The following is a 56,932-nucleotide window of genomic DNA, read 5'->3' on the forward strand; positions in this document are numbered from 1 at the left end:
TGCACCAGGCTGAGCAGCCGCTCCCAGACACCGGCCCGGGACCAGCGGATGAAGATCTGGGCGGCCCGCCACCACGGACCCAGTTCCTCCGGGATCGCCCGCCATTTGGCGCCGTTCCGATGCCGCCACAGGATCGCCGAGAGCGTGCGTTGCAGGTCCTGCGGCGGCGTCTTGGCCTTGGGCCGGCACGCCTCGACCAGAGGCTCCAGTTCAGACCATTGCGCGTCGCTCAGCATCGTCCCTCCCGCAATCAGAGAGACGAAAACGCAAAACGCGCCAATCCGTTCAAGCGACGACAGGCCCTAGTCGTGCCCAGGCTGATCCACTTCTGGCCGCTTCGCCCTCCCGCGACGAACTCTCGAAGTTCGCGCGGCACCCAGCCTCGAAACGCGTAGCCGCCATTCCTCCGGCGAACGAGGCGGGTATCCTGGGCCATCTGACCGAGTCCAACTGTAGCAGCAACCTGTAGCATGGTCGCCGGCTTCGTCTCGTCGTGTCAATGACTTAAGCAGGAACAACGTGTTAGCAGCGGGTTGGCGGAAGGGGTGGGATTCGAACCCACGGTGGAGTTGCCCCCACGGCGGTTTTCAAGACCGCTGCCTTAAACCACTCGGCCACCCTTCCGGCCCGCCGGTCCAGACCGGCGAGGATCCCGGGGCCTTCAGGCCCAGCGGGAGCCGGAGGGTTCTAGCGGAGAACGGGGCGGGCGGGAATTGAAAACTCGGGCCGGGGCACCTCAAGGCTGGGTGGCATCGAGGCGGCCGAGGCGGTCGAGGAGGGCGCGGTCGTGCAGGAGGGCCATGCGCTCCTTCGGCGAGAGCCAGGCGGCAGCCTCGTCGACGGTGTGGGCCTCCACCACCTTGGCCTGGGCCAGCGCTCGGTCGGTGTCGATGACGCCGCGGGGGCGGGGAACTGCCGTCGGCAGCATGGCGGCGTGGGCGTGGGCGAGTTCCGGCTCGGCGTGGAGGGCCCGTAGGGCGTCGGCGTCGTCGAAGCCCAAGCCCGCGTTGCGGGCCGCGAGGCGGCCGGCCTGGGCGGCGATGGCGGGCGGGTCGCGCTCCTCCGGGGTCATGAGCAGGCCGAAGCGCTTCAGGGCGAGGCCGAGGCTGAGCTGGCCGCTCGCCCAGGAGATCGGGATCGCCAGCACGAGGCCGAGGATGGTCGGCGACATCCAGAGGAACAGGGAGGTGGCGATGGCGAAGGCCGCGATGCCGGTGACGAGGCCGAGTGCCATGTGCCAGCGGTGGCGGCGGACGATATCACCCCACGGGATCGAGCCGTCGTCGCGCCGCTGCGGGTTCCAGCCGGTGTCGCGCCCGAGCAGGATCTGGAACACCGAGCCCGACTGGATCAGCATGGCGATGGGCGCGATGAGGGCCGAGAGCAGGATTTCGATGAGGCTCGACAGGACGAGGCGGCCGGCGCCGCCGCAGGCCCGGCGCACCTGTCCGTCGATGAGCGCCAGGATCAAGCCCAAAAACTTCGGGGCGAGCAGGATGCCCATGGTGAGCCCGAACAGCTGGAGCGCGCGCACGGGATCGAAGCGCGGCCAGACGGGGTGGAGCCCGAACTCGCTCGTGAAGTATTCCGGCCGCACGTAGGCGGTCTGGAGCACCAGGGCGATACCGACGACGAGCTGGGCGAGCCAGAGAGGCGAGGCGACGTAGCCGGCGATGCCCGTGGCGAAGTGCTGGCGCGAGGCGGGTTTCAGGCCGGCGGCCCCGATGATGCGGCTGTGCTGGAGGTTGCCCTGCGCCCAGCGCCGGTCGCGCACGGCCACATCGATGAGGGAGGGCGGGCTCTCCTCGTAGGAGCCGGGGAGCGCCGGCAGCATGGTGACGCTCCAGCCGGCGCGCCGGATGAGCGCCGCTTCCACGAAGTCGTGGGAGAGCACGTGGCCGCCGAAGGGCGGCTTGCCGGGCAGGTCCGGCAACCCGCAGGCTTGCGCGAAGGCCCGGGTGCGGATGATGGCATTGTGCCCCCAGTAATTGCCGTCGCGGCCCGACCACACGGACAGGCCGGTGGCGATGACCGGCCCGTAGATGCGGGCGGCGAATTGCTGGACCCGGGCGAACAGGGTGTTGCGATTGATGATGAGGGGCAGGGACTGGATGATCCCCGAATCCGGGTCCGCCTCCATGGCGGCGGCCAGATGCACGACGCAGGCCCCGGTCATGAGGCTGTCGGCGTCGAGGACGAGCATGTGGTCGTAGGCCGCCCCCCAGCGGGTGACGAAGTCGCCGATATTGCCGGCCTTGCGGTGATGATTCTTCGGCCGGTGGCGGTAGTAAAGGCGGGCGTCCTCGCCCCAGCGGGCGCGGAGTTCGAGGAAGGCGCGCTCCTCGGCGATCCAGGCGTCGCTTTGTGTCGAGTCCGACAGCACGAAGTAGTCGAATGCGTGCCCGAGGCCGGTGGCGTCGATCTCGGCGCGCATGGCCTCGATGGCCGCGAAGGTCCGGGCCGTGGCCTCGTTGTAGACCGGCATCACCATTGCGGTGCGGGTCGCCAGCGCCGTGGGCAGGGCAGGGGTCCTGGGACGGCGCAGGAGCACGAGGAAGCCGAGGATCGCGCCCGTGAAGGCGAGGGCGATCCAGGAGAAGTTCAGGGTGAACAGGGCGAGCAGCACGTACTGAAGCGCCGTGGTGCCGCCGGAGACCGACACCACCTCGTACATCTGATAGGCGCCGTAGGCCGTGAGAAGCGCCGCCGCGCCGAACACGAAGATCCGGGCGAGCCAGGGCTTGGGGTGGGCGACGGCGGGCTTGTGCCCATCGGCCGCGTCCCAAGCGTCGAGGCGCTGCACCGGCATGGCCAGGGGAGCCTCGGGCGGCATCGCCGGGCGGAACGGGGCGATGGGAGAGGCGGGTGCGTTCACGGGGTCCAACGGTACAGCCAGGTTTCGGTTAAGGCGGTGTCGTCCCGTAGCAGGGCGAGGCGCAGTTCGCAGGCCTTTTCGCCGCGCGGATCGAGTTCGAAGGCGACCCGGACGGTCTTGCGCTCGGGGTAGCGGTAGAGCCGGTTCGCCGTGATCGCGCCGGGACTCACGGAGAGCTGCGTCCGCAGGGCCTCGACCTCCGCCAGCCCCTCGCCGGTGAAGTCCACGAGGATGAGGCGCCGCGCCTCCGTGGTGCCGCGTCCGCTGCGGGTGCCCGAAACCACCGCCACGGGCACCGGCTCGGGGGGCTGCCAGCACCAGTGCTGGCGGTAGCTGAACGCGAGTTCGCCCCGGGCCGCGAGGCCGGTCTTCGGCCGCCAGTAGGCGAGGATGTTCTCGTTGAACTCGGAATCGCTCGGGATCTCGAGGAGGGTCACGCTGCCCGGCCCCCAGGCCGCGAGGGGTTCGAGCCACAGGGACGGGCGCCATTCCCAATGCTGTACGTCGTCCTGGAAGGCACGGTAGTCGCGCGCCCGCTGCATCAGCCCGAAGCCCTTCGGGTTGTCGTCGACGAAGGACGAGACCTGCAGGGTCTCGGGATTGCGGACCGGACGCCAGATCGCCTCGCCGGAGCCCGTGCGGATCTGCAGGCCGCCCGACGAATGGACGGCGGCGCGCGCATCGTCGGCCCCGCGCCGGTCGTAGGGGCCGAACAGGTAGCTCGTGGTCATGCCGCCAAGGCCGAGGTGATCGATGGCGGTGCGCGCGAACACCGTGCCCTCGACGTCGCACAGGGAGGCCGCTCCCGGACGCAGGCTCATGCGCAGGGCCGCCGTGGCGGAGGGGGAATCGACGAGGGCATGCACCACCAAGGGGGCGCCGGGACCCGGCCGCTCGATCCAGATGGCCCGGAACTCCGGGAACTCCTCGCCCCGGGCGTCGGCGGGCCGCAGGGTGAGGGCGCGGGCGGTGACGCCGAAGCCCTGGCCGGCGGCGATGAGGCGGAAGAACGAGGCGCCCTGGAAGTAGGCGAAATCGGCGAGGTCGCCGCCGTCGAACCGGGCCCGGATCTTGAAGCCCGAATAGCCCATGTCCTCCTTGAGGGTGGGGATCTGCGTGGTGTCGGTCTCGAACCGGGCGCGGTCGTAGGGCAGGGGGCGGACCACCCCGTCCTCCACGAGGGCCAGGGCGACGCGGTCCTTGAACACCGAGCCGCGATGCAGGGGTTCGAGGGTGAAGCCGAGGCCGGCTTCGGCCCAGACCGCGCTGCCCGGCGCCGTGCGGATGGCGGCATATTGCTCGCGGTTGAGATCGGCCAGGGCCCCGGGCAAATCGTCGGTGCGGGGTGCGACGTAGGCGCGCGCGGCCAGTGCCCGGGCGAGGTCGGTGACGAGACCCGCCTGGAACGGGGTGCCGGCCGTGGGCAGGGCGGGCGCGTCGTCCGCGAAGGCGGGCATGGGAAAGCCCGCGGACACGGCCAGGGCACCGGCCCCGCGCAGGAGGGTGCGGCGGGTCTGCCCCCCCGCCCCCGTCGTCGCGGAATCGTCGGCCATGGGGTCGGCGTCGGGGACGTCTCGGAGCGGCGGCGTCATGGGGACCTAATGGGACCTGTCGTTCGGGCGCGGCGGCGATGGGGAGAATACGCAGCTTCGACGACGGGTTTACCACGCACGGCCCTGAACTGAAGGTTAAGCTTTCGTGACTTCATGAACTGGCCGAAGCGCCGCGCCTGTGGCACATCTCCCGTGTCGACGGCCATCGTCGACGCGGTCACGGAGGAGTCCATGGCGTTGATTCCATGCCCCGCCTGCACGCACCGGATGTCCATCCGGGCCCTGGCCTGTCCCGCCTGCGGCCATCCCGGTCCGGACACGTCGCCCCGGGGCGGGGGAGGCGGAACGGTCCGGATGCTCGGCCAGGTCGCCGGTACCTACCTCTCCACGACGGCTCTGACCGGGCTCGCCCTGGGCAGCGTGATGTTCGCGTCCGTCGCCGCCGTGCTGATTACCCTGATCCTGTCCGGCCGCTGATTCCGGCGGACCGCTTGCCAGACCCGTGGGCGGCGCAGTAGCGCACCGGCCACGGGCGGACGAACGGGTCAAGGACAGGCGGATCGATCATGGGCGCAGCGACGACGACCGGGCGCAGTCTCACAGCCATCGTGCTCGCCGCCGGCAAGGGCACGCGGATGCGCTCGGATCTGCCGAAAGTGCTCCATGCCGTCGCCGGGCGGACCATGCTGGGCCACGTCCTCGCGGCCGCCCGCGCGGCGGGGGCGGGGCGCATCGCCGTGGTGGTGGAGCCGGGCCAGGCCGCCGTGGCGCGGGAGATCGAGGCGGCGGCGCCGGGCGCCGCCGTGTTCCCGCAGGCGGAGCGCCTCGGCACCGCCCATGCGGTGCTGGCCGCCCGCACGATCCTGGCCGAAGCCGACGACGACGTCATCGTGGCCTTCGGCGACACGCCGCTCGTCACCGGCGACACCCTCGCGCGCCTGCGGGCGCCGCTGGCCGATGGCGCCGCCGTGGCGGTTCTGGCCTTCGACACACCGAATCCGAAGGGCTACGGCCGGGTCCTGACGGAGGGCGGCCGGGTGGTCGCCATCCGCGAGGAGAAGGACGCCAGCGATTCCGAGCGCGCCGTCACCCTGTGCAATGCCGGGCTCATGGCCCTTTCGGGGGCGCATGCCCTCGCCCTCCTCGACCGCATCGGCAACGCCAACGCGGCCGGCGAATATTACCTGCCCGACGCCGTCGGCCTCGCCGTGGCGGACGGGCTGACGGTGGCGGTGGTGGCGGTCGACGAGGCCGAGGCGCAGGGCGTCAACGACCGGGTCCAGCTCGCCGTGGCGGAGGCGGAGATCCAGGTTCGTCTGCGCCGCGCGGCGCAGATCGGCGGCGCCACCCTGGTGGCGCCGGAAACGGTTTTCCTGAGTGTCGACACGGTGTTGGGCCGGGACGTTCTCGTGGAACCTCATGTGGTGTTCGGGTCCGGGGTCACCGTCGGCGACGGCTGCACGATCCACGCCTTCTCGCACCTCGAAGGCGCGTCCCTGGCGCCCGGCGTCGCGGTCGGCCCCTATGCCCGGCTCCGCCCCGGCGCGGTGCTGGAGACGGGGGCGAAGGTCGGCAACTTCGTCGAGATCAAGAACGCGCATCTCGGCGCCGGCGCCAAGGCCAACCACCTGACCTATCTCGGCGACGCCGAGATCGGCGCGGGCGCCAATGTCGGGGCCGGCACCATCACGTGCAATTACGACGGGGTGAACAAGCACCGCACCACCATCGGGGCGGGCGCCTTCATCGGCTCGAACACCGCCCTCGTGGCCCCCGTGACCGTGGGCGCCGGGGCCATCGTCGGGGCGGGCTCGGTGATTTCTGCGGATGTCGCCGACGACGCCCTGGCGGTGTCGCGGGCGCGCCAGCGCAGCCTTGCCGACTGGGCGCCGGGCAAGCGCGCGGCCCTGGCCGCCGAGAAGGCGGCCCGCGCAAAATCCTAACCCTCCGGGCGGTTGGGCCCGTTGCCTCAAGCTTGCATTGAGGATTGGCGACCGACCTTCGGACGGGGATCGGGACGGGCCGGGTGGCTTGGCCGTCCCATTCCGGTACAAGCCGGGGTTTGGCAAGGCGCCTCCCGGCGGCTCGTTTGTGAGAGACACGACCCATGTGTGGAATCGTTGGCATCGTCGGGCGGGACGCCGTGGCCGGGCAACTCGTGGAGGCCCTGCGCCGCCTCGAGTATCGCGGCTACGATTCGGCCGGCATCGCCACCCTGACGGACGGACACCTCGAGCGCCGCCGCGCGGAGGGCAAGCTCGCCAACCTCGAGGCGCGTTTGCGCGACGAGCCCTTGGGCGGCGCCATCGGCATCGGCCACACGCGGTGGGCGACGCATGGGCGGCCCAACGAGACCAACGCCCACCCGCACGCCACGGCGCGGCTGGCCGTGGTCCATAACGGCATCATCGAGAATTTTCGGGAATTGAAGGCCGAGCTGCAGGGGCTCGGGGTCCGCTTCGAGAGCGAGACCGATACGGAGGTGGTGGCCCAACTCGTCAGCCGCGCCATGGACGAGGGCCTCGGCCCCGTCGAGGCCGTCGCCCGCTGCCTGCCGCGCCTGCACGGCGCCTTCGCCCTCGGCATCCTGTTTTCCGGCCACGACGACCTCCTCGTCGGCGCCCGCCACGGCGCGCCGCTGGCCATCGGCTTCGGGCAGGGGGAAACCTATCTCGGCTCCGACGCCCTGGCCCTGGCGCCGTTCACCGAGGAGATCACCTACCTGGAGGAGGGCGATTGGGCGGTCCTGTCGCGGGCCGGCGCCGAGATCCACGGTCTCGACGGCGCGGTGGTCGAACGTCCGCGCCAGCGCATCGTCGCCCAGGCCTTCCGGGTCGAGAAGGGCAATCACCGCCACTTCATGGCGAAGGAAATCCACGAGCAGCCAGAGGTCGTGGGCCGTACCCTGGCGCATTACGTCGATCTGGCGAATGGCCGCGTCGCCCTCCCCGAGACCCTGCCGTTCGATTTTCGCACCCTCTCGCGTCTCTCCATCACGGCCTGTGGCACCGCCTACTATGCCGGCCTGGTCGCCAAATACTGGTTCGAGACCCTGGCCCGCCTGCCCGTGGAGATCGACGTCGCCTCGGAGGCCCGCTACCGCGAGCCGCCCCTCGACCGCGACGGTCTCACCCTGGTGATCTCGCAATCGGGCGAGACCGCCGACACCCTGGCGTCCCTGCGCTACGCCAAGTCCCAGGGCCAGCACACCCTGGCGGTCGTCAACGTGCCGACCTCGACCATCGCGCGCGAAGCCTCCGCCGTGGTGCCGACCCTGGCCGGCCCCGAGATCGGCGTCGCCTCCACGAAGGCGTTCTCGTGCCAGCTCACCGTGCTCCTGTGCCTCGCCATCGCGGCCGGCCGGGCGCGCGGCGCCTTGAGCGCCGAGCGCGAGCGCGCCCTGGTCGATGCCCTCATCACCGTGCCGGGCCTGATGGCGGAGGCGACGAAGCGCGAGGGCGAGATCGAGGGCCTCGCCCGCGAGGTCTCGAAGGCCCGCGACGTGCTCTATCTCGGGCGCGGCACCAGCTACCCCATGGCGCTGGAAGGCGCCTTGAAACTCAAGGAAATCAGCTACATCCACGCGGAAGGTTATGCGGCGGGCGAACTGAAGCACGGCCCCATCGCCCTCATCGACGAGAGCGTGCCGGTCATCGTCATCGCGCCCCACGACGCCATCTTCGAGAAAACCGTGTCCAACATGCAGGAGGTGGCCGCGCGCGGCGGACGCATCATCCTCATCGGAGACGCCAAGGGCGCGGCGGCGGCGGGCCTCGACACCCTGGCCACCGTGACCATGCCGGACCTCGACCCCGTGGTCGCCCCCATCGTCTACGCCGTGCCGATCCAGCTCATCGCCTACCACACGGCGGTGTTCATGGGGAAAGACGTGGACCAGCCACGCAACCTCGCGAAATCCGTGACGGTGGAATAGCCGACAGGCCCGACGCCGCCCGATCCCCCGCACGACATGCAAAAGCCCCCGGGGCGACCGGCACACGGTCGCCTCGGGGGCTTTTGCATGTCCGCCCTTGTGCGCCTCTTAGCCCTTCCCATCTACAGACCATCCAATTGGATGGCTTGAAGGGGCTTGAGAGATGGAAAACAACGTTCAAACCCTACGGCCGAAGCTGCCCGAGAGCGAGAAGGTCACGGTCAATCTCGGCTTCGTCGACCTCGGTCACATCGACCTGATGGTGCGGGACGGCTTCTTCGCCAACCGGGCCGACTTCATCCGCACCGCCGTGCGCAACCAGCTCGACCGCCAGGGCGAGGCCGTGCGCCAATCCGTGGCCCGCAAGGGGCTCGAACTCGGCCTGTCGCATTACAGCCGCGCCGCCCTCGAAGCGGCCCGGGACGCCGGCACGCCGCTCCACATCCAGGTGCTCGGCCTCGCCAGCATCGCGGCCGACGTCACCCCGGAACTCGCCCGCGCGGCCATCGCCCACGTGCAGGTGCTCGGCGCCTTCCAGGCGAGCCCGGCCGTCAAGGCGGCGCTCGCCGACCGCATCGCCTGATCCCTCACCGCAAGGATTTTCGATCCATGGCTCCCTTCCACGCGACCCACGCCGCCGGCATCGACATGGACGCCGTGACCCGCCTCACCCGAGCCGGCCGGCTCACCGAGGCGATGGCCCTGCTTCAGGGCAAGCCCGGTCCCGAAGCAACGCCAGCGAAGGACGCGCGCGACGTCCTCGACATGGTGGCCCCGGCCGACGCCTCAGGTGCCTGGACGGCGCCGGACTCCCGGGCCGAACCCCCACCGCAGCCCGATCTCGCCCGGACCCTGCGCGACCTATCCGAGCGCTTCGCCAAACCCGGTGGCTTGAACGGTGCGTTGAATGGCGGCTTGGCGGGCGCGATGCCGAGCTTCGAAGGTCTCGCCCAGGGATTCCCACGAAAGGGCGCCGCGAAGCCGGTTCCCGTGCCCGAAGGCGCTCGCTTCGAGACGCGGCGCTTCACCGGCGCGGCGGGCGCCCGCGACTACAAGATTTACGTGCCGAGCGGCCGGGCCGGGACCGCCCTGCCGTTGATCGTGATGCTGCACGGCTGCACCCAGTCACCCGACGATTTCGCCGCCGGGACCCGCATGAACGCGCTGGCCGAAACGAACGGTTTCCTCGTGGCCTATCCGGAGCAGCCGGCTTCCGCCAATCCGCAGAAGTGCTGGAATTGGTTCAACACCGGGGACCAGGGGCGAGAGGGCGGCGAGCCGGCCCTCATCGCCGGTCTCGCGCGGGCGGTGCTGGCCGAATTCGACGGCGACCCCGCCCGCGTCTACGTCGCCGGCCTGTCGGCGGGCGGGGCGGCGGCGGCCGTCCTGGCCGCGACCCATCCCGACCTGTTCGCGGCGGTGGGCGTGCATTCGGGCCTCGCCTGCGGGGCGGCGCGCGACATGCCCTCCGCCTTCGCGGCCATGAACGGGGGCGGCGCGGTGCAGCCGCGCGGGCGAGGCCCGGCCGTGCCCACAATCGTGTTCCACGGCGACGGCGACCGCACGGTCCATCCCGTCAACGGCGAGCGGGTGATCGAACAGGCCACGCCCGTCGCGGCTCTCGGCACCACGGTGACGCGGGGCACGGCACCGGGCGGCACGGCCTACACCCGCACGGTCCGGGCCGACGGGGAGGGCCGGGCGATCCTGGAGCATTGGGTCCTGCACGGCGCCGGCCACGCCTGGTCCGGCGGCAGCCCGGACGGCTCCTACACCGATCCGCGGGGGCCCGATGCCAGCGCCGAGATGGTGCGGTTCTTCCTCGGTCATACCCATCCCTGACTTGCCCTCCCTGACCGATGGGAGCCGGCCTTGAGCCCGGCCGTGGGGCCGGCCTTGAGCCCGGCCCCCGCAGGGGCTACCTCTAGCGACAGGGGGGCCGGGACTGGCCGACGAGCATGGGCGCCGATCCCCACGGCCGAGAGTGTATCCGTGGCGCCACTCATTCCGCCGGTCCCCGAACCAGAACCCACCGGGGCCCGCCCCCGGGTCAGCGCGCGCGGGCGACTGCGGACCTACTTCCTCACCGGCATCATCGTCTCCGGACCGCTGGCCATCACCATCTACATCACCTGGTGGTTCATCAGCCTCATCGACGGCTGGGTGAAGCCCCTGGTGCCGGCGAGCTACCTGCCCGACCATTACCTGCCGTTCTCGATCCCCGGCCTCGGCCTCCTCATCGCGTTCCTGGCGGTGACGCTCCTCGGCTTCCTCACGGCCAACCTCGTCGGGCGCAGCGTCGTGGAGTTCGGCGAGGTTCTGCTCGCCCGCACGCCGGTGATCTCCGGCCTGTACAAGGGCCTGCGGCAGATCTTCGAGACGCTGTTCTCCGCCAACGGCACCTCGTTCCGCACGGTCGGCCTCGTCGAGTTCCCCGTGAAGGGCACGTGGTCGGTGGTGTTCCTCTCGGCCCCCGCTGCCCCCGACGTGCAGAATGCGCTTGGCGCCGGCGGCGACCATGTCGGGGTGTTCCTGCCCTGCGCCCCCAACCCGACCACGGGGTTCTTCTTCTATCTACCCCGCCGCGACATCGTGGAGATCGCCATGAGCGTCGACGACGCGGCCAAGCTCGTCATGTCGGCGGGTGTGATCCAGCCCGATGACCCGGGGGCACGCCTCCAGGCCATGGCCGCGACCCTGCGGGCGGCGCGGGGCGAGGATGGGGTCCATGCGCCACAGAAGACCGAGGCCTGAGAATCAGACCGCGCGCCGAGCGGGCGCCGCTTCGGCCGCCTCCTCCGCGATGAGCCGCCGGACCCGCTCGACCGGCATCGGCCGCCCGAACAGGAAGCCCTGGACCTCGTCGCAGCCCGCCGCCCGCAGGTGCTGGAACTGCCCCTCCGTCTCGATGCCCTCGGCGGTGGTGAGGATCCCGAGGCTCGCCCCGAGGTCGACGATGGCCCGGACGATGGCCGCCGCCTGCGTCTCGGTCTCCATCTCGCTCACGAAGGAGCGGTCGATCTTGATGCGGTCGAACGGGAACGAGCGCAGGTAGCCGAGGGACGAGTAGCCCGTGCCGAAATCGTCCATGGCGATGCGCGTGCCGAGGCTCCTCAGCCGATGCAGGGCGGCGAGGTTGGCCGCATTCTCGGCGAGCAGCACGGTTTCGGTGATTTCGAGTTCGAGGCGATCCGGCGCGAGGCCCGTCTCCGCGAGCACTCGTCCCACGGTCTCGGCGAGCGTCCGGTTCCGGAACTGGACCGGCGACAGGTTCACGGCGACCCGCAGGGATCGGGGCCAGGACGCCGCCTCGGCGCAGGCCGTGCGCAGGACCCATTCGCCGATGGGGTCGATGAGGCCGGTCTCCTCGGCCATGGGCACGAACTCGGCCGGGGAGATGAACCCGCGCTCGGGATGGCGCCAGCGCAGGAGCGCTTCGAAACCTGCGAGCCGTCCGGAGCCGACCAGCAGCACGGGCTGATAATGGAGTTCGAGATCCCCGGCGGCGAAGGCGGCGCGCAAATCCTGCTCCAGGGCCCGGCGGGCCTGGACCTCGGCCTCCATGGCGAGGGTGAAGCAGTGATGGGTGTTCCGTCCGGCCCCCTTGGCGCCGTAGAGGGCGAGGTCGGCGTTGCGCAGCAGGCGATCGGGATCGGTGCCGTCCTCCGGCAGGCGCGCGACGCCGATGCTGACGCCGACCCGTACCTCCTGACCCTGGATCGCGAATGGCCGGCTCATGGCCTCGATGAGGTGCGCCGACAGGCTGCGGGCCGAAACCGCGCGCTGCACCAGGATCGCGAACTCGTCGCCGCCCATGCGGGCGATGAGGTCGCCCCTCTCCAGGCAGGCGGCCAGCCGCTTGGTGACGCCGCACAGGAGTTCGTCGCCGGCGGAATGCCCGAGGGTGTCGTTGACGGTCTTGAAGTGATCGAGGTCGAGGAAGAGCACCAGGGCCCCGGTACCGGTCCGCTCCTGGCGGGCGATGGCCTCGCCCAGACGCGCCCGGAACAGGACGCGGTTCGGCAGATCGGTCAGGGCGTCGTAGTGCGCCATATGGGCGATGCGAGCCTCGGCCCGGCGGCGTTCGGTGACATCGATCACCGCCGTCAACATGGCGGAGCGGCCATGGAAGTCGAGAATCCGGTCGTACAGCGTCACCTCGATGCGCGATCCGTCCGCCCGCAGGTGCGTCCGGGGTGCATCCGGACCGTAGAGTTCATCCACGACCGGTGAGGCCCCCGTGGCCACGGGCTCGAGGTCTGTGAGGGTCATACTGTAGAAGCGCTCGAGGCTGTGGCCGTAATGGGCCAGGGCCGCATCGTTCACCGCGAGGAAGCGATGGGTGTGGCGGTCGGTCAGCCACATGGGCAGGGGGTTGTTCTCGAACAGGAGGCGGGCGGACGCCTCGCGGGCTTTCAGGTCCCCGACATCCACGAAGGTCAGGGCCAGAAGATCGCCGATGCAACCCGCCTCGATCTTGAGGTGCAGGTCGCGCCCGTCGGCACCGGGCAGGCTGACCTCGAACACGTCCCGGCCCTCCGACGCGATGACGCCGATGAGGCGACCGAAGGCATCGTCCTGGCTCAGGCGGGCCGAAACCCGGGTCAGGCGCTGCCATTGCAGATCGGCGATGCTGCGCCCGAGGAGGCGCGCCGCCCCCTCGTTCGCCGCCATGATCTTGAAGTCGCTCACCCATCCGTCGCCGCTCCGGATGGTGCTGAGGGCGAGCATGCCCTGGTCGGTCGCCCCGAACATCGCCTTGACGAGGTCGTAGCGGGACTGCGTGCCGACGAGGCTGAGGAGGACCAGGGGGGAGTCCGCCTGACGCGTCAGGGGCAGGCCGAGGAATTCGATGCTGGTGACGATCCCGTCATGGACACGATCGCAGCGCGTGCGGGCCGGTTCCCGCAGCGTCAGCGCCCGTTCCACCACCTCGCACAGGGGTTGGCGAATGTCCTCGCTGAGGCCCGCCACCGCGAAGCGCGGCATCGCGGGGGACTCATCCCGATACGGGGCGCCGGGATCCCGGTGGAGCCAGGCGAGGAAACGCGCGCCACTCCAGAGAACTTCGTCGGGCTTCCCCTCCCGTGTCGCGACGAGGGCGGCATAGTCGGCATGGCGGCCGAGATTACCCAGGACCACGGCCTCGTAGGACGGAATGTCCTCGCCCGGTCGCCGCGCCGCCTGCCAGCGCTCGATCAGGGGCGTGGAACTCACCCCCGTGTTCTCGATCGGCATGGTCCCCAATTCCCCTTCCCGGGACGAGCCTTTAAGGTCGAGACATTGATACCAAGTTCATGAGCCAACTCATAAATTCGATGCCCCGCGCGGCTACCCGGCGCCCAGCAGCCGGATCGCGGCATCGCGCTCGAACAGGTAAAGCAGCACCCGCAGGGCCTGCCCGCGCGGGCTTGCGAGGCCGGGATCGCGCTGAACCATGAGTTGCGCGTCGTCGCGGGCGACCTGAAGCAGCGCGGCATCGCTTTCGAGGTTGGCGAGACGGAAGGCCGCCATTCCGGATTGGCGGGTGCCGAGCACTTCACCCTCGCCGCGCAGGCGCAGATCTTCCTCGGCGATGCGGAAACCGTCCTCGGTCTCGCGCATCATCTCCAGGCGCGCCCGCGAAACCTGCCCCAGGGGACCACGGTAGAGCAGGAGGCAGGTGGAGGCCTTGGCGCCGCGCCCGACCCGGCCCCGCAGCTGGTGGAGCTGGGCCAATCCGAACCGCTCGGCATGTTCGATGACCATGATAGTGGCCTCCGGCACGTCGACGCCGACCTCGACCACGGTGGTGGAGACGAGGATCCGGGTCTCGCCCCGCGCGAACCGCTCCATGGCGGCGTCCTTGTCCGGCCCCGGCATCTTGCCGTGGATGAGGCCCACCGCGTCGCCGAAGCTGTGGCGCAGGTCCGCGAACCGCTCCTCGGCCGCCGCGAGGTCGACGAACTCGGATTCCGCCACGAGGGGACAGATCCAGTAGACCCGGTCGCCCGCCGCCAGCGCCCGCCCGAGACCCGCCACCACCTCGTCGAGGCGCTCGGTGGAGACGAGGCGGGTGACGATGGGCTGGCGCCCGGCCGGCTTCTCGTCGAGGACCGAGACGTCCATGTCGCCGAAACACGTCAGCGCCAGGGTGCGGGGGATCGGGGTCGCGGTCATCACCAGGATGTCGACGGCCTGGCCCTTGGCGCCGAGCGCCAGGCGCTGGTGGACGCCGAAGCGGTGCTGCTCGTCCACCACCGCCACGCCGAGGTCGCGGAAGACCACGCTGTCCTGGAACAGGGCATGGGTGCCGACCACGATGTCGATTGTGCCCGCCGCGAGGTCGGCCAGCGTCGCCCGACGCTCGGCCGCCCGGTCGCGCCCGGTGAGGAGGCGCAGGCGCAAGGTCCCGGCCATGGGGCCGAGACGCTCGAAATGCTGGCGGGCGAGAATCTCGGTGGGCGCCATCAGGGCCGCCTGACGACCGACCTCGATGGCGGACGCCATGGCGAGCAGGGCCACGGCGGTCTTGCCCGAGCCGACATCGCCCTGGAGCAGGCGCAGCATCCGCCGGTCGGAGGCGAGATCGGCCCGGATTTCGGTCACCGCCCGCCGCTGCGCCCCCGTGAGGCCGAAGGGCAGGGCGGCCTCGATCCGCTGCACGAGGTGGCCGTCGCCGGCATTGGCCCGGCCCGGCGACCGGCGGTTGCGCGCGCGCAGGAGGGCGAGGGCGAACTGCGAGGCCAGGAGTTCGTCGTAGGCGAGGCGCTGGCGTGCAGGCGGACGCGGGGCCGTCGCGCCCTCGGCCAAGGGGGGCGGGGCGTTCTCCGGGCGGTGCTCGGCCCGCAGGGCATCGGCGAAGGCGGGCCAGTTCTGCTGGGCGAGCCAGGCCGGGTCCTGCCACTCGGGCAGCACCGGCAGGCGTTCGAGGGCGGCATGCGCCAGCTTCGAGATCGCCCGAGAGGTCAGCCCCTCGGTGGCGCCATAGATCGGCTCGACGGCGGGGAGGGCGGCGAGCGCCGCCTCGTCGATGATCCGGGACGGATGCACCATCTGGCGATGCCCGTCGTAGAGGTCGATGCGGCCGGTGATGTAGCGATGGGCGCCGAGCGGCAGCATCTTCTCGACGCGGGACCCCGGCATGCCGAAGAACACGAGGGTGATGTCGCCCGTCGCATCCTCGACCAGCACCCGGTAGGGGCGTTTGCCCGCCCCCGCCTGCGGCGGCCGGTAGCCCGTCACCGTGACCCCCAGGGTCACGGGCTCGCCCGGCGGCGCCTCGGCGATGGAGCCGAGCAGCTTTCGCACCACGCCGCCCTGGGGCAGGTGGAACAGGAGGTCGACGATGCGGGCGGGCTGCTCCGGGGTGCCGAGCAGCCGCTCGATCATCGGCGCCATCTTCGGGCCGATCCCCGGCAGGGTGCGGGCCGGCGCGAAGAGCGGATCGAGGATGGTCGGGCGCAGAAGGGCAGGGCGGGCGTCGTCGGTCATGAAGGAAGCGGCCGTTTTCTCTGCTTCGACAGGACAGGTCCCGCTCGGATCATCATCGCCGTGCGATTGCCCATAGGCGCCGAGCCGGAACACGGCAACGCCCCGGAGAGGCGGCACGGCGTTGCAACGCCGAGGGAATGGGCCATATTCGAAAGCGCCGATCCGCGCACCGGATCGGAGCACAGGATTCCAGCGTACCCGTCATGGCCGCCACCGCTCTCGACACCCTCGCCATCGCGCGAAAACTGAAGGCGGCGGGCTTTTCGGACGATCAGGCGGAAGCCGTGACGGGCGTCATCCGAGAGGCGCGGGACACCGACCTGTCCGTGCTGGTGACGAAGGCGGACCTCAAGACCGAGATCGCCGAGGCGAAATACGATATCTTGAAATGGGTTTTGTCGGCCATCGGTTTCCAGACCATCGTGATCGTGGGTGCCATCGTCACCCTGGCGCGGGGTCTCCACTGATCCTAAGATCCCATTATCCCCTGATCACAGCATCACAGGACGCACCATGTCCGGCACCACCCGCACCAGCGCGGACCTCGATCCGCGTCGCCGCCGCACCCTGTTCCGCGCCTGGCATCGCGGCATCCGCGAGATGGACCTGATCATGGGGCGTTTCGCCGATGCCGAGATCGGCACCCTGACGGACGAGGAGCTGACCCTGTTCGAAGCCCTCATCGAAGTGCCCGACCGCGACCTGTTCCGCTGGCTCACGGGCGAGGACGAGACGCCGCAGAACTACGATACCCCGGTGTACCGCCGCCTCAAGGCGTTCCATAAGCACGACGCGCCGATTCATTAGCGCCGACGCGCCGCAAGGATCAGCCCTTTCACCCTCGCCCCTCCGTGAAGGGCGAGGGCACGGTGCGCGTCGTCCACCGAACGAGTTCAAAACCCCGACCCGATGGCCAAGCCCCAGCCCAAAGCCCCCGCGCCCGCCGCGAAGACCCCCGTGGCGCGCTTCGCCCTGCCGAAATCCGGGCCCCTCGCCCGGGCGCTCGAGGCGCTCAAGCGTGGCGAGAGCCCGACGCTCGCCAACGTGCCGGAGGGGTTCGACGCCGTCGTGGTGGCGGATCTGGCCCGGGCGCTCAGCCGCGGCTTCGAGGGGCCGGCGGTCCTTGTCCACGTCGCCCGCGATTCCGGGCGCGCCGCCGCCTTCGCCAGCGCCCTGAAGTTCGTCGCCCCCGAGATCGAGGCGATGACGGTGCCGGCCTGGGATTGCCAGCCCTACGACCGGGTCTCGCCGAATTCCGCCCTCGCGGCCCAGCGCATGACCGCCCTGTCGCGCCTCGCCCGCTCGCGCTCGTCGGAGGAGCAGCCGCGCATCCTCTGCACCACCGTCAACGCCCTGATTCAGCGCGTCCCCCCGCGAGAAAAAATCGCCGTCGAGACCTTCTCGGCCGCCATCGGCAACGTGGTGCCCATGGATGGGGTCACCGCCTGGGTCGAGGCCAACGGCTTTCTGCGCACCGGCACCGTGCGCGACACCGGCGAGTACGCCGTGCGGGGCGGCATCCTCGATCTGTCGCCGCCGGGCCTACCCAACCCCATCCGCCTCGACTTCTTCGGCGACACCCTCGAGTCGATCCGCGCCTTCGATCCCGAGACCCAGCGCACCATCGGGCAGCTGCGCTCCCTCGACCTCGTGCCCATGAGCGAGGTGCAGCTCACCACGGAGACCATCCGGCGCTTCCGCCAGGGCTACATTGCGAGCTTCGGCGCCGCGACCCGCGACGACCGGCTCTACGAGACCATCAGCGAGGGCCGGCGCTATGCCGGCCTCGAACACTGGATGCCCCTGTTCTACGACCACCTCGACACCCTGTTCGACTACGTCGCCGGCGTGCCGATGGTGTTCGACGCGCAGGTCGACGAGGCGGCGGGCGAGCGCCTCACCCTCATCCGCGACTATTACGATGCCCGCGCCGAGGCGATGAAGACCCCGTCCCCCGGAGTCGCGCCCTACAAGCCGCTCAAGCCCTCGGCCCTCTACCTGACCCCGAACGAGTGGCGCGACCGGGTGGCGGGGGCGGCCGTGGCTCGCCTCTCGCCGTTCTCCGTGCCGGAGAGCCCCGAGCGCCTGACCATCGATTGCGAGGCCCGCGCCGGGCGCAGCTTCGCCCCCGAGCGCGCGGACGAATCCGCCAGCGTGTTCGACGCCGCCGTGGCCCACGTGAAGGATCTCCAGGCCTCGGGCCACCACGTCATCCTCGGCTCCTGGTCCGACGGGTCGCGCGACCGCCTGTGCAGCGTGCTGGGCGACCACGGGTTGAAGAAGCCCATCGCCATCAACACCCTCCCGGCGGTGAACGCGCTCAAGCGCGGCAGCGACGTGGCGATCGCCGTCTGGGGCCTCGAATCCGGGTTCGTGGTCGACAAGCTCGCGGTGATCTCCGAGGGCGACATCCTCGGCGACCGGCTCGTGCGCCAGAAGCGCAAGGCCAAGCGCCCGCAGGACATCATCCTCGAAGTCCAGGCGCTCCAGCCCGGCGACCTCGTGGTCCATGCCGATCACGGCATCGGCCGGTTCGTCGGCCTGAAGACCGTGACGGCGGCGGGCGCCCCCCACGATTGCCTCGAGATCCAGTATGCCGGGGGCCTGCTGCTCCTGCCGGTCGAGAACATCGAACTCCTGACGCGCTACGGCTCGGAGGACGCGGAGGTCGCCCTCGACCGCCTCGGCGGCGGCGCCTGGCAGGCCCGCAAGGCCAAGATGAAGAAGCGCATCCTCGAGATGGCGGGGCAGCTCATCAAGGTCGCGGCCGAGCGCTTCGTGCGCCAGGCCCCGCGCCTCGCAGCCCCCGAGGGCCTCTACGGCGAGTTCGCCGCGCGCTTCGCCTTCAACGAGACCGAGGATCAGGCCAACGCCATCGACGCGGTGCTCACCGACCTCAATGCCGGCCGGCCCATGGACCGCCTCGTCTGCGGCGATGTCGGCTTCGGCAAGACCGAGGTGGCCCTGCGCGCCGCCTTCGCGGGCGCCATGGGCGGCAAGCAGGTCGCCGTGGTGGTGCCCACCACCCTCCTGGCGCGCCAGCATTTCCGCACCTTCGCCGAGCGATTCAAGGGACTGCCCGTCAACGTCGCGCAGCTCTCGCGCTTCGTGCCCGCCGCCGAGATGAAGCAGAACCGGGCCGGCATCGCCGCCGGCACCGTCGACATCGTCGTCGGCACCCATGCCTTGCTCGCCAAGAACATCACCTTCAAGGATCTCGGCCTCATCATCGTCGACGAGGAGCAGCATTTCGGCGTGGCCCACAAGGAGCGCCTCAAGGCGCTTCAGGCGGATGTCCACGTGCTCACCCTGTCGGCGACCCCGATCCCCCGCACCCTGCAGCTCGCCATGACGGGGGTGCGCGAGCTCTCGATCATCGCGACGCCGCCGGTGGACCGCCTCGCCGTGCGCAGTTCCGTGACGCCATTCGATCCGCTCCTCATCCGCGAAGCCCTGCTGCGCGAGCGCTATCGCGGCGGCCAGTCGTTCTACGTCGTGCCCCGAATCGAGGATCTGGCGGACGTGAAGCGCTTCCTCGACACCGAGATGCCGGAGATCAAGGTCGCCGTCGCCCACGGTCAGATGGCGGCGGGGCAGCTCGAGGACGTGATGACGGCCTTCTATGAGGGCAAGTTCGACGTGCTGCTCTCCACCACCATCGTGGAATCGGGCCTCGACATCCCCACCGCCAACACCCTCATCGTCCACCGGGCCGACATGTTCGGCCTCGCGCAGCTGTATCAGTTGCGCGGCCGCGTCGGGCGCGCCAAGGCCCGGGCCTACGCCCTGTTCACGACGCCGGCCAATCGCACCCTCACGGTGCAGGCGGAGAAGCGCCTCGGCGTGCTCCAAACCCTCGACACCCTCGGCGCCGGCTTCCAGCTGGCGAGCCACGACCTCGACATCCGCGGCGCCGGCAACCTGCTCGGCGATGCGCAATCCGGCCACATCAAGGAGGTCGGCTACGAACTCTACCAGCAGATGCTGGAAGACGCCGTGACGGCCTTGAAGGCCGGCATCGAGGAGCCCGTGGAGGAGGCGTGGTCCCCCACCATCGCGCTGGGTGCCCCGGTGACGATCCCCGAGCATTACGTCGAGGATCTCACCGTGCGCCTCGGTCTCTATCGCCGGCTCTCGACCCTCGAGAACGATGCCGAGATGGAGAGCTTCGGGGCCGAGCTCATCGACCGGTTCGGGCCGCTGCCGCCGGAGGTGGAGCAGCTCCTCAAGATCGTCACCATCAAGATCCTGTGCCGCGACTGCAACGTCGAGAAGGTCGAGGCCGGCCCGAAGGGCGTGGTGATCCATTTCCGCGATCGGTCGTTCGCCAATCCGCAGGGGCTGGTGTCCTTCGTCGCCGGTCAGGCCTCCTTCGCCAAGGTGCGCCCGGACATGAGCATCGTGTTCATCCGCGAGCTCGATTCCATCCCCGAGCGCCTGCAGATCACCACTGCGATCCTGCGGGAACTCTCGAAGATCGCCCGCGCCAAGAAGGCCAAGGCGGCCTGAGCCGGACAACCCGAGAATGGAACCCTGGATACGAAAAGGGCGCGCCCGCGAGCGCGCCCATCGGGCTCGATTTCCTGAGACACCGCCGCGTGTTACGGCCAGGGGCATCGACGGTTCTTCAACCCGCCCGGTGCGATGAAGCCGCCGGAAAGGTGCGTGCGCGTTTGCCATGATCCTCGGATCACGAAAACGCCCGATCGCCTTGAGAAATTACCTTTTTCGCGGAACCGGCCTCCGCTTGGGCGAACGATGTCCTACAGATCGGGCTCGTTGAGAACGTAGGGGCCGATCTCGCTCTGCAGATCGATGCGCGTTCCGACGCGGCCGGCCATCACGTGGTCGACGACGATGACGGGAATCCCGGCGGACCGCATCTGGTCGCACAGGCGCTCGGACAACATGGCGTAGGCGGGATCGCGAGACGAGGCTTGGAGCAGGACGGCGGCGGGGCGGGCAATGACGGCCAGCACATCCGGAGCGGCCTCGAGGGAGGCCGTGACACTGGCATAACCGAGTTCGGCGAGCTCTGCGGCCAGCGAACGGTCGACGGCGCGGTGGCCATCATCGACAACGAGAATCTGTTGCAGCGCACCCATGAGCGTCAGCGGTAATCCATCCCTCGTCCCTTGGGAAGGGACCCGTGTGACAACACACACGCGCGGATTTGGTTCGCCGACGCGAAATTAGGATTTTTTTAATAAATACCCCCTGCTTCGGCGATCCAACCGATCCTCGTCGCTGATGCAGTCTATCAAAAAACGAAGCCAAACCACTCAGGAAGCGACAGTTTCAAAATTCCGGGATGATTCGATAACGACGCTGCGAACGAATGTTGAATTTGTGACGATCATCGGCCGCTCCGAGACCGATCGGGCCACCGCGCGGGGTCAGGCGCGGACGACCTCCGTGGCGCGGTCGCCCTCGACGAGGCTGCGGAAAGGCGAGGACAGCCATTCGTCGGAAAACTCCGGCTGCGGAATGCCGCGTTGCAGTGCGCCGGCGTGACAGGCGCGGCCGCGAAAGGCGAGGGCGCCTTCGGGATCCCGGCGCAGGTTCATGAGGGTCGAGAGGGGGTTGACCCGCTCGGGCGCCGCCAGGGCGAGGGCGACGTCGCCGTCGGGCCGCGCCCCCGTGAGAAGGGCCGTCTCCTCGAAGGCGATCACGTCGATCACCGTGGCGCCCTCTGCGCGCGATGGCAGACGGTGCGGCGGCAGGCGCGACGGGGCGCGGTGAGCCAGGACGATGCTCGCCAGGGTCGCGGGCAGGCGGCTGGCGGCGAGGTTGGCTTCCAAGGCCGCCGGCACCACGAGATGGGTCGTCACCGGTCGCGCCAGGGCTTCGGCGAACCGAACGGCGTCGAAGACCGGCAGGGGCTCGAAGGCCACGCCCGCCATGAGGGCGGCGCCGAGGCCCGTGACGAGGCCGCGCAGGTCGCTGCCGGGCAGGAGCGTGAGCAGGCGGTCGCCGGGCGACATCCGAGCGGAGACGCAATGGGCGGCGATGGCCGCCGCGAGGGCCTCGGAGGAGCGGTGCATCGGCCGGGCGGGATCGCCGCCCGCGAAGGTGACGACGCCCCCCGGTCCCGGGGCGGGATTGCGTCGGCGCTGCTCGACCACCATGGCGTCGAGCTTGATCACCCCGTCCGGCACGCCCGGTCCGAAGGCTCCGAGGTAGCGCAGGCCGAAATAGCGCGCGGCGACCCGGCACATCCGCTCGGCCGGACGGGCTTGGCCGAAGCGGGATTGGGTCAGGACGGCGCTGATGCCGGCGGCTTGGACGGCGGTGACGAGGTCATCCTCGTTGAAGAGGGCGGGCAGCAGGACCGGGATATGCCCGGCCGCCTCCACGGCGAGGAAGGCGAGGGCGCCCTCGACACCGTCCTGGGCGGCGAGTCCGATCCGGCTCTCCGCCGGCAGGCGCCAGCCGTGCAGGCCGTCGGCGAGGCGGGCCACGATCTCGGCCGCCGTCCCGTAGGTCCAGACGATGGCCGGCCGGCCGCTCCATCCGGGCTTACCCAGCGGATCGACGAGGGCGATGCGGTGCGGATCGACCTGGGCCGTGGCGGCCAGAAGGGTGGACAGCCGCTGCGCCCGCAAGGGAAGGCCGGGCGCCTCGGGCGCCGGGGATCCCGTGGCCGGGCCGGCGCGGCCGACCGGGACGGAACGAGGCGAGGCCGGCGAGCGAGGCCGTGTGGCCTCGATGGCAAAGCCCGATGGGGGGGGTGAGATGGCTTGCTGCGCCGACACGTGCGCCTGTACTCCCGCTGCCCCTCCTTCATGAAGGCTTAGGGTTAAACAGGTCTTAAACCGGGCGCGCTCCCGAACCGAAGACACGCCGGAACGGGGCGGGTGTCATGTCTTCGCCGCATTCGGAAGGAAAGCAGGCCGCGCAATCGTTCGGGCGAGGCGGGCACGCTCCCGATGCCCCGACGCGGGGCGATGGGCCGGAATCCCGACCGCGGGACCGCGACACAGACCTTCGCCCGCTCACGCGACGCCAAGTTCGTTGAATTTCAAGGGGTCAGACCTGATGTCCTTCGCCAACCGTTCCGCGCGCCCGCTGCGCATCGCCGCGTTCCTTGCCCTGGCGGGCCTCGCTGGACCGGCCTTCGCGCAGCCCAAGGGCAAGGCGGCCCCGGCTCCTGCGGCGCCCGCTCCGGCCGCGCCCGCCGCCCCGGCGGCGGGCGGCATGGCCCAGCAGCAGAACGGCCCTCAGACGGTCAACGTGAAGTCCGAGCCGTCCCAGGCCGAGTGGACGAAGGTCTGCGGCAAGGATCAGGCGAGCGCCACGGACGTCTGCTACACCACCCGCGACTTCGTTTCCGACCAGGGCCAGCCCGTCCTCGCGGTGGCCGTCTACGACATGAAGAACGCCCAGCAGAACGTGCGCGTGGTGCGCTACCTGCTGCCCCTCGGCCTGCTGCTGCAGCCCGGCATCCGCTTCACCGTCGACGGTCAGCAAGCGACGGCGGGCAAGTTCGCCGTCTGCTTCCCCAATGGCTGCTTCGCCGAGGCCGGCGGCGTGAGCAACGACCTCGTCAACGCGATGAAGAAGGGCACCACCCTCAACGTCAGCGTCCAGAACCAGACCCAGCGCGAAGTCACCTTCGCGGTGCCGCTCGCCGGCTTCGGCAAGGCCTTCGACGGCCCGGCCATCGACCCGAAGGTGCTGGAAGAGCAGCAGAAGAAGCTCCAGTCCGAGCTGGAGAAGCGTAGCGACGATATGCGCAAGAAGCTCGAGCAGCAGAACGCGGCCGGTGGCGCCGCCCCGGCGGCCACCCCGGCCACGCCGCCCAAGCCCTGATGACTTGACGCGGATCGCGGCGCGTCCGCGATCCGCCACGGCTCCGAAACACGGCTCCGAAACGACGAAGGCCGGGCGAAGGATCGCCCGGCCTTTCGTGTTCCTAGTGCATCGATCCAGACGGAGGCTTCAACCGTGCTGGGAAAATTGATGCAAAAACAAAAGCCTCGTGCTCTGGCGCATGAACGAAGTGATTGCGTCACAGCACGAGAAGCGGGTTCAGTTCGCCGGGGAGGTGCGCAGCCGGTAGACGCCTTCCGCATCACGCTCGAACAGGTCGGCGATGCCCGTGTGGCGCAGGGCTTCGCCGGAGGTGTCGGGAACGAGGTTCTGTTCGGAGACGTAGGCGACGTACTCGCTCTCGGCGTTCTCGGCGAACAGGTGGTAGAACGGCTGGTCCTTGCGCGGGCGCATCTCCTCGGGGATCGCCAGCCACCATTCCTCGGTGTTGTCGAACACCGGATCGACGTCGAACACGATGCCGCGGAACGGGTAGATTCGGTGCCGGACCACGGCGCCCAAGCCGAACTTCGCGGTTCTCATGGTCGTGGCGGTGGATGTCGTATCGCTCATCCCTGCCAGATAGGCCGCGCCGATGCGCTTGTCATCGACGGTGAGGCCGCCGACGACAAGCGCCGTTCATCTCAAGCCCCGCGGCTCACTTCAGACCGTAGGTCTTGGCGAGCTCCGGGTCCTTCTCGGCGACGAGGCGGGCGAGGTCGACGATGACCTTGGCCTGCTTCCAGGTGGCGTCGTCCTGCATCTTGCCGTCGAGCATCACCGCACCGGTGCCGTCGGGCATCGCCTCGACGATGCGCACCGCGAAGGCGACCTCGGCCGGGTCCGGCGCGAAGACGCGCTTGGCGATGGCGACCTGATTGGGATGGAGCGTCCAGGCGCCGGCGCAGCCCATGAGGAAGGCGTTGCGGAACTGGGCCTCGCAGGCGTCGCCGTCGGAGAAGTCGCCGAACGGGCCGTAGAACGCCTTGAGGCCGTTGGCCATGCAGGCATCGACCATCTTGGCGATGGTGTAGTGCCACAGATCCTGCTGGGCGCTCGCCCGGGCGGCGCCGTCCTGCGTCGGGTCGGCGATGACGCGGTAATCGGGATGGCCGCCGCCGACGCGGGTGGTCTTCATGCCGCGCGAGGCCGCGAGATCGGCGGGGCCGAGGCTCATGCCGTGCATGCGCGGCGAGGCGGAGGCGATGGCGTCGACGTTGGCGACCCCCTCGGCCGTCTCCAGGATGGCGTGGACGAGGATGGGCTTCTTGACCCCGTGCTTCGCCTCGAGCTGAGCGAGGAGCTGGTCGATGTAGTGGATGTCCCACGGCCCCTCGACCTTGGGCACCATCACCACATCGAGCTTGTCGCCCACCTGCGAGACGATCTCGAACAGGTCGTCGAGAATCCAAGGGCTGTTCAGGGCGTTGATGCGGGTCCACAGGCCGGTGCCGGAGGCGGCGAAGTCGGTCGCCTGCGCCATGGCGACGAAGCCCTTGCGCGCCGCCTCCTTCTGGTCGACGGGCACCGCGTCCTCGAGGTTGCCCAGAACCACGTCGACGGTAGCCGCGAGTTCGGGCACGCGGGCGCGGACCTTGTCGTTGTGCGGCGGCACGAAGTGAATCATCCGCTCGAGCTTGACCGGAAGCTCGCGGAACGGAGCCGGCGCGCCGGTGGCGAGGGGCTGGAAGAAGCGGCGGGGCAGTTTCATCGAGGTCTCCGGTTCCGGTTTCTCATGGCGTGGTCCCGTCCGGCGGTTAGTCCAAGACCGTCCCCGTCGTAAAGGTGGACGGACGGATCGAACCGCCGGTCGCGCCTCAGCGCATGAGGCTCGGCGCGCCGAGACGCGGCACCACGCCCTCGCGCATGACGATCCGGCGCAGCGGGGCGATGGTCGTCATGGCCAGAAGCCCGAGGCCCCGCAGGACGTCGACGGGCAGAAAGCCCGTGAGAAGGCTGCGGTTGAGGGTGTCCACCGCCAGCGTCCGCAGGCGCGCGTCGCGGCTCCGCGACCGGGCAAAACCCGCCAATGCGGCCCGGGAACCCGGGTCGCGGCCATCCGCCATCGACGCCACGACGGCGTCCCGCAGGGCGGCCGCATCGCGAAGACCGAGGTTGAGGCCCTGGGCGCCGATGGGCGGGAAGAGGTGGGCCGCTTCGCCCACGAGGGCGAGGCGGGTGGCGACGGGGCTCGGCAGGGAAAGGCCGCGCATGGGCACGAGGCCGCGCGGCCCGTCGAGGCGCATGGCCCCGAGCATCGCCTGCGCTCGGGTCTCGACGGCGCGGGCCAGGGCCGCGTCGTCCTGGGCGGCCATGGTCTCGGCGCGGGCCGCATCCATGACCCAGACGAGGCTGGAGCGATGCCCGCCGGGCAGGGGCACCAGGGTGAACGGTCCTTCACGGGTGTGGAATTCCGTCGAGACGTCCCGGTGCGGCCGGGTATGGGCCAGGATCGTCGTGAGGGCGGCCTGGGGGTAGGACCATTCGCGCGGAACCAGACCGGCGGCTTCGCGCAGCTTCGAGCGGGCACCGTCGGCCCCCACCGCGAGGCGGGCGGAGAGGCGCGTGCCGTCGCCCAGCGTCAGGTCGACGGCGTCCGCGCCGAACTCGGCCGCGCTGGCGTCGCTCTCGAACAGGGTGAGATTTGACGCGGAACGGGCCTGCACCCGCAGGCTCTCGACGAGGCGCGCGCTCTCGACGTTCCAGCCGAAGGCGTCGAGGCCGATCTCCGTGGCGACGAAGCGGGCGGGCGGCGGCCGGAACAGGCTGCCGGTGTCGTCGACGATGTGGAGTTCGGCCAGCGGGCTGGCATGGGGCGCGATGCCGTCCCAGGCGCCGAGGGCCCGCAGGAACCGCACGGAGCCGTCGAGGAGCGCCACCGTGCGCCCGTCCGCCACGGGGGCGTGGCGGCCGACGAGGGCGGTGGGAATGCCGTCGCGGGCGAGCGCCAGGGCGGCCCCGAGGCCGGCGGCGCCGGCCCCGACCACGGCCACCGCCAAGGGTGGCATGCCGCGCGAAACACTCTGGGGCGATGGGGCCACGGGTCGTTCTCCTGCGCGAACGGGCCGACGAGACGGCGAAACGGGACAGATCGGCCGATCCGTCACGCCTTACAGAGGGAGCCGGCCGGATCGGTCAAGGGACGCGATGGTGCGGGAAAACAGCGCCGGTTAGCATCCGGGGGGCGACCCATGCCGCCTCGCGGAGGAAATCCCCCTTGTCCCTCGCCATCGCGCTCTTCGCCCTCGGCTTTCTCATGCTGGTGGCCTATCGCGGCTTCAGCGTCATCCTGTTCGCCCCCATCGCGGCGCTCGCTGCCGTGCTCCTCACCGACCCCGCCGCCGTGCTGCCGGTGTTTTCGGGGTTGTTCATGGAGAAGATGGTCGGCTTCGTGAAGCTGTACCTGCCCGTGTTCCTACTGGGCGCCGTGTTCGGCAAGGTCATCGAGCTGTCGGGCTTCTCGCGGGCCATCGTCACGGCCGTCATCGAACTCGTGGGCGCGCGCCGCGCCGTGCTCTCCATCGTACTCGTGTGCAACCTGCTCACCTATGGCGGCGTGTCGCTCTTCGTCGTGGTGTTCGCGGTCTATCCGTTCGCGGCCGAGGCGTTCCGCCTCTCCGACATCCCGAAACGCCTCATCCCCGGCACCATCGCGCTCGGCGCCTTCTCCTACACCATGGACGCCCTGCCGGGCACGCCGCAGATCCAGAACATCATCCCCACCACCTTCTTCGGCACCGACACCTGGGCCGCCCCCTGGCTCGGTCTCATCGGGGCGGCCTTCATCCTGGCGGCCGGCGTCACCTACCTCGATGCCCGCATCGCGGCGGCCAAACGGCGGGGCGAGGGCTACGGCACCGGCCACGCCAACGAACCGGCGACGATGGAGGCCACCGCCCTCGCGCATCCGGCCGTCGCCCTCCTGCCCCTCGTGGTGGTGGGCCTCGCCAACCTCGCCTTCACGGCGGCGATCCCGCGCCTCTACGGCGCGAAGGTCGAGACGGTGCTCGCCGGCCTCGACAAGCCCATCGTGACCACCACCGCCTCGGTCACCGCCATCTGGGCCGTGGAACTCGCCCTCATCGCCGGCATCCTCACGGTGCTGGCCTTCGCGTGGCGGCCGGTGTCGCGGGGCTTCGCCGAGGGCAGCCGGGCGGCGGTGGCCGGCGCCCTGTTGGCGGCCATGAACACCGCCTCCGAATACGGTTTCGGCGCGGTCATCGCGGCGCTCCCGGGCTTCCTCGTGATCCGCGACGCCCTCTCGGCGATCCCCAATCCCCTGGTGAACGAGGCCGTGACGGTGACGGCGCTGGCCGGCATCACCGGCTCGGCCTCCGGGGGGCTGAGCATCGCGCTCGCCACCATGGCGAACACCTTCATCGCGGCGGCCGAGGGGGCGGGCATCCCCATGGCGGTGCTGCACCGGGTGGCCGCCATGGCGAGCGGCGGCATGGACACCCTGCCGCACAACGGCGCCGTGATCACGCTGCTGGCCGTGACCGGCCTCAGCCACCGGCAGGCTTACGCCGACATCTTCGCCATCACGGTGCTCAAGACCTCGGCCGTGTTCCTCGTCATCGGCGTCTACTACCTCACCGGGATCGTGTGACGTGGGGAGGAGGGTCGCGGGTTGCGCCATTGCCCTATGGCGCCCACCGTCTATGTCGAGCCTGACCTAAGCCCACGAGGAACGAGCCCCATGCCGAAGGCGATCCGAGTCCACGAATACGGCGGCCCCGAGGTGATGCGCTACGAGGACGTCACGGTGCCGGAGCCCGGCCCCGGACAGATCCACGTCCGCCAGAGCGCCATCGGCGTCAACTTCATCGACATCTACTTCCGCTCCGGCGCCTACAAGGTGCCGCAGCTGCCCTTCACCCCCGGCAACGAGGGCGCCGGCACCGTGGTGTCCGTGGGCGAGGGCGTCACCGACTTCCGGCCCGGCGAGCGCGTGGCCTACGGCTCGGCGGCCGGCACCTATGCGGAGGAGGTGGTGATCCAGGCGAGCGCCGCCGTGCACCTCGCCGACGGCGTCGAGGACGCCACCGCCGCCGCCATGATGCTCAAGGGGCTCACCGCCGAGTATCTCCTGCACCGGACGTACCGGGTGAAAGCCGGCGACACGATCCTGTTTCATGCCGCCGCCGGCGGCGTCGGCCTCATCGCCTGCCAATGGGCGAAGCACCTCGGTGCCACGGTCATCGGCACCGTGGGCTCCGAGGAGAAGGCGGAACTCGCCCGCGCCAACGGCTGCGACCACGTCATCCTGTACCGCGATGAGGACTTCGCCGCCCGCGTGAAGGAGATCACCAACGGCAAGGGCGTGCCCGTGGTCTATGACGGGGTGGGCCGCGACACCTTCCCGGCCTCGCTCGATTGCATCAGCCCGCTGGGCCTCTTCGTCAGCTTCGGTTCGGCCTCGGGTCCCGTCGACGATTTCAGCTTGGCGCTCCTCGGCCAGAAGGGCTCGCTCTACGCCACCCGGCCCTCGCTCTTCGCACATGCGGGCAAGCGCGAGACCCTGGACGATATGGCCAGGAACCTGTTCGGCGTGGTGGCGAGCGGCGCGGTGACGATTCCCGTCCATGCCCAGGCCCGGCTCGCGGACGCGCCCCAGGTCCACACGGATCTCGCCAGCCGCAAAACCACGGGCGCCACGGTGATGATCCCGTGAGGCCGGGGGCAGGGGACGTCCTGCTGGTGGTGGACGTTCAGAACGATTTCCTGCCGGGCGGCGCCCTCGCCGTTCCGGACGGCGATGCGGTGATCGCGCCGATCAACCGCCTCGCCGAAGGGTTCGCCCACGTGGTGCTGACCCAGGACTGGCACCCGCCGGGTCATGTCTCGTTCGCCACGAGTCATCCCGGCCGGGCGCCGTTCGAGGCCGTGGCGCGGCCCTATGGCAGCCAGATGCTGTGGCCGGACCATTGCGTGCAGGGAACGGAGGGGGCTGCCCTCGCCCCCGGCCTGCGGGCAACGCACGCCGAACTGGTGATCCGCAAAGGGCACCGCCGGGACGTCGACAGCTACTCGGCCTTCGTGGAAGCCGACCGCACCCCGACGGGACTTGCTGGCTACCTGCGCGAGCGCGGCTTCACCCGTGTCGTCGTGTGCGGCCTCGCCACGGATTACTGCGTGGCCTGGACCGCCCTCGATGCCCGCGCGGCGGGGTTTTCCGTCGCGGTGGTGGCGGATGCGGTGCGGGGTATCGACCAGGACGGCTCAGTGGCAAGGGCCTGGGCCGAGATGGTGGCGGCCGGTGTCGAACGGATCGCCACCGGGGATATCGCGGCCTGATCCTGTCTCCGGTCGATTGCCTCGGCTTGCTCACGCGCGACAGGCTCCTGAAAGGAAAGGGAACCCGCGCAGGTCAGAGACCGAATGGATCAGCCGGAGACGGCCTGCTCGCGAGCTTCCGCTACACCGCGCTCCCATACAGATCATACGCGTCCGCGCGCTCGATCTTCACGGTGACGATGTCGCCGACGCGCAACGGGCGGCGGGACGTGACGTGGACGTTTCCATCGATCTCCGGCGCGTCGTATTTCGAGCGGCCCTTGGCGACGCCGCCCTCCACCGCGTCGATGATGACGGGCAGGCGCTTGCCCACCCGCGCCTTCTGCAGGCGGGCGGAGACGGTCTGCTGCGTCTCCATGAACCGGCGCTTGCGCTCGGCCTGGACCTCCGGGGGCACCGCGGCGCCGAGGTCGTTGGCGGTGGCGCCCTTCACCGGCTCGTAGGTGAAGCAGCCGACGCGCTCGAGCTTGGCCTCCTTGATCCAGGCGAGCAGCTCCTCGAACTCGGCCTCGGTCTCGCCGGGGAAGCCGACGATGAAGGTCGAGCGGATGGCGAGATCGGGACAGATCTCGCGCCAGCGCCGGATGCGCTCGAGTTGTTTCTCCTGGTTGCCGGGGCGGCGCATGCGCTTGAGCACGCTGGGGGAGGCGTGCTGCAGCGGCATGTCGAGGTAGGGGAGGATCTTGCCCTCGGCCATCAGGGGGATGACCTCGTCCACGTGCGGGTAGGGGTAGACGTAGTGCATCCGCACCCAGGCCCCGAGTTCGCCGAGTTCGGCGGCGAGGTCATAGAACTTCGCCCGCACCTCCCGGTCCCGCCACGGGCTCGTGGCGTAGCGGACATCGACGCCGTAGGCGGAGGTGTCCTGCGAGACCACCAGGAGTTCCTTGACGCCGGCTTTGACCAACTTCTCGGCCTCGCGCAGCACGTCGCCGGCCGGGCGGCTGACGAGGTCGCCGCGCAAGCTCGGGATGATGCAGAAGGTGCAGCGATTGTTGCAACCCTCTGAAATCTTGAGATAAGCATAGTGGCGCGGGGTGAGCTTCACCCCCTGCGGCGGCACGAGATCGAGGAACGGATCATGGGCCGGGGGCACCGCCTCGTGCACCGCCGCGACCACGGATTCGTAGGCCTGCGGGCCGGTGACGGCGAGAAGGTTCGGATACTTTTCGCGGATCTCGTCGGGCTGCGCCCCCATGCAGCCCGTGACGATGACCCGGCCGTTCTCCGCCATGGCCTCGCCGATGGCCGAGAGCGATTCGGCCTTGGCCGAATCGAGGAAGCCGCAGGTGTTGACGATCACCACGTCCGCCCCGTCGTGGCGCCGGGCGAGTTCGTAGCCCTCGGCCCGCAGGTGGGTGAGGATGCGCTCGGAATCCACCAGCGCCTTGGGGCAGCCGAGGGAGACGAAGGAAATCTTGGGCGCGGCCTTGGGGGGCAACAGGGGCGATGCGGTCATGGGCACTCGTCGGGCCGGTCGAACGAAGGCCGACCGAGCGGGAAGTCGTGGAAATCGGGCTGATTTGCCAGATCTATAGCCGCATCCGGCGCGGCACGCGAGCCTCACGGATTCGGGGGCCACATGCAGCCGGATCGCTTTCCTCGCCCGCGCGCCCGTGGCAAGCGAAAAACGGCCTGGAATCCGTGCCGCAGGGCAGGGCGGGTATCCGTTTTCCGCGCAAGCCTCTAAGTCCTTCCCGATCATGTGGACCGTAGACCTCCCGTTCGTCGATTCCGTCGCGGCGGCGCAAGCCCTGGCGCACCTGCCGGACCTCGCCTTCCTCGACAGCGCCATGCCGCACCCGACCCTCGGCCGGACCTCGGTCGTGGCGGCGGACCCGTTCGCCCGGTTTCGCTACCGGGACGGGCAGGCCACCCTGAACGGCGAACCGGTGCCGGGGTCCGGCCTCGAGGCCCTGCGCGCCTGCCTCGCGGCCTACCGGATCGAACCGGAGCCGGAGGCGGCCGGCTTCACCGGCGGGGCCATCGGCTATTTCGCCTACGACCTCGGGAGCCGCCTGGAGCGGGTGGCGGCGCCGGCCCGGCGCGCCGGCCAATGCGACGATATCGCCTTCAACCTCTACGACACGATCCTGAGCATCGACCACGCGGCCGGCACCTGCCGCCTCATGGCCACGGGATTTCCCGAAGCCGAGCCCGAATCCCGGCAGGCGCGGGCGCAGGCGCGCCTCGCCCTGTTCGCGCAAAGCCTCTCGGCCGCCCGGCCGGTGCCCGAACCGAGGGTCCAGGGTCCGCTCGCCTGGCGCTCGAACTTCTCGCGCGAAGCCTACGAGGCCGCAGTGGAGCGGGTGCGCGACTACATCCGCGCCGGAGACATCTATCAGGCCAACATCGCCCAGCGCTTCGAAGCCGATCTGCCGCCCGGTTTCGACGCGTTCAGCCTCTACCGGCGCCTGCGCGCCACCAACCCGGCGACCTTCGGCGCTTATCTCGCCTTCGAAGACCTGCGGGTCGCCTCCAGCAGCCCCGAGCGCTTCCTCAAGCTCTCAGGACGAGAGATCGAGACCCGGCCGATCAAGGGCACCCTGCGCCGCGTCGCCGACCCCGCCGAGGATGCGCTTCTCGGCGAGGCGCTCCAGGCCGACGCCAAGGAGCGGGCCGAGAACATCATGATCGTCGATCTCCTGCGCAACGACCTTTCGCGCATCTGCGAGCCGCACAGCGTGCGGGTGCCGGTCCTGTGCGGCCTCGAATCCTATGCCTCCGTCCACCATCTCGTGTCGGTGGTCACCGGAACCCTGAAAGGTGGGATGGACGCCATCGACCTCATCGGCGCGACCTTTCCGGGCGGCTCCATCACGGGCGCGCCGAAGCTGCGCGCCATGGACATCATCACGGAGATCGAAGGCGATGCCCGCGAACTCTATTGCGGCGCCATCGGCGCCATCGGCTTCGACGGCAGCCTCGACACCTCCATCGCCATCCGCACGGTGGTGATGGACGGCGCCACCGCCGTGCTCCAGGCGGGCGGCGGCGTCACCCTGCTGTCCGATCCCGCCCGCGAATACGACGAGACCCTGACCAAGGCCGCACGGGTGTTCCAGGCGTTCGAACCCGCCGGGGAGGCCGCACCGTGATCCTCGTCATCGACAATTACGATTCCTTCGTCTTCAACGTCGTGCGGTACTTCGAGGAGTTGGGCGAAACCGTGCGGGTCGCCCGCAACGACGCCGTCGACGTCCCCGGCATCCGGGATCTCGCGCCCGACGCGGTCGTGATCTCGCCGGGCCCCTGCACGCCCGCCGAGGCCGGCATCTCGCTCCCCGCCATCCGCGAGCTTTCCGGCGATATCCCCCTGCTCGGCGTCTGCCTCGGCCATCAGGCCATCGGGGCGGCCTTCGGCGGCCGGGTCGAACGGGCGGCAAGGCCCCTGCATGGCCAGGCGACGCCCATCACCCATGACGGAGCGGGCCTGTTCTCCGGCCTGCCGAGCCCGATGCGGGTGGGGCGCTACCACTCCCTCATCGTCACGCCCGAGCCCGGCATGGAGGGAGCGCTCACCGTCGACGCCGTCTCGGCGGAGGGCGAGGTGATGGCCCTGTCGCACACGCGCCACCCCACCTGGGGCATCCAGTTCCATCCGGAATCGGTCCTGACCGAGCACGGCCACGCCCTGTTCGGCAATTTTTTGGCCTTGGCCCGTGCCTGGCGGTCGGCCCGCGCCCAGCGGGCCGGGGAGGGGCCGTCCCGTGCCGTGGTTTGACGGCGCCCTCGTCGACGGGCCGGTGCCGTTCGATCTCGCCGACCGGGGCCTGACGCTCGGCGACGGCGTGTTCGACACGGCGCTCGCCGTCGACGGCCGCCTCGTGTTCGAGGCCGCGCATGTGGCCCGCCTCGCCGCCGCCACGCAGGCCCTCGGCTTCACGATAGCGCCGGAGCGGATCATAGAGGCCATGCGGGCCGTCGCCGATGGGGCAGGGGGTCTGGCGGCGATCCGCACCACCGTGACGCGGGGCTCCGGGCCGCGCGGCCTCGCGCCGCCCCCCGAGCCGCGCCCGGTCCTGTGGGCGAGCGCGGCGCCGCTTCCGCCCGCCCTGCCCTTCGCCACCCTGACGCTCCACGAGACGAACATCCGCCGCAACGACACCTCGCCGGCCGCGCGGTGGAAGACGCTGGGCTACCTCGACGCCGTGCTGGCGGCGGGGGAGGCGCGGGCGGCCGGGTTCGACGAGGCCCTGTTCCGCAACACGCGCGGCCGCATCGCCTGCGCCGGCACCGGCAACCTGTTCGCGGTGATCGGACCCCGCCTCGTCACCCCGTCCCTCTCGGAGGGCGTGCTCGCCGGCATCGTCCGCGCCGAGCTTTTGGAACTGGCCCCGACCCTCGGCTTCGAGGTCGAGGAACGGCCCCTCGACCTGCAGGAGTTTCTGGGCGCCGAGGCAATGTTCCTCACCAACTCCCTGCGGGGCATCGCCCCCGTGCGGGCCATCGGCGCGCGGACCTTCGCGGAGTCTCACCCGACCGTGACGGCCCTCGTGGCAGCCCTGCGTCGGGTCATGGGGTTGTGAGCCCGCCGCGCGATCACCGCTTCTGGCTGCGCCTCGCCCTGATGGCGGCCTACGGCTTCATCGGGATCGTACACCTCGTTGCCCCCGACGCCTTCCTGCCGATCATGCCCGAGTGGGTGCCGGCTCCGCGCCGCGTGGTGATCCTCACGGGGCTCTGCGAACTCGCCGGGGTCGCCGGCCTGATGTTCCCCCCGACCCGGCGCTGGGCCGGGATCGGCCTCGCCCTCTACGCCGTCTGCGTGTTTCCGGCCAACATCAAGCATGCGGTGGAGGGCATCGTCGTGCCGGGCCTGCCGGATTCGTGGTGGTACCACGGGCCGCGCCTCGCGTTTCAGCCGGTCTTCGTGTGGTGGGCCCTCTACGCCACCCACGTCATCGACTGGCCCCGCCGCGATTCCGGGATTCCGAAGGGCTGAGCCCTTCGGCGGGTGTCGGGCAGAGCCCGACGTCTTCCCAGGGCTTCGCCCTGGACCCACGAAGGGATAATCCCTTCGAACCCCTTACTTCCCCTCGGCTCGCTTTACCGCCGTCCAGGCGGTTTCCATGGTTTCCAAGGAGGCGTCTTCGAGGCGCGTTCCATCGACCGCGAGGCGGGCCGCCATGGCGGTGAAGCGCCGTTCGAACTTCATATTCCCTAAATTTAGGGAATATTCCGGATCGATCCCGAGGTGACGGGCGAGGTTGGCGACGGAAAACAGGAGGTCGCCGACTTCCTCCGCGAGATCGGCCTTCGTGCCGTGCGCCAGGGCGTCGGCGACCTCGTCGGTCTCCTCCCGCACCTTGGCGATGACGTCGGCCGGGTCGGTCCAGTCGAAGCCGTAGGTCGCAGCCCGGGCCGAGAGCTTCTCCGCCCGGGCGAGGGCCGGGAGGGCGTGGGCGATGCCGTCGAGGGGGCCTGCCGCAGCCTGACTCCCCCGGGACCGCTCCGCCCGCTCGGCGGCCTTGATCGCCGTCCATTGCCGCGCCACCGCCTCGGGATCGCGTGAGACCGAGCCCGGCGGCACCGGGCTGCCGTCGGGGGCGAACACGTGCGGGTGGCGCCGGATCATCTTGGCGACGATGGCCCCGACCACGTCCGCGAAGGTGAAGCGCCCCGCCTCCTCCGCCATGCGGGCATGGAACACCACCTGAAACAGCAGGTCGCCGAGCTCGTCGCGCAGATCCTCCACGTCGTCGCGCCGGATCGCGTCCACGACCTCGTGGGCCTCCTCCACGGCATAGGGCGCGATGGAGGCCGAGGTCTGGGCGATGTCCCAGGGGCAGCCCGTCCGCGGGTCGCGCAGGGCCGCCATGAGGGCGAGGAGCGGTTCGATGGTCACGGCGGCTGAACATCCCGATGGGTTTGCGACGGCGGGCATCCGCGAAGGGCGCCCGTGAAATTCCTTTAGCCCATCCGGTGGGGGAGGGGTGAGGTTGGGGACGGATCCGGGACAGCCGGTGCGCATCCCTGCAAAAGTCCCCTCAAAATCCCCTTGGTCCGGTGTGTTCTTTAAACCGAACGATCGTCGATCCCCTTAGGAAAGGTATCAGTAAGAGATTCTCAGAGAGTCAGTTATGAGGGTTATATGGGGAGGCCGAAACGGCTGATCCCCCAAGGGGTTGAGACCCACTCGCGTATCGAACTCTGCGTGAGTCCGTATCGAACTCTGCGCAGCCTCGCATCGAACTCTGCGCGAAAAACCGGGGGTGCGTATCCGATTCGGCGTGGGTCCGTATCGAGATCGGCGTGGAAACCGGGGCGGGCCGGTGAACTGTGGGGACAGCCCGAAAACCGACCCCGTATCGAACTCTGCGTGAGGGTTCGGCCGCGTCGTCACGACCGCCCGGCAGTCCGGAATTCGTGAGTCCCGGCCGGTGGATAGCCGGGATGACGGGGCGGACGTCTGAGACTCGCCCGCCGCGAATCGGGCATGGTCCGGCCTTCACGGCGCCGCATCGGCCCGTTGGGGCGGCAGGCATTTCACCGGGCTCATGGGGATCGGGAATACCTTGGGGATCGAGGACACCTTGGCGGGCATCCGCGACGCCGACCTCCTCGCCGAGGTCGAGGCGGCGCGCGGTGGTTTCCTGTTCGCCACCATCGTGGAGACCATCCTGCACCGGCAGCGGGCGCGGGATGCCGAGGCCGCCGCGCGCGGGGCTGTGGCCGGGCGCCGTCAGGCCATGGGCCGCGATCAGCGCCGCCGCGACGCCGTGCGCGAAGTCATCGAGAACGAGCCCACGGGACCGGAGAACCTCCAGCACATCCATTCCGTCCTGGCGCTCTGCGGCCTGCCCTACCGCGACCCCGGCGACGCCCGCGAATTCTTTCGGGAATACGGCAAGAATTCCCTCAGCCTCCTGGCGGGGCGTCTCAAGAACCCCGCCACGGGCGAGATGGAATTCCAGGGCCTGCCCTACGGTCCAAAGGCCCGCCTCGTGCTCCTCCACCTCTGCACGGAGGCCGTGCGCCAGCGCAGCCCCACGGTGGCGGTGGCCGACAGCCTGTCGGGCTTCATGAAGGAGATGGGGTTCGCCGTCACCGGCGGCGAGCGGGGCACCATCCGGCAGTTCAAGGAGCAGCTCGCCCGGCTTGCCGCCTGCACCCTGCAGATCGGCCTCTGGGACGGGGCGGGCAGCGCCAGCACCCTCAACGTCCCGCCGTTCCGCCAGCTCGACCTGTGGCTGCCCCAGGGCGCCGACGGCGTGGTCTGGCAGAAGAGCGTCCAGTTCCACCAGGATTTCTACGACAACCTCGTCCAGCACGCCCTGCCGGTGGACATCCGGGCGGCCCGCGCCTTCTCGGGCTCGGCGCGAAAACTCGACCTCTTGTTCTGGGTCGGCTACCGCCTGCGCGCCCTGCAACGGCCCCTGCGCCTCACCTGGGACAACCTGCACAAGCAGTTCGGGGCCGACAACGCCAGCATCCGCAGCTTCCGCCAGGCGTTCAAGGCCGATCTCGCCCACCTGCAGGAGGTGTTTCCGAAACTGCCGATTCGCCTCGACGACAACGGCATGCTGCTCCAGCCCGCCGATGCCGGCGCCCTGCTCATTCCCCCCCGCGTGACGAAGCCGGCTCGGAAGACGGCGGCCGCCTGAGGAACACGGACCGTTGCTAGTGCGGAATATTCTGATAGAAATGCGTGAGATGCATTTGGAATATTCCGGAGAGTTCCATGTTCCCGAGCGAGGCCGCGGTCGAGGCGACCCTGGCCGACCTGCGGCGCCAGCGCGACGCCCTCGACCGGCAGATCGCCGATCACGCCCTCTACCTCGAACTCGGTCGCCGCCTCGGGGCCGGGTCCGTCGCAACGAAGGCGGCCGTCCCGGCTCCGTCCCCTGCGCCGCATCCGGCTCCCGAGCCTGAGCCTGAGCCCGAGGCGCGCCCGGGCGAGGACATCGCCGCCGCCCGCCGCCACGGCCGCGCCCTCGTGGCCGCCGCCGTCGAGATCCTGCACGAGGCCGGGCGGCCCCTGCATGCCGGCGAGATCCTGCCCGGCCTGACGGCGCGGGGCTTCGAGCTGCCCGGCCACGATGCGATCGCCGCCCTCAACACCCGCCTGTGGAAGCGCTCCGGCCCCGGCGGCCCGCTGCGCCGCCTCGGCGACGCCGTCTACGCCCCCGCGGAGGAGGATCCCGCGTAACGGGATTCCGAAGGGGTGACCCCTTCGGCGGGTGTCGGGCTGAGCCCGACGAAGACCCCAGGGCTCTGCCCTGGACCCGCGAAGGGATGATCCCTTCGAACCCTGACTCAGTCCGGTAGGGCGAATACCGTGAGTTGGCCGCCCAGGGCCGTGTAGCTCGAGAGCGCCGCGTAGCCGCCCACGGCGCCGGCCCCGTCATGCGGGTCGGTGAGGCCGGCGGCGAGTCCGATGCCGGCCCAGCCGCCCACACCGGAGAGCACCGCCACGTATTGCCGGCCCTTATGGGTATAGGTGGTGACGTTGCCGACGATGCCGGACGGGGTCTTGAAGCGGTAGAGTTCCCGGCCGGTCCGGGCGTCGACGGCCTTCAGATAGCCTTCGAGGGTTCCGTAGAACACCACGTCTCCGGCGGTGGCGAGCACCCCCGACCACACGGAGAACGGCTCCGGGATCGACCAGACGGTTCGTCCGCGCGCCCCGTCCCAGGCCAGGAGGGCGCCCGTCCGGGTCTCGCCCGGCGGCGGCTCCAGGCCGACGGTGGCGCCGACATACGGCATGCCCGTGGCGTAGGTGACCCGGAACGGCTCGTAGGTCATGCAGATGCGGTTGGTCGGCACGTAGAACAGCCGGGTTTTCGGCGAATAGGCCGCCGGCTGCTGGTTCTTCGCCCCGATGGCGCCGGGGCAGATCCCCGCCGTGGTCTCGTCCTCGCCCGCCATCTCGGGGGCGTAGCGCGGGTCGAGGACGGGCCGACCGTAGGTGTTCGAATTCTTGTCGAGGTCGATCCGGGTCGCCCAGTTCACCGCCGGGTCGAACTTCTCGGCGGCGAGGAGTTCGCCCGTCGCGCGATCCAGCGTGTAGGCGAAGCCGTTGCGATCGAAATGGGTGAGGAGCGGGCGCGCCCGTCCGTCCACCACCCCCTCCGTCAGGATCATCTCGTTGACGCCGTCGTAGTCCCACTGGTCGTGGGGCGTCATCTGGTAGAGCCAGCGCGCCCGGCCGGTATCGGGATCGCGGGCGACGATGGACTGGGCCCAGCGGTTGTCGCCGGGGCGCTGGGCCGGGTTCCAGGTCGAGGGGTTGCCGGTGCCGTAATACACGAGGTTGAGCTTGGGATCGTAGGCGTACCAGCCCCAGGTGCAGCCGCCGCCGGTCTTCCATTGGTCGCCCTCCCACGAGGCGAGGGAGGAGTCCCGGCCGACGGGCTTGCCGAGGGTGGTGGTGGTCTGCGGGTCGACGAGCATGTCGGCGTCCGGCCCCATGGAGTAGGCGCGCCAGAGGCGCCGGCCCGTCTTCGCATCGTAGGCCGTGAGGTGGCAGCGCACCCCGAATTCGCCGCCCGAGATGCCCACCAGGATCTTGTCCTTCACGGGCAGCACCGTGGCGGTGTTGGTCTCGCCGCGCGCCGGGTCGCCGTTCTTCACCGTCCAGTTCACCCGGCCGGTGGCGGCGTCGAGGGACACCAGGGTGGTGTCGGCCTGGTGCAGCAGGATCGCCCCGTCGGCGTAGGCGAGGCCGCGATTGACGGTGTCGCAGCACAGCATGGCGAGGACGGAGGCGTCCTGCTTCGGTTCGTAGCGCCACAGGATGCGCCCGTCATGGTCGAGGTCGAGGGCCGTGACGATGTTGGGGAACGGCGTGTGGACGTACATCACCGAGCCGACCACCAGGGGGGCGCCCTCGTGGCCGCGCAGGACCCCCGTGGAGAAGGTCCAGGCCACCCGCAGGCGTCCGACATTTTCGGCCGTGATGGCGTCGAGGGGCGAATAACGGGTGTTGGCGGCGTCGAGGGTCTGGAGTACCGGCCCGGCGGGGGGCGTTTCCGCATCCTGACTCCGCGCGAGGGACGGGCCCGCCGCGAGGAGGAGCGCCGCGAGGGCGAGGGGGGATGAGAGGGGACGACGCATGGGAACGACCTCGGGTGCGGGCCGGGTCTAGGCCGGTTCGCGCCTCGACGCCAAGGCGTTACCGGTCGGTTGCCTCCACCGGGGCCGCATCGTGGCGCAGGAGAGGGAAGTAGGCCCGCACCGCCCGCTCGCTGCCCGCCCGCGACAGGTGGCCGGTGTCGAGGAACAGGTCGGTGCCCTCGGCGCGGTAGCGGCACAGGGCGCCGTCGCAGAAGGTCGGCAGGGGGTCGATGAAGCCGGCGCCGGCCGAGAGGCGGCGGATGGCCGGGTCGTCTACCCGGGCGAACCACGCCGCCGAGCCGTCGGGCCGGGCGCCGGCATCGCGGGCGCTCAGCACCGCCACGTCGAAGGCGAAGAGCGGCGAGGGACCGATCACCGAGACGGAGACCCCCAGGGCCGCGAGGCGCGCGAGGGTGTCGGGCAGGCCCGCGAGGGTCCGGGCGGAGAGGAGATCCCAGCGGGCGGCCAGGACCACGTGCGTCACGCCGTAGGCGCGGATCACGTCGAAGGCGTGGGCATTGAAATCCCCGCAGCCGGGCTTCGCCCGCGAGCGGTAGGCGAGGAGCGGCGGGCAGCCCGCGAAGGTGTATTGCAGGACCGCGTGGGTGAGGGCCGGGGCATTGCGCACGAGGCCCGGCACGTAGTGGGCGGCGTAGGAATCGCCCCACAGGAGCGCGGTCGCTGGCCGATCCCCGCCGATGCGGCATTCGGGTCCGGCCCAGTCGGCGAAGCGGCCGTTCTCGAGGAAGCAGCGCCCGCCCTTCCAGCCCTCGCGCTCGAGGGCGGCCAGGGCCCCCGGCTGCACGCCGGGGAAGCGCGACGGAAAGCCGTCCGTGACAACGCCGGCGAAGCCGAGGCCCCCGAGGCCGGCGAGAAGCGCCGCCGTGGCGGCGAAGAGCGGTCGGCGGTCGGCGGCGGGTCCCCGGGGCGGATGCCGCAGCGGGGTCTCGATCCAGCGCCAGGCGGCGTAGGCGAGGGCGAAGCAGAGGGCGATGACGCCGACCACCTCCCACCCGGCCGGGTCGCGCAACAGGGCGTAGCGGGTGAACACCACCACGGGCCAGTGCACCATGTAGAGGGCGTAGGACAGGCGCCCGATTCCGGTGCAGGGCGGCAGGGACAGCAGCCGGCCCACGAGGGTCCCGGCCCCACCACCACCGGCGGCGACGATCAGGCCGGCCCCGAGGCAGGGCGGCAGGGCGGCGAGCCCCGGAAACGGGGTCGCCTCGTCATAGGTGAAGATCGCCACGGCGATGAGCCCGAGGCCGCCCGCCGCCATGGCTTCGCGCAGGATGCGCGAAGCCGCCCATCCAGATGAAATGGCTTCGCGCAGGATGCGCGGAGCCGCCCATCCGGACGGGAAGGCCAGGAGGGCGCCGACCAGCAGTTCCCAGGCCCGGCTCGGCAGGAGGTAGAAGTTGGCGCCGGGCGCCGTGTCGGTGAGGGCGACGCTCAACGCCAGGGAGGCGAGGAGGGCGACGATGAGGCCGCCCACCGCGAGGCCGCGCGCCCGCGCCAGCAGCAGCGGCAGGGCCACCGGGATGACGAGGTAGTATTGCTCCTCGACGGAGAGGGACCAGAGGTGCAGGAGGGGCCGGGTCTGGGCCTCGACGTCGAAGTAGCCGGCGCTCTTCCAGAAGAAGACGTTGGCGGAAAACACCGAGGCCGCCGCCACGCTGCGGGCGAAGTCGTCCAGGGCGGCGGGCAGCAGGAACACCCACGCGAGGGCGTAGGTGGCGAGGATCGTGGCCACCAGCATCGGCAGGATGCGGCGGATGCGGCGTTCGTAGAATCGCGCGACGGAGAACCGGCCCGCCGCCACGTCGGCGAGGATGCCCCGGGTGATGACGTAGCCCGAGATCACGAAGAACACGTCGACGCCGACGAAGCCGCCGGAGGGGCCCGGCACGCCGGCATGGAAGAACAGCACCACGAGGACCGCGAGTGCGCGCAGGCCGTCGATGTCCGGACGATAGGTCATGGGTGGAGAGCCGTACGGATCGCGGACATGTCGGGGCGGGAATCTGCCGAGGGAAATCTGCTGCGTCGTCAGGCCGACGGCAGGGCGGTGGCCGCCTGCCGCCGGGCGCGGGGGCGCAGGAGGCGTCGGCGCGCCGGTTCCTCGACCCGAAGGTGCACGGCGGTGGCGGCCGCGAGGGACAGGAGCGCGGCGAGGCCGACGACGAGCCAGGGGAGACCGGCGAGGCGACCGCCGAGGAGGATCCGGTCGAGGCTCGACACCAGGGCGTAGACTGGCACGTGCAGGAGATAGAGCGCGAAGGAGATGCGGCCGAGGAACTCGAACCACCCGGCGGTCAGGGGACCGGAGCGGATCTGAGCGCCGGCCAGGATCACGGGGGCCCAGACGAGGGCGGTCAGACCGTTATGCATGAGCACTTCGGGGATCGCCTCGACGTTTCCCACGAGGAAAGCCGCCGCGACGCCGGCCCCGGTCAGGAGCGACCAGACGGGCAGGCGCACCCGGCGCCACAGGGCGAACAGGAGCAGGCCGGCCACGAATTCGGGCAGGCGCAGGAGGGGATTGTACTTGATCGCCTGCGACAGGAGGTTCGCCGCATCCGTGGTCGGCGCGATGAGGGACAGGCCGGGGGCGTAAAGGGCCCAGGCCAGGATCGCGAGGGTGACGCCGACGGCCCAGGCCGTGAGGGTCACCAGCGCCGTCGCCCCCGGCCGCCGCAGGACGAGGGGCAGGAGCAGGGGGAACGCGGCGTAGAAGAACAGTTCCGTCGACACCGACCAGCTCGGGCAATCGAGGGCGCAGGCCGCGCCCGGCACCCAGGCGTGGAGGCCGAGCGGCGCCAGCACGGCGCTCGCGGCCATCAGGGTCTGGAGCGGAGGCACCGTCTTCAGGGTCCAGGCGACGAACGACGGCAGGCCGATGGCGAGGGCGAGGAGGTACACCGGATAGACCCGCGCGATCCGGGCCCGCAGGAAACGGGCGAGGGCCGGGCGCTCCGACAGGTCCACCCGCTGATAGTTGTAGGCGAGGATGAAGCCCGAGAGCAGGAAGAAGAACGTCACCCCCGAATAGCCGAGGAAGATCGCGTTGGGCATCGCCGCGCGGCTGAGTTCGTACCCGGCGAAATGGAACGCGAGGACGTAGGCCGCCGCGAGGAAGCGCAGGGAAGTGAGGGCCGGAAGCGGCTCCACCGCCGGATGGGGGCCGGCGGGCGCGGGACGATCCATGTCGGAGGGGCTCACGGCGGGGCTCACGGCCGGTCCTCCCCACCCGCGATCACCCGCGCCCGCGCGAGATAGCGCAGGCCCAGCACCGAGACGACGAGGAGGAAATAGAGGCCGTTGGTGGCCTGATAGAACACCGATTCGAACACCGCGACGAGGATGGCGAACAGCCACAGGCGCAGGAACAGCATCGCAAGGGGATCGAGGCGGCGCCCCGCCGACCGGGACTGCAGGTCGGTCACCGGGGCCCAGACGAGCCACCACGCCGTGAGGGCGAGGCCGACGAGGCCGGATTCGAGGGCGGTGTTGAGGTAGCCGTCATGGGCGTCTGTGGCCCGGTTGACCCAGGTCGCCGCGTCGGCGCCGCCGCCGTAGAACACGCTTTCCCAGAAGGCACCGTAGCCGTAGCCGGCGATGGGCCGCCTGGCGATGTTGTCGGCGGCGAACGCCCAGATCTCCGTCCGACCCGTGAAGGTCGGGTCGCTGGCGACGTTCGCCACGAAGGCGCCGACCTGCGGCACGAGGACCGAACCCACCGTGAGCGTCAGGAGGACGCACAAGGGGACGAGGAGCACGAGGCGCCGCCAGAGGGTCGCCCCGGACAGGGTGCAGAGCCAGGTCAGCACCAGCACGGCGGGCGCGATGGCCACGGAAGTCTTGGCCTTGGTGAACACGAGGAAGATCGCGGCGGCCACAGCCAGGAGAATGCCCAGCACCCGCTGGCCCATGCCGGCCCAGAACAGGCCGATGAACACGAACGCCCCCATGGCGGCGCCCGCCGCGTTCTTGTGCGGGTAGAGGCCGCGCCAGCTGCCGGCGTGTTCGGGCTCGATGATGTCCAGGGCCGTGTGCATGGCGCGCTCGGGCACGAGCACGAGGCCGAGATAGCTCAGCGCCACGATGCCGAGGGTGGTGGCGCCCAGCACCGTGGCGAACTGGCGCGTGTCCCGCGCCGCCAGGAGGAAAGCCACGGCGGCGGCCGTCATGATCACGAGGGAGACGAGGCGGCGGGCCGAGACCAGGGGCTCGATGGAGAGCCCCGTCGAGACGGCGAGCCAGGCGAGCATGAGGAGGACCGGCAGACTGGCCAGCGGCCGCAGGGCCGCCCGGCCCCGGGCGACCAGGATGGTGCCGGCGACACCGCCCATGATCAGGAACAGGATCTGGTTGCCGAGGTTGCCGCCCGCCCCCGAGGCGGCGTTCTCGGGCGCGGTGCCGTCGTGGAACGGGTTGGCACCGACCAGCATCACGAGGAGGATCGTCGCCATGGCGACGACGCGCAAGGCATCGGTCCCTTGGGTATGCAGGGGCACCGGTGTCGGAGGAGTGGCGACTCCCGTGGTCATCGACATGCCAACTCCCGCGCACCGGCGCCGGGGACGGCCCCCCGGGGATCATCGAATGAGGATCATCGCACCCTAGCGCGATCCGCTGTTGCGATCCTGTGCGCAGAATACTTGAGAACCTGCAAAGACTCGGGGAAAGCCCGATCAGACGTCGGCGCCCCAGGGCTCCGGCCGAACTCCGGTGATCGCCTGGACCAGGGCCTCGCGGGCCGCCCGGGAGGCGGCGAGGCGCGCCCGCGCGGCGGCGTGGACGGGCGCCGCCGCCGTGGCGGGCGTGCCGGCGTCGAAGGGCGGGGCGGGGGCGTATTCGAGGCCGAGCTGGATCGCCTCCGCCTGCGCCCGCCCGACGAGGTCCTCGGCGAGCGCCAGGGCGAAGTCGATGCCCGCCGTGATGCCGCCGCCCGTGACGAGGTTGCCGTCCCGCACCACCCGCTCGGACACCGGCGTCGCCCCGAAGGCGGCGAGAAGGTCGAGGGAAGCCCAGTGCGTCGTGGCGCGCCGGCCCCGGAGCAGGCCGGCGGCCCCCAGCACCAGGGCGCCCGTGCAGACGGAGGTGACGAAGCGCGCCGTCGCCGCACGCTCGCGCACGAAGGCGAGCCCCTCCCGATCCGTCATCAGGGCGTTCACCCCGACGCCGCCGGGCACGCACAGGACGTCGAGGGCCGGGCAGTCCGCCATCCGCACCGTCGGGGTCAGCACGAGCCCCGTGGCGCTCGCGATGGGATCGAGATGGGCGGCGACGAGGTGGACCGTGGCTCCCGGAATCATCGCGAACACCTCGTAGGGGGCGGTGAGGTCGAGCTGCTGCACGTTGGGAAAGGTCAGAAGACCGATCTGGAGGCTCATGGGGCGATCCCTGGCTGCATGGACAGGGACGATCATATCGGGGCAGTCTGCGGCCGGAATGACCAAGTCCCCTCGCTTCCTGCCAGATCTCCCGTTCGGATCGGATCGCCCCCGCCGCGTCGAGATCGTGGCCTATCCGGACGTGCAACTCCTCGATGTGGCGGGGCCGCTGCAGGTCTTCGCCACGGCCAACGACCTGAGGCCGGCGGGATCGTCTCCGCCCTACACCCTGGCGGTGGTGGCCCCGGCCGCCGGCGTGCTCAGTTCCGCCGGGCTCGGCCTCGCGACCGCGCCCCTGCCGAGGGACGCGGCCCCCGTGGACACCCTCATCGTCGCGGGCGGACGCGGCGTCCACGCGGCGGCGGAGACCGACCTGCCGGACTGGATCGCCGGGCGGGCGGCCCAGGCGGATCGGGTCGCCTCGGTCTGCACGGGGGCCTTCCTCCTCGGGGCGGCCGGGCTCCTCCATGGGCGGCGGGTGGCGACCCACTGGACGGCCTGCGACGCCCTCGCCCGTCGCTATCCGGCGGCGTGCGTCGAGCCCGACCCGATCTTCATCCGCGACGGCACTCTCTGGACCTCCGCCGGGGTCAGCGCCGGCATCGACCTCGCCCTGGCCCTGGTCGAAGCCGATCTCGGCCGGGCGGTGGCCCTGGCCGTGGCGCGCCACCTCGTGGTGTTCCTCAAGCGCCCCGGCGGACAGGCGCAGTTCAGCACGGCCCTGTCCCTCCAGGCCGGCTCGCGCTTCGACGCCCTGCACGCCTGGATCGGCGAGAACCTGGCCGAGCCCCTCACGGTGGAACGCCTCGCCGCGCAGGCGGGCATGAGCCCGCGCAGCTTCGCCCGGCATTACCGGATCGCCACCGGCCTCACTCCGGCCCGCGCCCTCGAACGCCTGCGGGTGGACGCGGCCCGGCGCCACCTCGCGGAAAGCCGGATGCCCCTCAAGCGCATCGCCCTCATCTGCGGATTCGGCTCCGAGGAGACCCTCCGGCGCAGTGTCCAGCGCTGCATCGGGGCCGCCCCCGGCGCGTACCGGCGGCGCTTCCCCGGGGAGGAGGCGCCCGATCCCCGCAGAATTTGACATTCCGCTCCGCATCATCGACACCGCCGCCCGTCGGGGCGTCGACCGAATCCGTGGGCCGGTGACCGGTCCGGAGCCGCGCATGACCGCCTTTTCGGCCTCTCCCGTGATACCCGCCGCATGAGATCGAGCGAAGTCCGGCCCCTGACGGCCGAGGGCGACGCCTTCGCGGTCCTCGAGCGCCTGCTCGCCTGGGCGGCCTGGAGCCATGCCCGCGCCTGCGCCCTCCTCGTCGCCATCGGCCTCGTCTGCTTCCTGCCGGGCCTCGCCTCGCTCCAGCCCATGGATCGCGACGAGCCGCGCTTCGCCCAGGCCTCCAAGCAGATGCTGGAGACGGGCGACTTCGTCGATATCCGCTTCCAGGGGGAGGCCCGTCACAAGAAGCCCGTGGGGATCTACTGGGCGCAGGCGGCGATCGTCGGCGCCGCCGAGGCGCTCGGCGTGCCGGGGGCGCGCACGACGATCGGGCTCTACCGCATCCCCTCGCTGATCGGGGCGCTCGCCGCCATTCTGCTGACCTACTGGGCGGCGCTGGCCTTCCTGCCCCGGCGCGGGGCGCTGCTCGCCGCCGCCCTGTTCGGGGCCTGCGTCATGCTGGCGGCGGAAGCCCATCTCGCCAAGACCGATGCGCTGCTGTGCGCCTGCGCCACCGCGAGCCTCGGCGGCCTCGCCCGGGCGTGGCTGCGGCGGGGCAACCCGCTCGCCACCGGCACCGTGGTGGCGTTCTGGCTTGGGCTCGCGCTGGGCCTTCTGGTGAAGGGCCCGATGGTGCCCCTGTTCTGCGCCCTGCCGGCCCTCGTTCTCTCCGTGCGGGTCCGCTCGGCGGCGTGGCTGCTGGCGCTCCGCCCCGGCCTCGGCCTGCCCATGACCCTGGCGCTGGTCGCCCCCTGGTTCCTCGCCATCGCGTGGAAGAGCGGCGGCGCCTTCTACGGCGAGGCGGTGGGCCACGACATGCTGGGCAAGGTCGGCGGCGGGGCCGAGAAGCACTGGGCGCCGCCCGGCACCTACGCCATCGTGTTCTACGCCACCTTCTGGCCGGGCGCGGCCTTCGCGGCCCTGGCGATCCCGTTCGCTTGGGGCCGGCGGGGCACCGACGCGGTCGCCTTCCTGCTGGCCTGGATCGTGCCGGCCTGGCTCCTGTTCGAGGCGGTGCCGACGAAGCTGCCGCATTACGTCCTGCCCCTGATGCCGGCCGTGGCGATCCTGACCGTGCTGGCGCTCGCGGCCGGCGCCCTCGATCCCGCCCGGCGCGGCGCCCGGGCGGTGGCGGGCCTCGTGGTCCTCATCCCCGCCGGCCTCACCCTCGGCCTGACCTGGGCGGCCTGGAGTTTCGACCGGACGATACCGTGGGCCGGCCTGCCGGGCCTCGTCGCGGCCTGCGCCGTCGCCGTCCTCTCCTGGCGCGCCTTCGGCCGGGCGGCCCCTGAGCGGGCGCTGCTGCTGGCGATCCTCGCCGCCTGCCTGCTCTCCCCGGCGGTGTTCGGCCTGACCCAGCCGGATCTCCCCGCCCTCAAGGTGTCGCCGCGACTCGCGGCCATCCGCGATTCTCTGCCCTGCGCGAACCCGAAGGTCGCGAGCCTCGGCTACCGCGAGCCCAGCCTCGTCTTCCTCGTCGGCACCGATCTCGCGACCCCCTCCACGGCCGCGGAGGCGGCGGCCTTCCTCGCGCAAGGCGGCTGCCGCCTCGTTTTCGTCGACAGCCGCTCCGCCGCCGCCTTCGACGCGGCCATCGCGGCGGGCACGATTCTGCCTCGGGTGGTGGGGCAGGTTTCCGGCTTCAACATCAACGGCGGCCGGCGGGTCGACCTCTCGGCCTATGCGGTGATCCCTTGAACGCTCAGTCTCCGACCTTACGCCTCTCCGTGGTGGTTCCGGTGAAGAACGAGGCCGGCAACATCGCCGGCCTGCTCGCCGAGATCGAGGCCGCCTGCGCGGCGCTTGCCCCCTTCGAGGTGATCTACGTCGACGACGGCTCGACGGACGCGACCCTGGCCCTCCTCACCGAGGCCGCCCGCGCCAGGCCGTGGCTGCGGGTGCTGCGCCACGCCCGCAGCGGCGGCCAGTCGGCGGCCGTGCGCAGCGGCGTCGCGGCGGCCCGCGCGACGATCGTCGCCACCCTCGACGGCGACGGCCAGAACGATCCGGCCTTCATCCCGGCCCTGTTCGCCGCCCTGGAGGCGGGGGGGCCGAGGGCCGGCCTCGCGCAGGGCCAGCGGATCGGGCGCAAGGACGGGCGCCTCAAGACGCTCCAATCGCGCATCGCCAACGGGGTGCGCGGCCGCATCCTGCGCGACGCCACCCGCGACACCGGCTGCGGCCTCAAGGTGTTTCGCCGCGACGTCTACCGGGCGCTGCCGGCCTTCGACGCCCTGCACCGCTTCATGCCGGCGCTGGTCGCCCGCGAGGGCTTCGCCGTGGTCCACCGCGACGTGGTCGACCGGCCGCGCTTCACCGGACATTCGAATTACGGCCTGTTCGACCGGCTCTGGGTCGGGATGCTCGATCTCGCCGGGGTGTGGTGGCTGATCCGCCGCAAGCGCCCGGCGCCCCCGGTCACCGAAGTGACGCCCTGACGTGACGTCTTGTAAGGTGCGGCCATGATCATCCAGCTCGCCGCGGATCTGCGCGGCTACGTCTACGACGTGTTCGTGACCCGGTTCGACGGCTGGCTCGTGTTCGGCATCGCCGCGCAGGCGGTGTTCGGCGCCCGCTTCATCCTGCAATGGCTCGCCTCGGAGCGGGCGGGCAAGAGCGTGATGCCGCTCTCGTTCTGGTTCCTCTCCATCGCGGGCGGCCTCATGACCCTCGTCTACGGGTTGGTGCGGCGGGAGCCCGTGATCATTTTCGGACAGGCCCTGTCGACGGGCATCTATCTGCGCAACGTCGCCCTCATCCTGCGGGAGCGCCGGGGCCGATGAACCCCGCCCCCCTGCCGGCCTTCTACGACGACCTCGACGCCAGTCTCTTCGAAGTCTGGCGCCTGCTGCGGGAGGGGCCGGTCCTGCGTCGCAACGCCTTCCACATGCCCGCACTCGCCACCGTCGACGCCGACGGTTCTCCGCAGGTCCGCACCGTGGTCCTGCGCGAGGCCGATCCGGCGATGGGGACGCTGCGGTTCCACTGTGACCGCCGCTCGGCCAAGGCCGCTGACATCGCCGCCACGGGCCGGGCCGCCCTGCACGGCTACGACACGGCCTCGAAGATCCAGATCCGGGTCTCGGGCACGGCCCGCCTCCACACGGACGACGCGGTGGCCGACGCCGCCTGGGACGGCTCGCGGATCATGAGCCGCACCTGCTACGGGATCGCGCCGGCCCCCGGCACGGCCCTGCCTGCGGGCGACGCCTACACCCAGCCGGCGGACGGCGCCGACCTCGACGGAGGCCGCCCGAATTTCTGCGCCGTGGTGGTGACGGCGACCCGCCTCGACTTCCTGTTCCTCGACCGGCGCGGCCACCGCCGGGCGGGGTGGGTGCGCGATGGGGCCGGCTGGGCGGGGCGGTGGCTGGCGCCGTGAGGGGCGCGTGACTCACATCGCCGCGCGCAGCCGCGCGAACCCGGCGTCGAGATCGGCCTGCAAATCCAAAAGATCCTCGAGGCCGATATGGAAGCGCAAGGCCGGCCCCTCCGGGGCCCAGGTGGTGGCGGTGCGGTAGGCGCGGCAATCGAACGGGATGACGAGGCTCTCGAAGCCGCCCCAGGAGAAGCCCATGCCGAACAGTTCGAGGCCATCAAGCATCGCTGCCACGGCGCGCTCGGGGGCGGGGTTGAGGATCACGCCGAACAGACCCGACGCCCCGGCGAAGTCGCGCTTCCAGATGGCGTGGCCCGGATCCTCCGGTAACCCTGGATGGAGCACGCGGGCGACCTCCGGCCGGGCTTGAAGCCAGCGCGCCATGGCGAGGCCCTGGGCGCCGTGCTCACGCAGGCGCAGCGCCATGGTGCGCAGGCCCCTGAGCGCCAGAAAGACGTCCTCGGGTCCGGGACACATGGCGAAATGCTCGAAGGTCCGGTGCAGGGCCGGCCAATAGGTTGCGTTGGCCGACGTGAGGCCGAGCAGGAGGTCTGAGCCACCCGAGAGGTACTTGGTCCCGGCCTCCACCGCGATGTCGACGCCCCGCGCGTGCGGCGGGAACAGCAGGGGGGTCGCCCAGGTGTTGTCCATGATCACGGCGGCCCCCCGCGCGTGGACGATCTCACTGATCGCCGGCACGTCCTGCATCTCGAAGCTCTGCGAGCCCGGCGCCTCCACCAGCACCGCCTTGGTGGTGTCCCGCATGAGCGCGCCGATGCCGGCGCCGATCAGCGGATCGTAATACTCGACTTCGACGCCGAAGCGCTTCAGGACCCCGTCGCAGAAGATGCGGGTGGGGCGGTAGGCGGAATCCGACACCAGCAGGTGGTCGCCGGCCGAGACCACGGCCATGAGGGCGACGGTCAGCGCCGCCAATCCCGATGGGGTCAGAACCGTGCCGGCGGCGCCCGCGAGCTCGCTCCAGGCTGTCGTGAGGGATTCCGTCGTCGGCGTGCCGGAGGTGCCATAATCGAAGCGCCCGCGCCGGTGCTTGAGGTCGTCGTAGGTGGGAAACAGCACCGTGGAGCCGCGATAGATCGGGGTGTTGACGAAGCCGTGCTGGGCAGACGGATCGCGCCCGGCATGGACGAGGCGGGTGCTGGCGCCGAAGCGTGCGGGATCGCGGGGCGGGGTGTCGGACATCGGCGCCTTCGAGGGGGATTTTGGATTGGGGCGACCACAGCCCGGTGCGGGGTGGGCCGTCAAGTCGGGCCGTGGCTGCGATCGCCGAGGGGGAGTCTCGTGGCCGTGAAGCGGCCGGTCCGACGCGATCCGCGCGCGGCGCGTTCACCCCAGGATACGACTCAGGAACGCCCGCGTGCGGGGATGCCGCGGCTGGTCGAAGAACGCCTCCGGCGGGGCGATCTCGACGATCTGGCCCTCGTCCATGAACACCACCCGGTCGGCCACGGCCCGGGCGAAGCCCATTTCGTGGGTGACGCACAGGAGCGTGGTGCCGCCGCGCGCGAGATCCGTCAGCACCGCGAGGACCTCCCCCACCATCTCGGGGTCCAGCGCCGAAGTCGGCTCGTCGAGGAGCATCACATCGGGTTCGAGGCTCAAGGCACGGGCGATGGCCACCCGCTGCTGCTGGCCGCCGGAGAGTTCGGCGGGACGCCGCCCCGCCAGATCCGCAAGGCCGACCCGGTCGAGGTGTCCCAGGGCGAGGGCACGAGCCGCTGCGAGGCCGACGCGGCGGACATGGAGCGGCGCCAGGGTGCAGTTTTCCAGCACGGTGAGGTGCGGGAACAGGTTGAACCCCTGGAACACCATGCCGACCCGGGCGCGCACGGCGTCGGCGGCCTTCGCGCCGCCGTCGAGGGTGACGCCCGCCACCCGGATCGTGCCGGCTCCATGCGCCACGAGGCCGTTGACGGTGCGAATGAGGGTCGATTTGCCCGAGCCCGAGGGGCCGCAGATCACCACGGTCTCGCCCGGCGCCACGGCGAGGTCGATGGCGCGCAGCACGTGGGTGGTACCGAACCAGGCGTGGACGCCTGAGAACTCCACGGCGGGCATCGGCCCGGCGGGCGGGATCATCGCACCGCCCCCGCCGCGAGCCGCCGCTCGATGAAGCCGGCGTAGCGGGCCATGCCGAAGCAGACGGCGAAATAGAACAGGGCCGCGAACACGTAGGCCGTCACCGGCACGGCGGGGGCCGACCAGCGCGGATCGGCGCGGGCCGCCTCGAGCACCCGGACGAAGTCGGCAAGCCCCACGATGGCCACGAGGGTGGTGTCCTTGAACAGGCCGATGAGGGTGTTGACGATGCCCGGCACCACGATCTTCAGGGCCTGGGGCAGCACCACGGCGCGGGTGGCCTGGAACGGCGTCAGCCCCAGCGCCAGGGCGGCTTGTCGCTGCCCGGCGGGAATCGCCTGGAGGCCGCCGCGCACCACCTCGGCCATGTAGGCGGAGGCGAACAGGGCGATGCCGACGAGGGGCCTCACGAGGCGGTCCACCGTGAGGTCGCCCGGCAGGAACAGGGGCAGCATCACGTTGGCCATGAACAGCACGGTGATGAGGGGGACGCCGCGCCAGAACTCGATGAAACCGATGCAAAGGATGCGCACCACCGGCCAGTCCGAGCGCCGGCCGAGCGCCAGGAGGATGCCGAGCGGCAGGGCGGCGACGATGCCGACGCCCGACACCACCACGGTGACGAGGAGGCCGCCCCACAGGGCGGTGGCGACGGAGACAAGCCCGAGGGCGGGGGCTCCGGCGAGCAGGACATAGGCGAGCACCGGGACCACCAGGAACAGGTAGACGGCCCCCCAGGTCCGCTTCGGAGCGCCGAGCCACAGCATCCAGGCGACCCCGAAGGCGAGGAGCCCGAAGAACAGGTTCGGCCGCCAGCGCTCGGCCGTCGGATAGGAGCCGTAGGCGAGGTAGTTGATCTTGTCGCCGATGAAGGCCCAGCAGGCCCCGACCGGATGGCCCACCACCTCCGGTCGGCAGGCCTCGCCCGACGCGCCGGTCCAGACGGCCTCGACGACGAGGAAACGGAACGCCGCCGGCACGAGCCAGACGAGGGCCGCCAGGATCGCCAGGGTGACGAGGCCATTGGCGAGATCGGGAAACAGGGTCGCGCGAATCCGGGCGAGGGGGCCACTGATCCGGCGCGGCGGCGGGGCCGGGGGGATCATGCTCTCGCGCACGAACCGCTTGTCCGGATTCATGGTGTCCGGATTCATGCGCGGCTCCCGGCCACGCGGGCATTGTAGCGGTTCATGACCAGGGCCGTGACGAGGCTCAAGGTCAGATAGACCGCCATCGTCAAGCTCACCACCTCCACCGCCTGGTTGGTCTGGTTGAGCACCGTCCCCATGAACACGTGCACGAGGTCGGGGTAGCCGATGAGCACGGCCAGCGATGAGTTCTTCGTGATGTTGAGGTACTGGCTCGTCAGCGGCGGCACGATCACCCGCATGGCCTGGGGCAGCACGACGAGGCGCAGGGCCTGGGCGCGGCTCAGCGACAGGGCGGCGGCGGCCTCGCGCTGGCCCTGTGCCACGCTGTCGAGCCCCGCCCTGACGATCTCGGCGATGAAGGCGGCCGAATAGGTCGAGAGCCCGATGAGGAGCGCGGCGAATTCCGGCCGCACGGCCAAGCCGCCCTCGATGTCGTAGGGGCCGCGCACGGGCCACGCCACCGGCACGGGATGGCCCGCAAGCGCGAGGCCGATCCAGGCCAGCGCCGGCAGGCCGAGGCAGAGGAGGGCGCTCAGGCTCAGCACCGGCCCGGGTTTTTTGCCCAACGCCACGGCGCGGCCCCGGGCCTGGACAAGGAGCCAGACCGCCGCGAGGCCGATCCCGAAGGCCAGGGGCACCGCGGCGGCCGATCCCCAAAAATCGGGGCGCGGCAGGAACAGGCCGCGCTGGCTGAGGAACGCCGCCTGTCCGAGGGCCGCCGGATCGCTCGCCGGGGGCAGGGCGACCCGCACGGCGACGTACCAGACCAGCAATTGCAGCAGCAGCGGCAGGTTGCGGAAGAGCTCGACATAGGCCGCCGCGAAGGCGCGCAGGAGGGGGTTCTCCGCCCGCCGGGCGATGCCGACGGCGAAGCCCAAACCCGTCGCGATCCCGATGGCCAACCCTGAGACCAGCAGGGTGTTGAGGAGCCCGACGAGGAACGCGTCGAGGTATGTGGCGGTGGCGGCCGCGTACGGAATCAGGCTCTGGCCGATGTCGAATCCGGCGGGGCGCCCCAGGAAGCCGAACCCGGCGACGATCCCCTGGCGCGCGAGCTTTTGCGCGGCGTTGCTGGCGGCGAGATACGCGAGGGCGGCCAGCGCCAGGATCAGGAGGGCCTGGACCGCGAGGGCGCGCCAGCGCAGGGGCGTGCGGGGATCAGGCATGGCGCGATGGTCCCCGCCGAACGATCGGACTCGTGAGTTCGAGGCGCGACCGGCTCCCTCTCCTGGAAGGAGAGGGTTGGGGAGAGGTGTGTGACCTGTCCGGAGAAGTCACACACCTCACCCTGTCCCTCTCCTTCCAGGAGAGGGGACCCGCGTCGTCAGGCCTGATGTGCGCGGCTCGCGGGTGAGGGTGTGCGCCTCGAAAAGACCCCCTCACCGGATCGGCGGCCCGTATTGCAGGCCGCCCTGGTTCCACAGGGCGTTGCGGCCGCGCGGGATCTTGAGGGGGGTGGCGTCGCCGAGGTTGCGGGCGAAGCTGTCGCCGTAATTGCCGACGTGGCGCACGATGCGGAAGACCCAATCGGCCGTCAGGCCGAGGCGCTCGCCGTAGGCACCCTCGAGGCCGAGGATGCGCCGCACGTCGGGGCTCGGGGCGTCGTCCCGCATCCGCGCGACGTTGGCTTGGCCGATCCCCGCCTCCTCGGCGTCGAGCATGGCGTAATGGGTCCAGGCGACGAGGTCGCGCCACTGGTCGTCGCCCTGGCGCACCCCGGGGGCGAACGGCTCCTTGGAGATGGCCTCCTCCAGGATCACGTGCTCGTCGGGATGGGCGGTCTTCAGGCGCTCGCCGTAGAGGGAGGACTGGTCCGTCGAATAGGCGTCGCAGCGTCCGGATTCGTAGGCGCCGAGCGTCTGCTCGCTATTGGCGAAGGTGACGACCCGGTAGGTCAGGCCCCGGGTGCGGAACCAATCCGCGAGGTTGAGCTCCGTGGTGGTGCCCTGCTGCAGGCAGATCGTCGCCCGGTCGAGCCCCTTCACGGCGGTGATGCCGAGGGATTTGCGCACGAGGAAGCCCTGCCCGTCGTAGAAGGTGATGGCGGGAAAGTTCATGGCCGCCGTGTCGCGGGACAGGGTCCAGGTGGTGTTGCGGGCCAGCACGTCGATTTCGCCCGATTGCAGGGCGGTGAAGCGCGCGGCGGACGATTGCGGGATGAAGCGCACGGCCTGCGGATCATCGAAGATCGCCGCCGCCAGGGCCCGGCAGAAATCGACGTCGAGGCCGGTCCAACGGCCCTGACCGTCGGGCACGCTGAAGCCCGCCACCCCGGGGCTGACGCCACAGACGAGGTGCCCGCGCGCCTTGACCTGCGCCAGGGTGCGCTCGGCCGGCGCCGGCTCGGCCGAGGCGGGGAGGGGGACGAGGAGCGCGAGGCCGAGGAGCAGAGCGGCCTTCGGGGGTAGGGCAGCCTTCGGGGGTAGGGCGGCTTGGGGTCGAACCACGCGCATCCGTCTCCGCGATCGGGGGTATCCGGGCGTCTTCTACCAGCGACGCCCGGCCGAGCGAACCCTCTAGCCCTCGGCCTCCGGCGAACCGGCCTCCTCGTAGGCCTGGAGCCAGGCCTGCCGGTCGTCCGAGCCCTCCGGGTAGGGGCAGGACTCGGCGGGTTTGCCGTACAGGCGGGCGTTGCGGCCCTGGATGAAGGCGCTGTCGCTGGCCGTGGCCGTGGCGTTGGGATCGGTGGCCATATCAAGACTCCGTGAAGCGGGACGACGCGGGCCGCGCCGCCGTGCGGTTCATTAACGGTCCTGCGCTACGGGTGTTGCGGTCCACGTTCCTTGCGTATCTTGGAAGTGCGTTCCCGTGCGTATCCTGCGTTCCCTCCTCGTGGCGGGACTCTTCGGAGTCAGCCTCACGATCATCGGTTTCACCTGCGTCGACCGCCTCGATCATCCGGCGGCGACTCCCACGACCGCCCTGGCCCGCCCGGTGATGGCCGAGCCCCTCGCCACAGGCTCGATCGCGACAAGCGCGGTGTCCCCGGCGCCCGAGGCGCCCGCCCCGGTCAAGGCCGCCAAGGTGGCCCGGAAGGCGATGGAGGGCTTCGACACCGAGCGCCTCAACGCCCTCATGCGCGGCGATCCCTCGGTCACCCTGTCGCGCACGCGCTGATCGAACGCCTGCTATAAGCTCCCCCGCGCGGGACGGCCCGCGCGGGGGAGCCGGGTTTGGGCCTGATCTACGCGCTCGGCGCCTATCTCAGCTGGGGCCTCGTGGTGCCGGTGCATTTCCGGCTCCTCGACGCGGTGCCGGCCGAAAGCATCCTGGCTCACCGCATCGTCTGGTCGGCCGTCCTCGTGGCCGGGCTCCTCGCGGCCCTGCGGCGCCGTATCCGCAATCCGTTCCCCCTTCGGCCCCGCCACGGGTTACTCGTGCTCTCGGCCGGCCTCATCGGGGTGAACTGGTTGCTCTACCTGCGGGCGGTGCAATCGGGGCACATGCTGGATGCGAGCCTCGGCTACTTCATCAACCCGCTCATAAGCGTGGTCCTCGGCGCCGTGGTGCTGGGTGAGCGCCTGCGCCCCGTCCAGGGAGCCGCCGTGGCGCTGGCCGCCGGGGCCGTGCTCCTGGCGGTGGTCCTTGCCGGCCACCTGCCCTGGCTGTCCCTGGCGCTGGCCGCGAGCTTCGCCCTCTACGGCCTCGTGCGCAAGGTCGTGGGCGTCGACGCCGTGGTGGGCT

General features: G+C 70.8%; 50 protein-coding genes and 1 tRNA gene (1 of these 51 running past the window's edge). 26 read left to right on the top strand and 25 right to left on the bottom strand.

Annotated features, from left to right (window positions below; all coding sequences use genetic code 11):
- The 5 genes from BM249_RS05125 to BM249_RS05140 all read right to left on the bottom strand — a co-directional run.
- On the bottom strand, nt 1–236 hold a 236-nt coding region (locus BM249_RS05125; RefSeq protein WP_143103689.1), incomplete at its 3' end, for a transposase.
- A gap of 14 nt (nt 237–250) precedes the next feature.
- Nucleotides 251–472, bottom strand: coding sequence for a DUF6538 domain-containing protein (locus BM249_RS22205; RefSeq protein ID WP_425284792.1), 222 nt, complete (start codon nt 470–472; stop codon nt 251–253).
- Between the two features lie 62 nt (nt 473–534).
- A tRNA-Ser gene (locus BM249_RS05130) sits at nt 535–624 on the bottom strand.
- Nucleotides 625–736: 112 nt separating this feature from the next.
- Nucleotides 737–2,833, bottom strand: coding sequence for a glucans biosynthesis glucosyltransferase MdoH (gene mdoH / locus BM249_RS05135; protein WP_177232329.1), 2,097 nt, complete (start codon nt 2,831–2,833; stop codon nt 737–739).
- Between the two features lie 38 nt (nt 2,834–2,871).
- Entirely contained in the window at nt 2,872–4,428 is a 1,557-nt protein-coding gene (locus BM249_RS05140) for an OpgD/OpgG family glucan biosynthesis protein (protein ID WP_244528594.1), read from the bottom strand.
- 231 nt (nt 4,429–4,659) lie between these two features.
- On the opposite strand from BM249_RS05140, the gene BM249_RS05145 reads away from it, so the two are divergent.
- The 6 genes from BM249_RS05145 to BM249_RS05170 all read left to right on the top strand — a co-directional run bounded on the left by BM249_RS05145 (nt 4,660) and on the right by BM249_RS05170 (nt 11,116).
- On the top strand, nt 4,660–4,905 hold the full coding sequence (locus tag BM249_RS05145; protein WP_091969733.1) for a hypothetical protein: 246 nt from the start codon (nt 4,660–4,662) through the stop codon (nt 4,903–4,905).
- A gap of 89 nt (nt 4,906–4,994) precedes the next feature.
- Nucleotides 4,995–6,371, top strand: coding sequence for a bifunctional UDP-N-acetylglucosamine diphosphorylase/glucosamine-1-phosphate N-acetyltransferase GlmU (gene glmU / locus BM249_RS05150; protein WP_091969612.1), 1,377 nt, complete (start codon nt 4,995–4,997; stop codon nt 6,369–6,371).
- Between the two features lie 164 nt (nt 6,372–6,535).
- Nucleotides 6,536–8,362: a glutamine--fructose-6-phosphate transaminase (isomerizing) gene (glmS, locus tag BM249_RS05155; RefSeq protein ID WP_091969614.1), complete on the top strand. Its 1,827-nt coding sequence runs from the start codon at nt 6,536–6,538 to the stop codon at nt 8,360–8,362.
- A gap of 163 nt (nt 8,363–8,525) precedes the next feature.
- Entirely contained in the window at nt 8,526–8,945 is a 420-nt protein-coding gene (locus tag BM249_RS05160; protein ID WP_091969616.1) for a CopG family transcriptional regulator, read from the top strand.
- Between the two features lie 26 nt (nt 8,946–8,971).
- A complete protein-coding gene (locus BM249_RS05165; protein ID WP_091969618.1) occupies nt 8,972–10,204 on the top strand; it encodes an extracellular catalytic domain type 1 short-chain-length polyhydroxyalkanoate depolymerase in 1,233 nt (410 codons plus the stop codon).
- 150 nt (nt 10,205–10,354) lie between these two features.
- Entirely contained in the window at nt 10,355–11,116 is a 762-nt protein-coding gene (locus BM249_RS05170) for a DUF502 domain-containing protein (protein ID WP_091969620.1), read from the top strand.
- A gap of 3 nt (nt 11,117–11,119) precedes the next feature.
- On the opposite strand, the gene BM249_RS05175 is transcribed toward BM249_RS05170, so the two are convergent.
- The gene (locus tag BM249_RS05175; protein WP_091969622.1) at nt 11,120–13,600 is read right to left on the bottom strand and encodes a putative bifunctional diguanylate cyclase/phosphodiesterase; all 2,481 of its coding nucleotides are present in this window, start codon (nt 13,598–13,600) and stop codon (nt 11,120–11,122) included.
- 93 nt (nt 13,601–13,693) lie between these two features.
- The gene (gene recG / locus BM249_RS05180) at nt 13,694–15,835 is read right to left on the bottom strand and encodes an ATP-dependent DNA helicase RecG (protein WP_091969624.1); all 2,142 of its coding nucleotides are present in this window, start codon (nt 15,833–15,835) and stop codon (nt 13,694–13,696) included.
- A gap of 203 nt (nt 15,836–16,038) precedes the next feature.
- On the opposite strand from recG, the gene BM249_RS05185 reads away from it, so the two are divergent.
- The 3 genes from BM249_RS05185 to mfd all read left to right on the top strand — a co-directional run bounded on the left by BM249_RS05185 (nt 16,039) and on the right by mfd (nt 20,344).
- Nucleotides 16,039–16,302 (top strand): CCDC90 family protein, encoded by a 264-nt coding sequence (locus tag BM249_RS05185; RefSeq protein WP_091969626.1) that lies wholly within the window; start codon nt 16,039–16,041, stop codon nt 16,300–16,302.
- A gap of 46 nt (nt 16,303–16,348) precedes the next feature.
- The gene (locus BM249_RS05190; RefSeq protein ID WP_091969628.1) at nt 16,349–16,642 is read left to right on the top strand and encodes an FAD assembly factor SdhE; all 294 of its coding nucleotides are present in this window, start codon (nt 16,349–16,351) and stop codon (nt 16,640–16,642) included.
- A gap of 102 nt (nt 16,643–16,744) precedes the next feature.
- The gene (mfd, locus tag BM249_RS05195) at nt 16,745–20,344 is read left to right on the top strand and encodes a transcription-repair coupling factor (RefSeq protein ID WP_091969630.1); all 3,600 of its coding nucleotides are present in this window, start codon (nt 16,745–16,747) and stop codon (nt 20,342–20,344) included.
- A gap of 254 nt (nt 20,345–20,598) precedes the next feature.
- On the opposite strand, the gene BM249_RS05200 is transcribed toward mfd, so the two are convergent.
- Together BM249_RS05200 and BM249_RS05205 are read right to left on the bottom strand one after the other, a co-directional pair.
- Nucleotides 20,599–20,940, bottom strand: a complete 342-nt coding sequence (locus tag BM249_RS05200; protein ID WP_091969632.1) for a hypothetical protein — start codon at nt 20,938–20,940, stop codon at nt 20,599–20,601.
- A gap of 291 nt (nt 20,941–21,231) precedes the next feature.
- Complete coding sequence (locus BM249_RS05205; RefSeq protein WP_244528595.1) at nt 21,232–22,440, bottom strand: AMP-binding protein; 1,209 nt, start codon at nt 22,438–22,440, stop codon at nt 21,232–21,234.
- 433 nt (nt 22,441–22,873) lie between these two features.
- Between BM249_RS05205 and BM249_RS05210 the strand changes: the two genes are divergently transcribed.
- Nucleotides 22,874–23,647: an invasion associated locus B family protein gene (locus tag BM249_RS05210; protein WP_091969634.1), complete on the top strand. Its 774-nt coding sequence runs from the start codon at nt 22,874–22,876 to the stop codon at nt 23,645–23,647.
- A gap of 219 nt (nt 23,648–23,866) precedes the next feature.
- On the opposite strand, the gene hspQ is transcribed toward BM249_RS05210, so the two are convergent.
- The 3 genes from hspQ to BM249_RS05225 form a co-directional block, all read right to left on the bottom strand.
- Nucleotides 23,867–24,220, bottom strand: coding sequence for a heat shock protein HspQ (gene hspQ / locus BM249_RS05215; protein WP_091969636.1), 354 nt, complete (start codon nt 24,218–24,220; stop codon nt 23,867–23,869).
- A gap of 85 nt (nt 24,221–24,305) precedes the next feature.
- Nucleotides 24,306–25,358 carry an HpcH/HpaI aldolase/citrate lyase family protein gene (locus tag BM249_RS05220; protein WP_091969638.1) on the bottom strand — a complete coding sequence of 351 codons (1,053 nt, stop codon included), beginning with the start codon at nt 25,356–25,358 and terminating at the stop codon, nt 24,306–24,308.
- Between the two features lie 106 nt (nt 25,359–25,464).
- Nucleotides 25,465–26,655, bottom strand: a complete 1,191-nt coding sequence (locus tag BM249_RS05225) for an FAD-dependent monooxygenase (protein ID WP_091969640.1) — start codon at nt 26,653–26,655, stop codon at nt 25,465–25,467.
- 209 nt (nt 26,656–26,864) lie between these two features.
- On the opposite strand from BM249_RS05225, the gene BM249_RS05230 reads away from it, so the two are divergent.
- From BM249_RS05230 to pncA, 3 genes are all read left to right on the top strand, one after another.
- Nucleotides 26,865–28,256 (top strand): GntP family permease, encoded by a 1,392-nt coding sequence (locus BM249_RS05230; RefSeq protein WP_091969642.1) that lies wholly within the window; start codon nt 26,865–26,867, stop codon nt 28,254–28,256.
- Between the two features lie 90 nt (nt 28,257–28,346).
- The gene (locus tag BM249_RS05235) at nt 28,347–29,321 is read left to right on the top strand and encodes a quinone oxidoreductase family protein (RefSeq protein WP_091969644.1); all 975 of its coding nucleotides are present in this window, start codon (nt 28,347–28,349) and stop codon (nt 29,319–29,321) included.
- Nucleotides 29,318–29,944, top strand: coding sequence for a bifunctional nicotinamidase/pyrazinamidase (gene pncA / locus BM249_RS05240; RefSeq protein WP_091969646.1), 627 nt, complete (start codon nt 29,318–29,320; stop codon nt 29,942–29,944). The genes BM249_RS05235 and pncA overlap by 4 nt, the downstream gene beginning before the upstream one ends.
- A 121-nt stretch (nt 29,945–30,065) precedes the next feature.
- Here pncA and rimO read toward each other — a convergent pair whose 3' ends face one another.
- The gene (gene rimO / locus BM249_RS05245) at nt 30,066–31,403 is read right to left on the bottom strand and encodes a 30S ribosomal protein S12 methylthiotransferase RimO (RefSeq protein WP_091969648.1); all 1,338 of its coding nucleotides are present in this window, start codon (nt 31,401–31,403) and stop codon (nt 30,066–30,068) included.
- 244 nt (nt 31,404–31,647) lie between these two features.
- Here rimO and pabB point away from each other — a divergent pair, with 244 nt between their 5' ends.
- The 4 genes from pabB to BM249_RS05265 are packed head-to-tail and all read left to right on the top strand — an operon-like array spanning nt 31,648 to nt 34,889.
- On the top strand, nt 31,648–33,042 hold the full coding sequence (gene pabB, locus BM249_RS05250; RefSeq protein ID WP_091969650.1) for an aminodeoxychorismate synthase component I: 1,395 nt from the start codon (nt 31,648–31,650) through the stop codon (nt 33,040–33,042).
- Nucleotides 33,039–33,668 (top strand): anthranilate synthase component II, encoded by a 630-nt coding sequence (locus tag BM249_RS05255; RefSeq protein WP_091969652.1) that lies wholly within the window; start codon nt 33,039–33,041, stop codon nt 33,666–33,668. The genes pabB and BM249_RS05255 overlap by 4 nt, the downstream gene beginning before the upstream one ends.
- Nucleotides 33,655–34,473, top strand: a complete 819-nt coding sequence (locus tag BM249_RS05260; RefSeq protein WP_091969653.1) for an aminotransferase class IV — start codon at nt 33,655–33,657, stop codon at nt 34,471–34,473. The genes BM249_RS05255 and BM249_RS05260 overlap by 14 nt, the downstream gene beginning before the upstream one ends.
- 41 nt (nt 34,474–34,514) lie before the next feature.
- Entirely contained in the window at nt 34,515–34,889 is a 375-nt protein-coding gene (locus BM249_RS05265; RefSeq protein ID WP_091969654.1) for a DoxX family protein, read from the top strand.
- A gap of 84 nt (nt 34,890–34,973) precedes the next feature.
- Here the strand turns inward: BM249_RS05265 and mazG are convergent, their stop codons facing one another.
- Nucleotides 34,974–35,831: a nucleoside triphosphate pyrophosphohydrolase gene (gene mazG, locus BM249_RS05270; protein WP_091969655.1), complete on the bottom strand. Its 858-nt coding sequence runs from the start codon at nt 35,829–35,831 to the stop codon at nt 34,974–34,976.
- A gap of 613 nt (nt 35,832–36,444) precedes the next feature.
- Between mazG and BM249_RS05275 the strand changes: the two genes are divergently transcribed.
- Entirely contained in the window at nt 36,445–37,551 is a 1,107-nt protein-coding gene (locus BM249_RS05275; RefSeq protein ID WP_091969656.1) for a replication protein RepA, read from the top strand.
- 77 nt (nt 37,552–37,628) lie between these two features.
- The gene (locus BM249_RS05280) at nt 37,629–38,096 is read left to right on the top strand and encodes a hypothetical protein (RefSeq protein ID WP_091969657.1); all 468 of its coding nucleotides are present in this window, start codon (nt 37,629–37,631) and stop codon (nt 38,094–38,096) included.
- A 107-nt stretch (nt 38,097–38,203) separates the two neighbouring features.
- On the opposite strand, the gene BM249_RS05285 is transcribed toward BM249_RS05280, so the two are convergent.
- From BM249_RS05285 to BM249_RS05305, 5 genes are all read right to left on the bottom strand, one after another.
- Nucleotides 38,204–40,003, bottom strand: coding sequence for a methanol/ethanol family PQQ-dependent dehydrogenase (locus BM249_RS05285; RefSeq protein ID WP_091969658.1), 1,800 nt, complete (start codon nt 40,001–40,003; stop codon nt 38,204–38,206).
- Nucleotides 40,004–40,061: 58 nt separating this feature from the next.
- Complete coding sequence (locus BM249_RS05290) at nt 40,062–41,984, bottom strand: acyltransferase family protein (protein ID WP_091969659.1); 1,923 nt, start codon at nt 41,982–41,984, stop codon at nt 40,062–40,064.
- Between the two features lie 68 nt (nt 41,985–42,052).
- Nucleotides 42,053–43,237 carry an acyltransferase family protein gene (locus BM249_RS05295; protein ID WP_143103687.1) on the bottom strand — a complete coding sequence of 395 codons (1,185 nt, stop codon included), beginning with the start codon at nt 43,235–43,237 and terminating at the stop codon, nt 42,053–42,055.
- On the bottom strand, nt 43,234–44,553 hold the full coding sequence (locus BM249_RS05300) for an O-antigen ligase family protein (protein ID WP_143103688.1): 1,320 nt from the start codon (nt 44,551–44,553) through the stop codon (nt 43,234–43,236). Before BM249_RS05300 ends, BM249_RS05295 begins: the two co-directional genes overlap by 4 nt.
- A gap of 144 nt (nt 44,554–44,697) precedes the next feature.
- Nucleotides 44,698–45,399 (bottom strand): DJ-1/PfpI family protein, encoded by a 702-nt coding sequence (locus BM249_RS05305; RefSeq protein WP_091969663.1) that lies wholly within the window; start codon nt 45,397–45,399, stop codon nt 44,698–44,700.
- A 58-nt stretch (nt 45,400–45,457) separates the two neighbouring features.
- Between BM249_RS05305 and BM249_RS05310 the strand changes: the two genes are divergently transcribed.
- The 5 genes from BM249_RS05310 to BM249_RS05330 all read left to right on the top strand — a co-directional run bounded on the left by BM249_RS05310 (nt 45,458) and on the right by BM249_RS05330 (nt 50,000).
- Entirely contained in the window at nt 45,458–46,483 is a 1,026-nt protein-coding gene (locus BM249_RS05310) for a GlxA family transcriptional regulator (protein ID WP_091969665.1), read from the top strand.
- 120 nt (nt 46,484–46,603) lie between these two features.
- Nucleotides 46,604–48,316, top strand: a complete 1,713-nt coding sequence (locus BM249_RS05315) for an ArnT family glycosyltransferase (protein WP_091969667.1) — start codon at nt 46,604–46,606, stop codon at nt 48,314–48,316.
- Nucleotides 48,313–49,056: a glycosyltransferase family 2 protein gene (locus BM249_RS05320; protein ID WP_091969669.1), complete on the top strand. Its 744-nt coding sequence runs from the start codon at nt 48,313–48,315 to the stop codon at nt 49,054–49,056. Before BM249_RS05315 ends, BM249_RS05320 begins: the two co-directional genes overlap by 4 nt.
- A gap of 24 nt (nt 49,057–49,080) precedes the next feature.
- Nucleotides 49,081–49,401, top strand: coding sequence for a lipid-A-disaccharide synthase N-terminal domain-containing protein (locus BM249_RS05325; protein ID WP_091969671.1), 321 nt, complete (start codon nt 49,081–49,083; stop codon nt 49,399–49,401).
- The gene (locus BM249_RS05330; protein ID WP_091969672.1) at nt 49,398–50,000 is read left to right on the top strand and encodes a pyridoxamine 5'-phosphate oxidase family protein; all 603 of its coding nucleotides are present in this window, start codon (nt 49,398–49,400) and stop codon (nt 49,998–50,000) included. The genes BM249_RS05325 and BM249_RS05330 overlap by 4 nt, the downstream gene beginning before the upstream one ends.
- Before the next feature lie 12 nt (nt 50,001–50,012).
- Here BM249_RS05330 and metC read toward each other — a convergent pair whose 3' ends face one another.
- The 6 genes from metC to BM249_RS21560 form a co-directional block, all read right to left on the bottom strand.
- On the bottom strand, nt 50,013–51,200 hold the full coding sequence (gene metC, locus BM249_RS05335) for a cystathionine beta-lyase (protein WP_091969674.1): 1,188 nt from the start codon (nt 51,198–51,200) through the stop codon (nt 50,013–50,015).
- Between the two features lie 144 nt (nt 51,201–51,344).
- The gene (locus BM249_RS05340; RefSeq protein WP_280142648.1) at nt 51,345–52,097 is read right to left on the bottom strand and encodes an amino acid ABC transporter ATP-binding protein; all 753 of its coding nucleotides are present in this window, start codon (nt 52,095–52,097) and stop codon (nt 51,345–51,347) included.
- Nucleotides 52,094–53,251, bottom strand: coding sequence for an amino acid ABC transporter permease (locus tag BM249_RS05345; protein WP_244528596.1), 1,158 nt, complete (start codon nt 53,249–53,251; stop codon nt 52,094–52,096). Before BM249_RS05345 ends, BM249_RS05340 begins: the two co-directional genes overlap by 4 nt.
- Nucleotides 53,248–54,414: an amino acid ABC transporter permease gene (locus BM249_RS05350; protein WP_091969676.1), complete on the bottom strand. Its 1,167-nt coding sequence runs from the start codon at nt 54,412–54,414 to the stop codon at nt 53,248–53,250. Before BM249_RS05350 ends, BM249_RS05345 begins: the two co-directional genes overlap by 4 nt.
- Nucleotides 54,415–54,627: 213 nt before the next feature.
- Nucleotides 54,628–55,638 (bottom strand): amino acid ABC transporter substrate-binding protein, encoded by a 1,011-nt coding sequence (locus BM249_RS05355; protein ID WP_244528602.1) that lies wholly within the window; start codon nt 55,636–55,638, stop codon nt 54,628–54,630.
- 126 nt (nt 55,639–55,764) lie between these two features.
- The gene (locus tag BM249_RS21560) at nt 55,765–55,941 is read right to left on the bottom strand and encodes a ribosome modulation factor (protein ID WP_177232327.1); all 177 of its coding nucleotides are present in this window, start codon (nt 55,939–55,941) and stop codon (nt 55,765–55,767) included.
- Between the two features lie 115 nt (nt 55,942–56,056).
- Here BM249_RS21560 and BM249_RS05360 point away from each other — a divergent pair, with 115 nt between their 5' ends.
- Together BM249_RS05360 and rarD are read left to right on the top strand one after the other, a co-directional pair.
- A complete protein-coding gene (locus BM249_RS05360) occupies nt 56,057–56,365 on the top strand; it encodes a hypothetical protein (RefSeq protein ID WP_091969680.1) in 309 nt (102 codons plus the stop codon).
- A gap of 56 nt (nt 56,366–56,421) precedes the next feature.
- Nucleotides 56,422–56,932, top strand: the 5' portion of a protein-coding gene (gene rarD / locus BM249_RS05365; RefSeq protein WP_091969683.1) for an EamA family transporter RarD. The gene runs 347 nt beyond the window's last position; the window shows 511 of its 858 coding nt (coding positions 1–511); it begins with the start codon at nt 56,422–56,424; the stop codon falls past the right edge of the window.

Source organism: Methylobacterium gossipiicola, from assembly GCF_900113485.1.
GTDB classification, from domain to species: Bacteria; Pseudomonadota; Alphaproteobacteria; order Rhizobiales; family Beijerinckiaceae; genus Methylobacterium; species Methylobacterium gossipiicola.

Excerpts from the sequence above, each read along its gene's own strand:
- BM249_RS22205 (WP_425284792.1), bottom strand. The coding sequence starts at position 472 with ATGCTACAGGTTGCTGCTACAGTTGGACTCGGTCAGATGGCCCAGGAT.
- mdoH (WP_177232329.1), bottom strand. The coding sequence starts at position 2,833 with ATGCCGCCCGAGGCTCCCCTGGCCATGCCGGTGCAGCGCCTCGACGCT.
- BM249_RS05140 (WP_244528594.1), bottom strand. The coding sequence starts at position 4,428 with ATGGCCGACGATTCCGCGACGACGGGGGCGGGGGGGCAGACCCGCCGC.
- BM249_RS05145 (WP_091969733.1), top strand. The coding sequence starts at position 4,660 with ATGGCGTTGATTCCATGCCCCGCCTGCACGCACCGGATGTCCATCCGG.
- glmU (WP_091969612.1), top strand. The coding sequence starts at position 4,995 with ATGGGCGCAGCGACGACGACCGGGCGCAGTCTCACAGCCATCGTGCTC.
- glmS (WP_091969614.1), top strand. The coding sequence starts at position 6,536 with ATGTGTGGAATCGTTGGCATCGTCGGGCGGGACGCCGTGGCCGGGCAA.
- BM249_RS05160 (WP_091969616.1), top strand. The coding sequence starts at position 8,526 with ATGGAAAACAACGTTCAAACCCTACGGCCGAAGCTGCCCGAGAGCGAG.
- BM249_RS05165 (WP_091969618.1), top strand. The coding sequence starts at position 8,972 with ATGGCTCCCTTCCACGCGACCCACGCCGCCGGCATCGACATGGACGCC.
- BM249_RS05175 (WP_091969622.1), bottom strand. The coding sequence starts at position 13,600 with ATGCCGATCGAGAACACGGGGGTGAGTTCCACGCCCCTGATCGAGCGC.
- recG (WP_091969624.1), bottom strand. The coding sequence starts at position 15,835 with ATGACCGACGACGCCCGCCCTGCCCTTCTGCGCCCGACCATCCTCGAT.
- BM249_RS05185 (WP_091969626.1), top strand. The coding sequence starts at position 16,039 with ATGGCCGCCACCGCTCTCGACACCCTCGCCATCGCGCGAAAACTGAAG.
- BM249_RS05190 (WP_091969628.1), top strand. The coding sequence starts at position 16,349 with ATGTCCGGCACCACCCGCACCAGCGCGGACCTCGATCCGCGTCGCCGC.
- mfd (WP_091969630.1), top strand. The coding sequence starts at position 16,745 with ATGGCCAAGCCCCAGCCCAAAGCCCCCGCGCCCGCCGCGAAGACCCCC.
- BM249_RS05200 (WP_091969632.1), bottom strand. The coding sequence starts at position 20,940 with ATGGGTGCGCTGCAACAGATTCTCGTTGTCGATGATGGCCACCGCGCC.
- BM249_RS05210 (WP_091969634.1), top strand. The coding sequence starts at position 22,874 with ATGTCCTTCGCCAACCGTTCCGCGCGCCCGCTGCGCATCGCCGCGTTC.
- hspQ (WP_091969636.1), bottom strand. The coding sequence starts at position 24,220 with ATGAGCGATACGACATCCACCGCCACGACCATGAGAACCGCGAAGTTC.
- BM249_RS05220 (WP_091969638.1), bottom strand. The coding sequence starts at position 25,358 with ATGAAACTGCCCCGCCGCTTCTTCCAGCCCCTCGCCACCGGCGCGCCG.
- BM249_RS05225 (WP_091969640.1), bottom strand. The coding sequence starts at position 26,655 with ATGCCACCCTTGGCGGTGGCCGTGGTCGGGGCCGGCGCCGCCGGCCTC.
- BM249_RS05235 (WP_091969644.1), top strand. The coding sequence starts at position 28,347 with ATGCCGAAGGCGATCCGAGTCCACGAATACGGCGGCCCCGAGGTGATG.
- rimO (WP_091969648.1), bottom strand. The coding sequence starts at position 31,403 with ATGACCGCATCGCCCCTGTTGCCCCCCAAGGCCGCGCCCAAGATTTCC.
- pabB (WP_091969650.1), top strand. The coding sequence starts at position 31,648 with ATGTGGACCGTAGACCTCCCGTTCGTCGATTCCGTCGCGGCGGCGCAA.
- BM249_RS05265 (WP_091969654.1), top strand. The coding sequence starts at position 34,515 with ATGGCGGCCTACGGCTTCATCGGGATCGTACACCTCGTTGCCCCCGAC.
- mazG (WP_091969655.1), bottom strand. The coding sequence starts at position 35,831 with ATGCCCGCCGTCGCAAACCCATCGGGATGTTCAGCCGCCGTGACCATC.
- BM249_RS05275 (WP_091969656.1), top strand. The coding sequence starts at position 36,445 with ATGGGGATCGGGAATACCTTGGGGATCGAGGACACCTTGGCGGGCATC.
- BM249_RS05280 (WP_091969657.1), top strand. The coding sequence starts at position 37,629 with ATGTTCCCGAGCGAGGCCGCGGTCGAGGCGACCCTGGCCGACCTGCGG.
- BM249_RS05285 (WP_091969658.1), bottom strand. The coding sequence starts at position 40,003 with ATGCGTCGTCCCCTCTCATCCCCCCTCGCCCTCGCGGCGCTCCTCCTC.
- BM249_RS05290 (WP_091969659.1), bottom strand. The coding sequence starts at position 41,984 with ATGACCTATCGTCCGGACATCGACGGCCTGCGCGCACTCGCGGTCCTC.
- BM249_RS05300 (WP_143103688.1), bottom strand. The coding sequence starts at position 44,553 with ATGACCACGGGAGTCGCCACTCCTCCGACACCGGTGCCCCTGCATACC.
- BM249_RS05305 (WP_091969663.1), bottom strand. The coding sequence starts at position 45,399 with ATGAGCCTCCAGATCGGTCTTCTGACCTTTCCCAACGTGCAGCAGCTC.
- BM249_RS05310 (WP_091969665.1), top strand. The coding sequence starts at position 45,458 with ATGACCAAGTCCCCTCGCTTCCTGCCAGATCTCCCGTTCGGATCGGAT.
- BM249_RS05315 (WP_091969667.1), top strand. The coding sequence starts at position 46,604 with ATGAGATCGAGCGAAGTCCGGCCCCTGACGGCCGAGGGCGACGCCTTC.
- BM249_RS05325 (WP_091969671.1), top strand. The coding sequence starts at position 49,081 with ATGATCATCCAGCTCGCCGCGGATCTGCGCGGCTACGTCTACGACGTG.
- BM249_RS05330 (WP_091969672.1), top strand. The coding sequence starts at position 49,398 with ATGAACCCCGCCCCCCTGCCGGCCTTCTACGACGACCTCGACGCCAGT.
- metC (WP_091969674.1), bottom strand. The coding sequence starts at position 51,200 with ATGTCCGACACCCCGCCCCGCGATCCCGCACGCTTCGGCGCCAGCACC.
- BM249_RS05340 (WP_280142648.1), bottom strand. The coding sequence starts at position 52,097 with ATGATCCCGCCCGCCGGGCCGATGCCCGCCGTGGAGTTCTCAGGCGTC.
- BM249_RS05345 (WP_244528596.1), bottom strand. The coding sequence starts at position 53,251 with ATGAATCCGGACACCATGAATCCGGACAAGCGGTTCGTGCGCGAGAGC.
- BM249_RS05350 (WP_091969676.1), bottom strand. The coding sequence starts at position 54,414 with ATGCCTGATCCCCGCACGCCCCTGCGCTGGCGCGCCCTCGCGGTCCAG.
- BM249_RS21560 (WP_177232327.1), bottom strand. The coding sequence starts at position 55,941 with ATGGCCACCGATCCCAACGCCACGGCCACGGCCAGCGACAGCGCCTTC.